Below are 57302 nucleotides of genomic sequence, written 5' to 3' on the forward strand. Positions count from 1 at the left end.
CTTCCCGGGCTTCCAGGCGCAGCAATTGCGCATTGCCCATCAACCCGCCAATGCGCCCGACCCGCAGGCTGTCGCCTACGGCGGCACGGTGGACTTCCTGCATATGCACCAGGCGCCGATCACGCAGCACCACCCGGTCGGCCGCGATAAAGTCGGCCTCCTCAAGCAGCAGCAGGTTCACGACTGGGTCGCTGGCGGCTGGTCGTCGTCGGCGGGTTGGTCATCCGGGTGATCGCCACGCTTGCTCACCAGGCTGCCGAACAGAATGCCGATCTCGAACAGCATCCACATGGGTACGGCCAGCAGGGTCTGGGAGAAGATGTCCGGCGGGGTCAGGATCATGCCGACCACGAAGCAGCCGATGATCACGTACGGGCGGATTTTCTTCAGGTATTTGACGTCGACCACGCCGATCCACACCAGCAGCACCACGGCCACCGGGATTTCGAAGGCCACGCCGAAGGCGAAGAACAGCGTCATCACGAAGTCGAGGTAGCTGGTGATGTCGGTCATCATTTCCACACCGGCCGGGGTAGCAGCGGCGAAGAACTTGAAGATCAGCGGGAACACCAGGAAGTAGGCGAAGGCCATCCCGGTGTAGAACAGCAGGATGCTCGACACCAGCAGCGGCACGGCGATGCGTTTTTCATGCTTGTACAGGCCCGGCGCGATAAAGCCCCAGATCTGATGCAGGATCACCGGGATCGCCAGAAACAGCGAAACCATCATCGTCAGCTTCAACGGCGTGAGGAACGGTGACGACACGTCGGTGGCGATCATCGTTGCGCCAGCCGGCAAGTAGTCGCGCAGCGGCGTGGAGACGAAGGTGTAGATCTGCTGGGTGAAGGCAAACAGCCCGGCAAAGATGATGAAGATCGCCGCGACACAGCGCAGCAGGCGGGTACGCAACTCGGTGAGGTGCGAGACCAGCGGCATGTGCTGGTCGGTTTCCGGTTTATCAGCGCTCATGGGGCTCGCGGCGGCAATGTAGGGTCGTGGGGCGCGGGCGACACGGCAGGCGTCGGCGCGGGTTCGGTCGGGGTTGCTGGCGCCGCGGCATGCACGGGGTCAGCGACCGGTGCAGGTGCAGGTGCGGCGGGCGGTGCAATCGATTGCTCGGCCACAGGTTCAACCGGCTTGGGCGTTTCCTGCACAGGCGAGAGAATCTTCCGTGCCTCCTGCTCCAACGACAGAATGTGCTCGTTGTGCAGTTGCCGGCGAATCTCGTCGGCGCCTATTTCCCGTTCAACTTCCTGTTTGATGGCGTTGAAACTGCGTTTCAGGCGCCCGATCCACAGGCCGGCCGTGCGCGCGGCACCGGGCAGGCGTTCCGGCCCCAGTACCAGCAGGGCCACGAGGCCGACGAGCAGCAGTTCAGAGAAGCTGATACCAAACATTATTCAGTACTCACGAGTCTTTTTGGTTCTGCTCTTTGACGTGCTCGGCCTGCACGTCGAAGGTGCGACGTTCAGTGATCGGCTGAGTGGCCTGTGGGTGCACAGGCTGAGCCGGTGGCACCGGGTTGACGACCGGGTCGGCAGGTTTCTCGTCGTCGTTCATGGCCTTGCGAAAGCCCTTGATCGATTCACCGACGTCAGTGCCGAGGTTTTTCAGCTTCTTGGTGCCGAATACCAGAACAACCACTACCAGAATGACGATCCAGTGTTTCCAGTCAAAAATGCCCATGCTGCAATTCCTCTGTAAAAGTTGGTCAGGCGGACGGGCGCGAGGCCTTTTCGGCATGCCCGGACAAGCCGAAGCGACGGTCCAGTTCATCAAGCACTGCCTGTGGATGCTGCCCCAGTTGGGCGAGCATGACCAGGCTGTGGAACCACAAGTCGGCAGTTTCGTAGATCACGTCGCTGCAGTCGCCGCTGATTTGCGCGTCCTTGGCAGCAATAATCGTCTCGACGGATTCTTCGCCGAGTTTCTCCAGAATCTTGTTCAGACCCTTGTGGTACAGGCTGGCGACATAAGAGCTGTCGGCGGCCGCGCCCTTGCGGTCTTCCAGCACCTGGGCCAGGCGGTTCAGGGTATCGGTCATGTTCAGTGTCCTGCCGAGTAAATAGCGTGCGGGTCTTTGAGCACGGGCTCGACGGTCTTCCACTCGCCGTTCTCGAACACGCGGTAGAAGCAGCTGTGACGGCCGGTATGACAGGCGATATCGCCGATCTGTTCGACCTTGAGGATCACCACATCGGCATCGCAGTCGATGCGCATCTCATGCAGGGTTTGCACGTGCCCGGACTCTTCGCCCTTGCGCCACAGTTTGCCACGGGAACGTGACCAGTAAATGGCACGGTTCTCGGCGGCGGTCAGGCTCAGGGCCTCGCGGTTCATCCAGGCCATCATCAGCACGCGCCCGGTCTTGTAGTCCTGGGCAATGGCTGGCACCAGGCCGTCACTGTCCCACTTGATCTCGTCCAGCCAGTCTTTCATTTTCGGCTCCGGCAATTTGCGACAGTGTATAACCGGATTGGCTATCGACGCACGATCAGATACACGCCCACGGCGACCATGATGCCAGCCGGCCAGTGGCCCAGTTCGTTCAGTGGACCGCCGGCGGCCAGGTATGGTGCCGCCCACCAGGTGCGCGGCGCCCAACAGGCGCAGGAACCAGTCGTCTTTACGCTTGTGCCACGGCGGTGCCGGGTCATGGGCGTGGGGCTGGGACATACGCTCCAGCAGGTCGCGCGTCATATTGGCCAGGTGCGGCAGTTGTTCGACCTGGCTTTGCAGGTTGCCCAGCAGGGTTTTCGGGCTGACGCGTTCACGCATCCAGCGCTCGAGGAACGGCTGGGCGGTGTTCCACAGGTCCAGGTCCGGGTACAGCTGGCGGCCCAGGCCTTCGATGTTCAGCAGGGTCTTTTGCAACAGCACCAGCTGCGGCTGCACTTCCATATTGAAGCGCCGCGCCGTCTGGAACAGGCGCATCAGCACCTGGCCGAAGGAAATATCTTTTAACGGTTTTTCAAAGATCGGCTCGCACACAGTGCGGATCGCCGCTTCGAATTCGTTGAGCTTGGTCTCAGCCGGCACCCAGCCCGAATCGATGTGCAATTGCGCCACGCGACGGTAGTCACGCTTGAAGAAGGCAAACAGGTTGCGCGCCAGGTAGTCCTGGTCTTCCGGGGTCAGGCTGCCGACGATGCCGCAGTCGATCGCAATGTACTGTGGGCTCCACGGGTTCACGGTGCTGACGAAGATGTTGCCGGGGTGCATGTCGGCGTGGAAGAAGCTGTCGCGGAACACCTGGGTGAAGAAAATCTCCACGCCGCGCTCGGCAAGCATTTTCATGTCGGTGCGCTGGTCAGCCAGGGTCGCGAGGTCGGTGACCTGCACGCCGTAGATGCGCTCCATCACCAGCACTTTCGGGCGGCACCAGTCCCAATAGACTTGCGGCACGTACAGCAGCTGCGAGCCCTCGAAGTTGCGCTTGAGCTGGCTGGCGTTGGCGGCTTCGCGCAGCAGGTCGAGTTCGTCGTAGATGGTTTTCTCGTAATCCAGCACCACGTCCACCGGGTGCAGCAGGCGCGCATCGGCAGAGAAGCGCTCGGCGGCGCGGGCGAGGATGAACAGCCACGCCAGGTCCTGGCCGATGATCGGCTTGAGACCCGGGCGAATCACCTTCACCACCACTTCTTCGCCGCTTTTCAGTTGCGCGGCATGCACCTGGGCCACCGAGGCTGAAGCCAATGGCGCGATATCGAAGCGGCTGAAGACTTCGCTGATCTTCTTGCCCAGTTGCTCTTCAATCAGCGTGACTGCCAGTTGCGAGTCGAACGGCGGCACGCGGTCCTGCAACAGCATCAGCTCGTCGGCGATATCTTCGGGCAACAGGTCGCGGCGGGTGGAGAGGATCTGTCCGAATTTGATGAAGATCGGCCCCAGGTCCTGCAACGCCAGGCGCAGGCGCGCGCCACGGCTCAGCTCGAGGGTTTTGCGCGGGAACCAGCGCCACGGCAGCACATAGCGCACCGCCAGCAGGAACCACGGCAGCGGCAGGGCGAACAGCAGGTCATCGAGGCGGTAGCGGATTACGACGCGCTGGATACGAAACAAACGGCGGACGGCGAGCAGCTTCATGCGTTATCGCTTGAATCAAGGGAGCGGCTCAGGCGCTCGAAGCGCGCCTCAAGTCGTTCCAGGTCGAGTTTGGCCTGGTCGAGTTCACGAAAGCGCGCTTCCGCTTCCCGTTGTCCGACCAGGGTGCGCGATTCTTCGCTCAGGTATTCGGCGAGGTTCTGGTTCAGGCTGGCGAAACCCTGCTGGTACCAGCGCGTGCGGCTGCGCAGGTGACCGCTGATCAATTGGGTGGCCACCGGGCCGAGCCAGCGTGACAGCTCGTACTCCCAATCCAGTTCCAGGTCTTGCAGCACGGCGGCCAGGTCCATCAGCACCGCGCTGTCACCTTCAAGTTCCACGTCCGGGCCGTGGAGGATCGCCGTCTTGTCCCGGCTCAGGGCCAGGCGCAGCAGGCTTGAGCCGGAAGCACGCAGGGTGCAGTCGGCGTCGGCGGCCCAGTGGGACGCCAGCAACAGGCCTTCATCGCTGGGCAGGATAAACAGCTGCAAGGCGGGGCTGGTGCAGTCGACGGCGATGATCTTGCCGTTCAGGTGCGCCAGCCGTGCCAGGGCGGTGCTGTCCAGGCGCAGTACACGGTTGAGGCCGTGTTCGACGCTGGCGAGAAGGCCTGCGAACAACATCAGGGCTTGATGCCGCGGTGCAGGGCGACGATGCCCGAGGTCATGTTGTGGTAGGTCACGCGGTCGAAACCGGCCTCTACCATCATCGACTTCAGGGTTTCCTGGTTCGGGTGCATGCGGATCGATTCGGCCAGGTAGCGGTAGCTTTCGGCGTCATTGGTGATCAGCTTGCCCATCAACGGCATGAAGGCGAACGAGTAGGTGTCGTAGACCTTGGACATCAATGCGTTGGTCGGCTTGGAGAACTCCAGCACCAGCAGGCGACCGCCGGGCTTGAGCACCCGCAGCATGGAGCGCAGCGCGTCTTCCTTGTGGGTTACGTTACGCAGGCCGAAGGCGATGGTGACGCAGTCGAAATGGTTGTCCGGGAACGGCAGCTTTTCAGCGTCGGCCTGGACGAATTCGATATTGCCCGCCACGCCTTTATCCAACAGGCGGTCGCGGCCGACCTTGAGCATCGAGCCGTTGATGTCGGCCAGTACCACTTGGCCGGTCGGGCCCACCAGTTTGGAGAACTTGGCGGCCAGGTCGCCTGTGCCGCCGGCGATATCCAGCACGCGGTTGCCGGTGCGTACGCCCGACAACTCGATGGTGAAGCGCTTCCACAGGCGGTGCATGCCGCCGGACAGTACGTCGTTCATCAAGTCGTACTTGGCGGCTACCGAGTGGAACACCTCGGCGACTTTTTCCGCTTTCTGGCTTTCCGGGACGTTTTTGAAGCCGAAGTGAGTGGTGGGTTCGGCATCGCTGCCTTTGCGCTGATCAGTCATATCGCTGTCACCAAAAGAGAATGGGGGCATTCTAATCCCCAAGGCATGCTTTGTCTTGGCAAGGCTGAAGGTAAGATAGGTGGCCACCGAGACCTTTTGCCGCATGGCGGGTCGACAAGTCTCTATAACGAGGAGTCATTCAAATGGCCCGTATACAGGTTGAACGTGCTCACACGCTGGGCAAAGACGCTGCCCGAGAAAAAGCCGACAAGTTGGCGAGTAAACTCAAGGATCAATATGGCCTGGAGTCTTCGTGGGCCGGCGACACACTGAACCTCAAACGTTCGGGCGTTAAAGGCACCGTGAAAGTGGCTGAAGATTCTCTGCGCATCGAAGTCGAACTGGGGCTGTTGATGTCGGCCATGAGTGGCACCATCAAGTCCGAAATCGAGAAGGCGCTGGATAAAGCCCTGGCCTGATTTTCGTCCTTCTTAGGGTGCCGATTCTAATTTTTCTGCCTACTTTGTGCCCAAGCCCTCAACTTCTGTGGGCAGTTCCTCCCCCCTTTATGCGTGAGGTGCACCATGGCCAAAGTTATTTTGAAGAAAAAAATTGCTACCGGAACTAACGCTCTGACTGACGTTAAATCCTATGCCCGCAAGATCTGGTTGGCCGGTTTGGGGGCTTATGCCAAGGTTGGAAGCGAGGGCGCCGAGTACTTCAAAGAGCTCGTTAAGACTGGTCAACATATTGAAAGTAAAGGCAAAAAAGTTGTGATTGAACAACTTGATGCTGCCAACAGTCAGATTGATCAAGTCAAGAGCGAAGTCTTCGGCGTCAAAGGTCGAGTCGAAGTGCAACTGGATAAAGTTGAACGCGCTTTTGATAGTCGTGTTGGAAGTGCCTTGAATCGGATCGGCATTCCGTCTAAACATGACGTGGAGACACTCTCTGCTAAGCTCGATGAGCTGACGGCATTGCTCGAACGTGTCGCGCGTAAACACTAAGGAGACAACGGGATGGCTGGTAAAAAGACTACTGATAAAGAAGGCAGCTCGTGGATCGGGGAAGTTGAAAAATACTCCCGCAAGATCTGGCTGGCCGGTTTAGGCGTGTACTCGAAGGTGAGCAGTGACGGCGGTAAATACTTCGAGACTTTGGTTAAAGACGGCGAGAAGGCCGAGAAGTTGACCAAGAGCACAGTGGGTAAACAAGTCGATGCGGCAAAGGCTTCCGCCGGTTCTGCCAAATCACGTATCAGCGATAAGTGGGGCGAACTGGAAGGGGCTTTTGACAAGCGCCTGAACAGTGCCATTTCGCGACTCGGCGTACCTAGCCGTACTGAAGTGAAAGCGCTGCACAGCAAGGTCGATACTTTGACCAAGCAAATCGAAAAGCTCACTGGCCTTAAAGCTGCGCCAGTTGCGGCCAAAACCGCAGCGGCTAAACCAGCTGCCAAGCCGGCTGCGAAAACTGCAGCGGCCAAGCCTGCTGCAAAAACCGCCGCTAAACCGCTGGTCAAGGCTGCCGCCAAACCGGCAGTCAAGCCAGCCGCTAAAGCGCCGGCCAAAGCTGCTGCAAAACCGGCTGCCAAGCCTGCGGCTAAAACCGCAGCGGCTAAACCGGCCGCCAAGCCTGCCGCTAAACCAGTGGCCGCTAAAGCAGCTGCAAAACCTGCGGCAAAACCAGCCGCCAAGCCGGCAGCAAAAGCCGCAGCCAAGCCAGCGGCTAAAACCGCTGCCGCTAAACCTGCTGCCAAACCAGCCGCTGCGAAACCTGCAGCCAAGCCGGCCGCTGCCAAACCCGCCGCTAAACCTGCGGCTGCAAAACCTGCAGCGGCAAAACCGGCTGCGGCGAAGAAGCCGGCCGTAGCCAAAAAGCCAGCAGCGCCAAAGCCTGCGGTAGCGGCCAAGCCTGCAACCCCGGCGCCAGCGACCAACTCGGTGACCCCACCGACCCAGGCTGCTGCTACCCCGACTGCAACGCCGGCAACCCCGACGCCTACCAGTCAGTCCTGATTTTTACAGGACACATAAAAACGCCCGGCCTGCGAAGGTCGGGCGTTTTTTATGGAATCTACAGAACAACACAAATCCAATGTGGGAGCGGGCTTGCTCGCGAAAGCGAAGTGTCAGTCAACGCATGTGTAACTGACCCACCGCTTTCGCGAGCAAGCCCGCTCCCCCATTTTAGTCCGCGTCGTCCAGGTACCTGAGCGCCAACCGCTCCGTCGCCATCCTCGCCGGCATCAAAAGATGCGGCGCCACCAGCATCATGATCTGGTACACCACCACCCGCACCTCACCCTCACGGTCGATAATCCGTTGGTAGTCCAGGGAAAACAGCAGGGTCATGGTGATCTGTTCCACCAACTGCCCCAGCGCCTGGGTGTCACTGACCAATTGCCCATCCGTCTTGAGCCTGGCCAGCAACGAGGCCAGGGTGCGCTTGAGCGCCGTCAGCAGGTTGCGAATGCCCTTGGCCAGTTTCGGCAGGCGCCCCGCCAAGTTCGACAAGTCCTGGAACAGAAACCGGTAGTGGGCCATACGCTCCACGATCAGGTGCAGGAATAGCCAGTAATCCTCGGCCGCCAGTTGGGCGTCGTCAGGCGGGTCGAGCAATGGCGCCAATTCGGCCTGGAAGCGCTCGAACAGCCCGAGCACCAGTGGCTCCTTGCCATGGAAGTGGTAATAGAGATTGCCGGGACTGATCCCCATTTCATTCGCCACCTCCATGGTCGACACGTTCGGCTCGCCCTTGTGGTTGAACAACTGCAAGGCACATTCAAGGATACGGTCGCGGGTCTTCATCCAGTCTTCTTAAGGTCTTCGTTGGGCTCAGCGGACCCGCACATAGGTGCCCGGCGCCGCTTCCATCGGTGGGTAATTCTGGTTGCCCAGGGCGGTCAGGGTTTCGCGCTGTACACCGGAGCGCTGCTGGATCCACGCCAGCCAATTGGGCCACCAACTGCCCTCGACATGAGCGGCGTCGTAGTACCAGGCACGCGGGTCGCTGCTCAGCTTGAGGTTCTCGACGTAGTTCGCCTTGGGATTGCCTGGCGGGTTGAGGATGCTCTGGATATGCCCGCTGTTGGACAGAATGAAGCGCTTGTCGCCGCCCAGCAGTTGGGTGGAGCGGTACACCGCGTCCCACGGCGTGATGTGGTCGTTGATCCCGCCCACGCTGAAGCTGTCCACCGTGACCTTCTGCAAGTCGATGGGCGTGCCGCAAACTTCCAGGCCACCGGGATGACTCAGCGGGTTGTGCTTGAAGAAGTCCAGCAAGTCGCCATGCAGTGCGGCGGGCAGGCGGGTGTTGTCGTTGTTCCAGTACAGGATGTCGAAGGCCGGCGGTTCCTTGCCCAGCAGGTAGTTGTTGATCCAGTAATTCCAGATCAGGTCGTTGGGACGCATCCAGGCGAACACCTTGGCCATGTCGCGTCCATCGAGCACCCCTTGTTGATAGGAGCGGCGCTTGGCGGCTTCCAGGGTTTGTTCGTCGGCGAACAGGGTGGCGGGGCTGTCGATCTGGCTGTCCAGCAGGCTCACCAGATAACTGGCACTGGAGATGCGACGAAGCTGGCGCTTGGCCTGCAGGTGGCCTTGCAGCGCAGCGATGGTCAGGCCACCGGCGCAGGCGCCCATCAAGTTGACCTCGCGGGCGCCGGTGATTGCGCGGCACACGTTCAGCGCTTCTTCCAAAGCCGCTACGTAGGTGGAAAGGCCCCATTCGCGATGCCGTACATCCGGGTTGCGCCAGCTGACCATGAATACTTGCAGGCCGTTTTTCAGGGCGAACTGGACGAAGCTGTTGTTCGGGCTCAGGTCGAAGATGTAGTACTTGTTGATTTGCGGTGGCACTACCAGCAGCGGCTTGGCGTACTGTTTTTCGCTCATGGGCTTGTACTGGATCAGCTCCAGCAGTTCGTTGCGAAACACCACCGAGCCGGGCGTGGTAGCCACCGTCTTGCCGACTTCAAAGGCCTGCCTGGTGACCTGCCGCGGCAAGCCGTTGTTGTGCAGCAGATCATCGAACAGATTGCTGACACCCCGCACCACGCTGTTGCCGCCGGAGTTGAGCAACTCCTTGACCGCCAGCGGGTTGAGCAACGTATTGGAGGGCGAAACCGCATCGTTGAGCAGGGAAAAGGCAAATTGCGCCCGGGCCCGGTCGTCGGCGCTCAGGTTGCTGTCGTCGATCCAGTGCCGGGTTTGTTTTTGCCAGCTCAAATAGGCTTGCAGGCTGCGCCGATAAAACGGGTTGAGCTGCCAGGTCGGGTCGGCGAAACGGCTGTCGGCCGGGTTCGGCTCGTGCACCGTTTCCCCGAGCAGCACACGGCCCAATTGCCCACCCAGCTTCAGGGCGTGACGGGCGGTGTGCACCGGGTTGCGCAAGCCATGTGCGGCAACGCTGCGCAGAGTCGAGAGCAAATCCCGGCCGCGCAGGCCGGTGATCGCGCTTTGTGCATTGATGAACGCGGCGGGTGTGGGCACCGGGTTCGATACGGGTCTTTCTCGCATGCGCCAACACTCCTTCGTCAAGCCATCAACAAGCACGCCAATTCAGAACCATAGTCGGTTCTGGCCAAGTGACCCTATGCGTGACCAAAATTTCTTCCCTGTAACCCCCGTGATTCGTAATTCCGTAGCAGCTGTCGAGCGCCAGCGAGGCTGCGTTGAGCGCGCCGCCGATGATGAGCCTGGCGCAGGACCGAGTCGCGGCTGACGCAGCCTCGCTGGCGCTCGACAGCTGCTACGGAGGGCTTGCTCATAGGGCGGGTTGCGGGTGAATCACCGCCCTCAGGCGTTCCTCCTGGAGAAATTTCATGATGATCGGCGCCACGGCCTCGGCCCGGGTAATCAGAAACAGATGACCGTCGTCGATGATGTGCAGTTGAGCGTTGGGTATGCGCCAGGCCAGCATGCGCATGTTGATCAGCGGGATCAGCGGGTCGTCATCGCCGGCCAGCACCAGGGTTGGTTGCTTGATCTTGTGCAGCCAGTGGATGCTGGTCCAGCCAAGCCCGGCGAACAGTTGCCAGTAGTAGCCCAGCTTGCCCGCCGAACGCACTTTGCTGGCGTGTTCGGCGGCCAGCTTGGAATCCCGACGGAAGGAGCCGCCGTAGATCATCGGGGCAATGCGCACCACATGGGACGGCTGGATATAACGCCGGGGACTGGCCATCAACCACAGGACTTTCGGTTTGCCCGGCACCATAAAGGCGCCGGCAGCGGTGGCGGCGAGAATCAGCTTCTTGCAGCGCTCCGGGTAGTCATAGGCGAACTGCTGCGCCAGCGCGCCGCCCCAGGAGACGCCCACCGCGTTGACCTGGCCATAGTCCAGGTAATCGAGCATGCGCGCGGTGAGTTTGGCCAGCCCGGGAAAGCGATAAGGCCGGCTGGGAGTCGACGAGCCGCCGACGCCTGGCACATCAAAGGCAATCACTTCCAGGTCCGGGTCCAGGGCCTGGACGAACGGAAACACGAGCTCAAGGTTGGCGCCGATGCCGTTGAAAATCAGCAGCGGCGTCAAGTGAGGCTTGCCCGGGCGTACCGCCGTGCGGATGGCTTGGCCATCCAGGTCGATGGTACGGAAGATAAACGGTTGCGGCATGGGCTTACCCTGCAAAATGGCGCGCTATTCCCTGTCGGAACTCGGTCAGTGTGGGAGCGGCGGTGCGACGATTCGACTTGCTCGCGAAGGCGGTGAATCAGTCTCCAGATGCATCAACTGACACACCGCCTTCGCGAGCAAGCCCGCTCCCACAGTTGATCCCGTTCCAGTCACAAAAGTGTGTGTGCTTTATCGTTCATGTACATAAGTGCCCGGCGCCGCTTCAGCCGCTGCGTACGCTTTATTACCCAACGCCGTCGGCGCCTTCTTCAACTTGCCCGACCGCTCCGCCTGCCACGCCTGCCAATGCAGCCACCACGAATCGGTGTGCTTGGTGGCGTTCTCCTGCCAGTCCAGGGCCTTGCCCGGCATCGTGTCGCTGGTCTGGTAACGCGACTTGGGGTTGCCCGGCGGGTTCAGGATGCTCTGGATATGCCCGCTGCTGGACAACACAAACTCAACCTTGCCGCCAAACAGCTGCGCCGACTTGTAGCAGGACTGCCACGGCGTAATGTGGTCGTTGGTGCCGGCCAACGAATAGATATCGGCGGTGACCTGCTTCAGGTCGATCGGCGTGCCGCACACTTCGAGGGCATTGGCGCGAACCAATGGGTTGTTCTTGAACAGCTCAATCAGGTCGCCGTGGAAAGCGGCCGGCAAGCGGGTGGTGTCGTTGTTCCAGAACAGGATGTCGAACACCGGCGGCTCGTTGCCCAGCAGGTAGTTGTTGACCCAGTAATTCCAGATCAGGTCATTGGGGCGCATCCAGGCAAATACCTTGGCCATGTCGCGGCCTTCGAGCACACCGGCCTGGTAGGAGTGGCGCTTGGCTGCTTCCAGGGTCTGCTCGTCCACGAACAGCGCCACCTGGGTGTCCAGGGTGGTGTCCAGCACGCTCACCAGCAGGGTCAGGGCGTTGACCTTCTTCTCGCCCAGCGCCGCGTAGTGGCCCAGCAGGGCGGTGCAGGTAATGCCGCCGGAGCAGGCGCCAAGCATGTTGATGTCTTTGCTGCCGGTGATCGCGCTCACCACATCCACCGCTTCTTTCAGCGCCTCGATGTAGGTCGACAGGCCCCACTCGCGCTGGGCCTTGGTCGGGTTGCGCCAGCTGACGATAAACGTCTGCTGGTTATTGCGCAGGCAGAACCGCGCCAGGCTCTTGTCCGGGCTCAGGTCGAATACATAGAACTTGTTGATCTGCGGCGGCACCACCAGCAGCGGGCGTTCGTGCACCTGCTCGGTGATCGGCCGGTACTGGATCAGCTCCAGCACATCGTTGCGAAACACCACGGCGCCTTCGGTGGTGCCCAGGCTCTTGCCCACTTCAAAGGCGCCCATGTTGACCTGGCTTGGCATGCCGCCGTTGTGCACCATGTCCTTGGCCAGGTGGGACAGGCCGTCCAGCAGGCTCTTGCCGCCGGTTTCGAAGAAGCGTTTGACTGCCGCCGGGTTGGCCGCGCTATTGGTGGGCGCCATGGCTTCGGTCATCAGGTTGATGACGAAGTGGCCGCGGCTGATGTCGTGCTCCGACAGGTTGCTGTCACCGATCCAGTCGTGCAGCTCCTTGCGCCACGCCAGGTAGGTTTGCAGGTAACGTTTGTAGAGCGGGTTCTGGGTCCACGCCGGGTCGTTGAAGCGGCGGTCGTCGGCCTCGGGTGTCAGCTGTGATTTGCCGAACACCACGTTCTTCAATTCGACGCCAAAATGGGCGACGTGCTTGACGCTGTGCAACGGTTGTTTGATGGCCTGGGTCAGCACCATCCGAGCGGATGCCAGTAAATCCTTTTTCCGTAACGCGATGATCGGGTTCAGCCCCAGGGTGTTTTCCGAGGCTTGGCGTTTCAAGTCATCGTTGTTCTTGTTACTCATCTACGACGCTCCATTGTCCGACAGACGAGTACCGGGTACCGCTGTGTACCACTACTTGCCACACAGCACAGCCTGGTACTACTGCTCGGGTGACCGTTAATACCGCATCGTCAAATGCAGGGAACTTGCCAGTTCCATTGGTTACCCGAGTTTAATTTTTTTCGCAAGCGGGCCAATCGTTGGCCACGACAGAGGGGCATTCAAGCAGATGGAATTAGAAAATGCCCACTAATGAGCAAGAGGCCTGAGCTAGAGCATCAGCCGCACGACCGACTGGCTCGGGTCGCGGGTTTTTCCGGCGGCTTTCAGCTCGGCAAGATAGTCAGCCCACAGTGCGTCCTGACGCACGGCAAGTTGATAGAGGTAGTCCCAGGTGAACAATCCGCTGTCATGACCGTCGTCGAAGGTCAATTTCAGTGCGTATTGGCCGGCGGGTTCGATCTTGGTCAAACCGACATTGAGCTTGCCGAATTGCAGGATCGGTTTGCCGTGGCCCTGGACCTCGGCGGAGGGGGAGTGCACGCGAAGGAATTCGGCGGGCAGTTGATACACCTCGTCAGGACCGTAGGTAAGGCCCAGGGTCTTGGAGGCTTTGTGCAGGTTGATGGCGGTAGGCAGTTTGGTCATTTGGGGAACCGCTCATAGATGATCCTGAAGGAACCGGCTTTAAACTGTGGGAGCGGGCTTGCTCGCGAATGCGGTGGGTCAGTCACCGTTGCATAAACTGACCCACCGCATTCGCGAGCAAGCCCGCTCCCACATTAAAGCAGAGCGGTTCCTGCGTAAGCCTTACAGGATATAACGAGACAGATCTTCGTTCTGCGCCAATTCGCCCAAGTGGCTGTTGACGTAGTCGGCGTCGATCTTGATTGCCTCGCCATTCTGCGCGCCCGCCATGTCGCCGGCACTGAAGGACACTTCCTCCAGCAGGCGCTCAAGCAGGGTGTGCAGACGACGGGCACCGATGTTCTCGGTCTTCTCGTTGACCTGCCAGGCGATCTCGGCCAAACGCTTGATTCCGTCCGGCAGGAACTCAATGCCCAAGCCTTCGGTTTTAAGCAATTCGCGGTATTGCTCGGTCAGCGACGCATGGGGCTCGCTGAGGATGCGTTCGAAGTCGCCTGGCGTCAGGGCTTTCAGCTCAACGCGAATCGGCAGACGGCCTTGCAGCTCCGGCACCAGGTCGCTCGGCTTGCTCAGGTGGAACGCACCGGAAGCGATAAACAGGATGTGATCGGTCTTGACCATGCCCAGCTTGGTGTTGACGGTGCAGCCTTCGATCAGCGGCAGCAGGTCGCGCTGCACGCCTTCGCGGGAGACATCGACGCCGCCGGAATTACCGCGCTTGGCCACCTTGTCGATCTCGTCGATAAACACGATGCCGTGCTGCTCGACCGCTTCCAGGGCCTTGGCCTTGAGTTCTTCCTCATTCACCAGGCGCCCGGCCTCTTCGTCACGCACCAGTTTCAGCGCTTCCTTCACCTTGAGCTTGCGGCTTTTCTTCTTGCCCTTGCCCATATTGGCGAACAGGTTCTGCAACTGGCTGGTCATTTCTTCCATGCCAGGCGGTGCGGAGATGTCGACGCCGGACACTTCGGCGACTTCGATCTCGATTTCCTTGTCGTCCAGTTGGCCTTCACGCAGGCGCTTGCGGAACAGCTGGCGGGTGTTGGAATCCGAGCTCGGCGCGGCGTCTTCGTTGAAGCCCATGCGTGCCGGTGGCAGCAGGGCGTCGAGGATGCGTTCTTCAGCGGCGTCTTCGGCGCGATGGCTGACCTTGGTCATTTCCTGTTCGCGCAGCAGCTTCAGGGCAGCGTCGGCCAGGTCACGAATGATCGACTCGACGTCACGGCCCACATAGCCCACTTCGGTGAACTTGGTGGCTTCGACCTTGATGAACGGAGCGTTGGCCAGTTTGGCCAGGCGCCGGGCGATCTCGGTTTTACCGACACCGGTCGGGCCGATCATCAGGATGTTCTTGGGGGTTACTTCAACGCGCAACTCTTCGGGCAGTTGCATCCGGCGCCAGCGGTTACGCAGGGCGATGGCAACGGCGCGCTTGGCATCGTCCTGGCCGATGATATGGCGATTGAGTTCATGGACGATTTCGCGGGGAGTCATGGACATAGTAATTGGCGGTCCTCAAGCGGGAATAAGCCTGCGGCTTACTCGGCGAGGTCCTGCTCCTCAATGGTCAGGTTGTGGTTGGTGAAGACACAGATGTCGCCAGCGATACCCAGGGCCGTCTCGACGATTTCCCGGGCCGACAGGTCGGTTTTCTTCAGTAGGGCGCTGGCAGCGGCCTGGGCGTAACCGCCGCCGGAACCCATGGCGATCAGGCCTTCTTCGGGTTCAACCACGTCGCCGTTGCCGGTGATGATCAGCGAGGCATCTTTGTTGGCGACGGCCAACATGGCTTCGAGGCGGCTGAGGGAGCGGTCGGTGCGCCATTCTTTGGCGAGTTCGACGGCGGCACGGACCAGGTGGCCCTGGTGCTTCTCAAGTTGGCCTTCAAAGCGCTCGAACAGGGTAAAGGCGTCAGCGGTGGCGCCGGCGAAACCGGCGAGGACCTGGCCGTGGTACAGGCGACGGACTTTTTTCGCGTTGCCTTTCATCACGGTATTGCCAAGTGAAACCTGGCCGTCGCCGCCCATGACGACTTTGCCGTGGCGGCGAACTGAAACGATGGTGGTCAAGGGGAGAGTCTCCACGCTGCGGGGCGAAAATGCCCTGATGGAACTCATATGGGGGTGGCGGGGGGGATTTCAACTGTAGGACGGGAGGGCGGACGAGTGGTGTTTATGTGTCGGACCCGGTCCTGAGGGCGATGAAAATCAAATGTGGGAGCGGGCTTGCTCGCGAATGCGGTGTGCCAGTCACTGGAAATATTGACTGGTCTGGCGCCTTCGCGAGCAAGCCCGCTCCCACATAGGTACTGCTGTGTGCCGGGAATCAGCGGCTCTGGCGTTGTTGTAACAACAGGTTGCTAAACCCTGCCCCCGCCAGTTGTTTCTGCGCCACGGTCAGCTGTTCACGGTTGCTGAACGGCCCTACCAGCACGCGATACCAGGTCGCATCCTTCACAGTGCCCGACTCCACCGTCACTGCCTGCCCCAGCAAAATAATCTGCGCACGCACGCGGTCCGCATCCGCCTGTTTCGGGAACGAGCCCGCCTGCAGGAAGAACTTGGTCACCGGCGCGGCCTTGGTGGTGGCAACCGGCGGCGGTGGCGGCGGGGTAATCCCGGCCAGCGCAGCCTGGGCCCGGGCCGTGTCGATCTTCGCTGCTTCGGCCGGGGTAACCGGCGTAGTCGGCACAGGCTGCGGCGTCGGCAGGGTTTTCTCCGGCACGGCGTCCGGCGGCACGATCACTTCCGATTCCGGCAGCAATGTGTAGAAGTCGTACTTCGGCTTCACCGGCGCAGTCGGGCTCGGGACGGTCTTGTTCGCTTCGGCCATTTTCGTGGCCCTCTGCTGCTCTTGCTTGACCCGTTTGACGTCATCGCCCTTGCCCGGGTCCAGTTTCATCAGAAACACGACAAACGCGCCGACCGTCAGGCCGATCGCCATCCACAACCAGCCCGGAATAGGTTTCTTCGCAGGTGCCTGGTAGCGGCTGGCGCCGCGCTTGGGTGCAGGTTTTTTCTTGGCAGCCAACTTACATACGCTCCAGAGTTTCCAGGCCCAACAATTCCAGGCCTTGCTTGAGGGTCCGTCCTGCCAGTGCGGCGAGGCGCAGGCGGCTCTGCTTTTGGGCTTCGTCGTCTGCGGTCAGGATCGGGCAGTTCTCGTAGAAGCTGGAGAACAAACCGGCGACTTCGTACAAATAGGTGCAGAGGATGTGCGGCGTGCCTTTCTCGCCGACGCTGTTCAGCACTTCGCCGAATTGCGCCAGCTTGGCCGCCAGTTCCTGCTCGTGCGGCGCTTCAAGGTTGATCTGGCCTTCGACTTCACTGAAGTCCTTGCCCAGCTTGCGGAACACACCGGCCACCCGGGTGTAGGCATACAGCAGGTACGGCGCAGTGTTGCCTTCGAAGTTGAGCATCAGCTCGAAGTTGAAGCTGTAGTCGCTGGTGCGGTGCTTGGACAGGTCGGCGTATTTCACCGCGCCAATCCCCACCACGCGGGCGATGTTGCGCAGGTCGGCTTCGGCCAGCTCCGGGTTCTTTTCCTTCACCAGGTTGTAGGCGCGGTCCTGGGCTTCGTTCAGCAGGTCGATCAGCTTCACGGTGCCGCCGTCACGGGTCTTGAACGGGCGGCCATCGGCGCCGTTCATGGTGCCGAAGCCCATGTGTTCCATCTGCATCGGGTGGGTGACGAAACCGGCGCGACGCGCCACTTCGAACACTTGCTGGAAGTGCAGGGCCTGGCGCTGGTCAACGAAATACAGGGCGCGGTCGGCTTTCAGCACGCCGCTGCGGTAGCGCACGGCGGCCAGGTCGGTGGTGGCGTAGAGGTAGCCGCCATCGGCCTTGACGATGATCACCGGCAGCGGGTCGCCGTCGGCCGTCTTGAATTCTTCGAGGAACACGCACTGGGCGCCGTTGCTCTCAACCAGCAGGCCCTTGGCCTTGAGGTCGTTGACCACGTTGATCAGGTCGTCGTTGTAGGCGCTTTCGCCCATGACGTCGGCCATGGTCAATTTGACGTTGAGCAGTTCGTAGATTTCCTGGCAGTGGGACAGGGAAATCTCGCGGAAGCGGCCCCACAGCTCCAGGCATTCGGCATCGCCGGCTTGCAGCTTGACCACCAGGCCACGGGCGCGGTCGGCGAATTCTTCGGATTCGTCGAAACGCTTCTTGGCGGCGCGGTAGAAGTTCTCCAGGTCCGACAGCTCATTGCTGGTGATCGGGTTTTCCTGCAGATAGGCCATCAACATGCCGAACTGGGTGCCCCAGTCGCCCACGTGGTTCTGGCGGATCACGTCGTCGCCGAGGAACTCCAGGACCCGCGCCACGCCGTCACCGATGATGGTGGAGCGCAGGTGGCCCACGTGCATTTCCTTGGCCAGGTTCGGTGCCGACAGGTCGATGGCCACGCGCTGTGTCGGGCCGGCCTTGCGTACGCCGATCTTGGCATCCGCCAGGGCCGCGTCCAGGCGCGAAGCCAGGGCCTGGGTGTTCTGGAAGAAGTTGATAAAGCCCGGGCCGGCGATTTCAGCCTTGGTCACCTGCGGGTCGGCCGGCAGCGCGGCGATGATTTTTTCCGCCAGGTCGCGAGGCTTCAGGCCGGCCGGCTTGGCCAGCATCATCGCAATGTTGCTGGCGAAATCACCGTGAGTCTTGTCACGGGTATTTTCCACCTGGATCGCCGGCGACAGGCCTTCAGGCAACACACCTTCGTTGACGAGTTGGGTGAGGGCTTGTTGGATCAGCTGGCGAATGGTGTCTTTCATGGTGTTCTCTTTCGACCGCAAGCGGTGGCGCGCGATGCGCAGGTGGAAAAACTGGGCATTATCCGTGGCGAGGGCGGGCTTGCCAACCTTCGCTGGACCTTGACGGACGATTAACCTGTGGCGAGGGAGCTTGCTGTGGCGAGGGAGCTTGCTCCCGCTGGAGTGCGTAGCGCTCCCGGCTTTTTTGGGGCTGCTACGCAGCCCAGCGGGAGCAAGCTCCCTCGCCACAGGGGTTTAGTACAAATCTACCGGGTCTACGTCCAACGACCATCTCACTTGTCGCCCGCTGGGCATTTGCTCCAGGGCAAGTAACCAGCTGCTTAATAAACGATGCAGCGGGGCGCGGGCACTGGCTTGCAAGAGTAGCTGGGCGCGGTAACGCCCGGCGCGGCGTTCCATCGGTGCTGGAACCGGGCCCAATAGCTCAATGCCGGTCAGACCCAGCTCCCCCAGCAAACGTTCAGCCTCGCTGCACGCTTCATCCAGGAAACCTTCGGCCTGCCCCGGCTTGTGCGCCTCGGCCCGCAGCAGCGCCAGATGCGCAAAGGGCGGCAAGCCGGCCGAGCGGCGTTCGCTCAAGGCCTGTTCGGCAAAGGCAAAGTAGCCTTGTTCTGTCAGTTGAATCAGCAGCGGGTGGTCGGCCAGGTGCGTCTGGATGATCACTTTGCCCGGCTCTTCAGCCCGACCGGCACGGCCTGCGACCTGTACGATCAGCTGCGCCATGCGCTCGCTGGCGCGGAAATCCCCGGAGAACAGTCCTCCGTCAGCATCCAGGATCGACACCAGGGTCACCCGTGGGAAGTGATGCCCTTTGGCAAGCATCTGGGTGCCCACCAAAATACACGGCTGGCCCTTCTGAATCGTGGCGAACAGCTGATTCATCGCGTCCTTGCGCGACGTACTGTCACGGTCGACCCGCAGCACCGGGTAATCCGGGAACAGAATGCCCAGCCGCTCCTCGGCGCGCTCGGTGCCTGCGCCCACCGGGCGCAAGTCGACCTTGCCGCATTGCGGGCAGTGACGCGGCACTCGTTCCACATGGCCGCAGTGATGGCAGCGCAACTCGCCGGAGCGCTGGTGTACGGTCATTCGCGCATCGCAGCGATTGCACTCGGACATCCAGCCGCAGTCATGGCACAGCAGCGTCGGCGCAAAACCCCGGCGGTTGAGGAACACCAGCACTTGCTGGCCCGCCGCGAGGGTTTGGCCTATGGCTTGTTGCATCGGCCCGGAAATGCCGCTGTCCAGCGGGCGACTTTTCACGTCCAGGCGCAGGAAGCGTGGCTGCTTGGCGCCGCCGGCCCGCTCGTTGAGACGCAGCAGGCCGTAGCGACCGGTGTAGGCGTTGTGCAGGCTTTCCAGGGAGGGCGTGGCCGAACCCAGCACGATCGGGATGTTTTCCTGGCGGGCCCGCACCAGTGCCAGGTCGCGGGCGTGGTAGCGCAGGCCTTCCTGCTGTTTATAGGAGCCGTCGTGTTCTTCGTCGATGATGATCAGCCCGGGATTTTTCATCGGAGTGAACAGGGCCGAGCGGGTACCAATAATAATGTCGGCCTCGCCGTCCCGGGCGGCGAGCCAGGATTCCAGGCGCTCGCGGTCGTTGACCGCCGAGTGCACCAGGGCGATGCGCGCGTTGAAGCGCTGCTCGAAGCGCGCCAGGGTTTGCGGGCCGAGGTTGATCTCGGGGATCAACACCAACGCCTGTTTGCCGGCCTCGAGGGTTTCGCGGATCAGCTGTAAATAGACTTCGGTCTTGCCGCTGCCGGTAACGCCGGCCAGCAGGAACGCGTGGAAGCTGTCGAAGCCGGCGCGAATTGCCTCGTAGGCGGCGCGTTGTTCGGGGTTGAGCGGCAATTCCGGCTGAGCCAGCCAGTGTTCGTGGCGCTCGCCGGGGGCGTGCTTGCGGATCTCCACCTGCACCAGGCCTTTGGCGAGTAGCAAGTCCAGGCTGTCCTTGCTCAGCATCAGCTTGCTTAACAGCTGATGGGCGACGCCATGGGGATGCTGGGCCAGGGTTGCCAGAGCTTCACGCTGGCGCGGAGCGCGTGCGATTCGCGGGTCATCCATTCGCGCCCCGGGCACCATCGACCAGAAACGCTCCTGGCGCGCCTCGGCCAACTCGCCCTGGCGCAACAGCACCGGCAGCGCCCAGCTCAGGGTGTCACCCAGGCTGTGCTGGTAATACTGCGAGGTCCACAGGCACAGCTTGAACAGCGCGGGCGGCAACGGCGGCGTGCTGTCGAGGATCGCCACGGCGGGCTTGAGCTTCTCGGCGGGCACTTCGCTGTGATCGGCGACTTCCACCAGGATGCCGATCATCTCCCGCCGGCCAAACGGCACGCGCACACGCATGCCGGGCTGCAGCTGCGACCGCAATACACCGGCAGGGGCCCGATAATCGAACAGGCGGCGCAGGGGCGAGGGCAGGGCGAGGCGCAAAATGGCGTCGGGCACGCGGGGGTTCTCATATGACGGGCGGCGAAGAAGGGCGGGAGCCTAGCAGACCAGCGGTGGAGGTGTCCTGTGTGGGAGCGGGCTTGCTCGCGAAAACGGTGTATCAGTGACAGATAGGGGGGCTGACCCGCCGCCTTCGCGAGCAAGCCCGCTCCCACAGGGCCTTGTGTATGCCGCGCTTTTCTGATGAAAGGGGCCGTAGTGCTTCTTGCGCGTTTAAAAAGGTCTGGTAGAATCCGCGGCCTAATTACGTGCGGTATTCAACAATAGTGTTGATTGGCGGCACGCTAGCCTGAGGAATACACCATGAAAGCCGATATCCATCCAAACTATGTTGCCATCGACGTTACCTGCAGCTGCGGTAACAAGTTCGAAACCCGTTCGACTTTCGGCAAAGCTCTGCCAATCGACGTGTGCAACGAGTGCCACCCGTTCTACACCGGTAAGCAGAAGACTCTGGATGTTGGCGGCCGTGTTGACCGCTTCAAGACCCGCTTCGGTGCTTTCGGCGCTAAAGCTGCTCCTAAAGCCGAGTAAGGCTGGTCCGCTTGGATGGCCTGTATGGCTTGTCCTCGTTGATGAAAAAGGCGTCCCTTGTGGGCGCCTTTTTTGTGTCTGCGATTTGGCTGGCGCCCGCCCAGGCCGAGGTGTTCTGCCCGGCGCCCGGCCATGTTGCTACCTTCGGCGTGCAGCGGGTGGTGGATGGCGACACGGTGCGCCTCAAGGACGGCCGCAGCGTGCGCATGATCGGCGTCAATGCCCCGGAAACCGGCAAGAAGGGCCGCACTGACGAGCCCTTCGCCGTGGCCGCTCGCGAGCGCCTGCAAAGCCTGGTGGATGCGAGTGGTGGGCGCGTTGGCGTGGTGCCCGGACGGGAGAGCAAGGACCGTTACGGTCGCACCCTGGCCCATCTTTACGGCGCCAATGGCGAAAACCTGGAGGCGCAGTTGCTCGCCGAAGGCCTCGGATTCCAGGTGGCCGTCGCGCCGAATGTGGAGCTGGTGGCCTGCCAGCAAGCCGCCGAACGCAGCGCCCGCCAGGCCCGGTTGGGGCTGTGGCGCCAGTCACCGGTGATAGATGCGGCGAAGATCCGGCGCTCGGGCTTTGCGGTGGTCAGCGGCCAGGTGAGCAAAATCGAACGCAATCGCGGCGGAGTCTGGATCGAGTTGCAGGGCTCACTGGTATTACGCATTGCGCCCAATCAGGTGGCCACGTTCGACAGTGTGCTGTTGAAGGGTTTGCAGGGCCAATCCATCGAGGCGCGCGGCTGGGTGCTGGACCGTTCCCGACGCGGCGGCCTGAAAAAAGGCCAGGCGCGCTGGCTGCTGCCACTGACCGATCCCGGCATGCTTCAGCGGGTACCGTAAGAAGAAAATTGTAGACATTTTTTAATGCGATTGTGAACAGTTGAGCCCTTGTATCTCGTGGCTCTTGGCCAAAAGTCGTAGGGCAGGGCCCTTGACACCTGTGACTGCCCAGTCTTGTGGGGACTTTGCGACACGCGTATCCTCGGCGGTCCGTCGACCAACAGTAAAAGCGGAATGCCGATATGTCTGATTTGAAAACTGCCGCTCTCGAATATCATGCCCATCCTCGTCCAGGAAAGCTGAGTGTAGAGCTCACCAAAGCCACTGCCACCGCCCGCGACCTGTCGCTGGCCTACAGCCCTGGCGTTGCCGAGCCCGTACGTGAAATCGCCCGGGATCCTGAACTGGCCTACAAGTACACCGGCAAAGGCAACCTGGTTGCAGTGATCTCTGATGGCACCGCGATCCTCGGCCTGGGTAACCTCGGCCCATTGGCGTCCAAGCCAGTCATGGAAGGTAAAGGCGTGCTGTTCAAGCGCTTCGCCGGCATTGACGTATTCGATATCGAAGTGGATTCCGAAAGCCCGCAGGCTTTCATCGACACCGTCAAGCGCATCTCCATCACCTTCGGTGGCATCAACCTGGAAGACATCAAGGCACCTGAGTGCTTCGAGATCGAAAAGGCCCTGATCGAACAGTGCGACATCCCGGTATTCCACGATGACCAGCACGGCACCGCGATCGTTACCGCGGCCGGCATGATCAACGCCCTGGAAATCGCTGGCAAAACCCTCGGCGAAGCCAAGATCGTTTGCCTGGGCGCCGGTGCTGCGGCCATCTCCTGCATGAAGTTGCTGGTGAGCATGGGCGCCAAGCTGGAAAACATCTACATGGTCGACAGCAAGGGCGTTGTGCAGTCCGAGCGTACCGACCTGAACCAGTACAAGGCGATGTTCGCGCATCCGTCCTCCAAGCGTACCCTGGCTGACGCCCTTGACGGTGCAGACGTGTTCGTTGGCCTGTCCGGCCCGAACCTGCTGAGCGCCGAAGGCCTCAAATCCATGGCGGCCAACCCGATCGTGTTCGCGTGCTCCAACCCGGATCCGGAAATCTCCCCGGAACTGGCCCACGCCACTCGTAACGACGTGATCATGGCCACCGGCCGTTCGGACTACCCGAACCAGGTCAACAACGTACTGGGCTTCCCGTTCATCTTCCGTGGTGCCCTGGACGTTCGCGCCAAGCGCATCAACGAAGAAATGAAAGTGGCTGCCGCCAACGCCCTGCGCGAACTGGCCAAGCTGCCGGTACCGCAGGACGTCTGTGACGCCTACGGCGGTGCGAAACTGGAATTCGGTCGTGAGTACATCATCCCGAAACCAATGGATAAGCGCCTGATCACCCTGATCTCCGATGCCGTGGCTAAAGCTGCGATCGAGACTGGCGTGGCTACCCTGCCGTATCCGAAGAACTACCCGCTGAAAAGCGTGGACGATGTGTTCAACGGCTAAGCCGCTGTAGCGCACCAACAAAAAAGCCCCGGCTCTTGCGAGTCGGGGCTTTTTTTGTGGCTGGCAATTGGCTCGAGCCTGGCGGTGATCCAACTGTGGGAGCGGGCTTGCTCGCGAAGACGGTGTGTCAGTCGGCCCATCTGAGCCTGATACTCCGCTTTCGCGAGCAAGCCCGCTCCCACATTGGATCTGCGTGTTAGAACAAGTCGATCGGGGCCGCCTCATCCGCCGGCAGCGGGCTGCCCGGTGCAACGCCGTTGCCCAGTTCGTTGACCGACGGCGGCGTGTCCTCGCTCTTGAACAGCTCAAAGTACGCATTCGGCGTGCTCGGCGCTGCCGCACGACCGCTGACCGGGTCGATTCGCAGGCTGAGTATGCCTTCCGGCTCCGGCTGGGTATGCGGCGGCATATCCTTCAGCGCAGCCCCCATGTAGCTCATCCAGATCGGCAGCGCGACGGTGCCGCCGAACTCCCGGCGACCGAGGCTTTCCGGCTGGTCGTAACCGGTCCATACGGTGGTTACGTAGTCGGCGTTGTAGCCCGAGAACCATGCATCCTTGGAGTCGTTGGTGGTACCGGTCTTGCCGGCGATGTCGGAGCGGCCCAGGGCCAGGGCGCGACGCCCCGTACCTTTCTTGATCACGTCTTCCAGGATGCTGTTGAGGATGTAGGTGGTGCGGCCATCCACAACACGTTCGGCCACGGCCGGCGCTTGTGGTGCTTGTGGTGCGGCGGGGGTTCCGGTTGCCGGGGCTTCGCCTGGCGTCGGCTCGATGGTGATGCCGCCGTTGGTCGGTGCTGTCTGGCCGTCAGTGGCTGCAATTCCATTGACCACATCGCCCGGTACCCGTGGCGGGTTGGCGGTGAACAGTGTTTCGCCGCTACGGCTTTCGATCTTGTCGATCAGGTACGGGGTGATCTTGTAGCCGCCGTTGGCAAAGGTGCTCCAACCGGTGGCGATTTCCATCGGCGTCAGCGTGGCGGTACCCAGTGCCAGGGACAGGTTGGGCGGCAGGTCCGATTTGTTGAAGCCGAAGCGGGTGATGTAGTCGATGGTCTTGCCTACGCCCATCGCCTGCAGCAAGCGGATCGACACCAGGTTACGCGACTTGTACAGCGCTTCGCGGACGCGGATCGGGCCGAGGAAGGTGTTGGTGTCGTTCTTCGGACGCCAGACCTTGTCCAGGTACTCGTCGACAAACACGATCGGCGCATCGTTGACCAGGCTGGCGGCGGTGTAGCCGTTATCCAGGGCGGCGCTGTAGATGAACGGCTTGAAGCTGGAGCCCGGCTGGCGCTTGGCCTGAGTGGCGCGGTTGTAGTTGCTCTGCTCGAAGGCAAACCCGCCGACCAGGGCGCGAATCGCACCGTTCTGCGGGTCAAGCGACACCAGGGCGCCCTGTGCCACCGGCACCTGGCTGAATTTCAGACTGTCGTCCTTCTGGCGCTGCACACGAATCAGGTCGCCGACCTGCGCCACGTCCGACGGCTGCTTGGGCATCGCACCCATGCTGTTGGTGTTCAGGAACGGGCGAGCCCATTTCATGCTGTCCCACGACACATGTTCTTCGCCGGTGCGGGTCAGTACCTGCACGCCATCCTTCTTCACCTGAGTGACGATGGCGGGCTCAAGGCCGCTGATCGGGCGCTGTTTGCCCAACTCGACGGTCCAGGCGCTCAGGGTCTTGCCCGGCAGGCGTGATTCAGGGCCGCGGTAGCCATGGCGCTGGTCGTAGGCGACGAGGCCATCGTGTACTGACTTGTTGGCGATTTCCTGCAGGTTGCTAGGAATCGTCGTGGTCACGCGGAAGCCTTCGGTGTACGCCTCGCTGCCATAACGGCCGACCATCTCGGCACGGGCCATTTCGGCGATATAAGGGGCATTCACTTCCGGCGTCGGCACGTGATAGCTGGCGTTCAACGGCTCGGCCACCGCACTTTCGTATGCGGCCTGGTCGATCTTGCCCAGCTTGTACATGCGGCCCAGGATCCAGTCGCGGCGCTCTTTACTGCGCGCCGGGTTGGCCAGCGGGTTGAAGCGCGAAGGGGCTTTGGGCAGGCCGGCAATCATCGCCATCTGCGCCAGGCTGGCGTCACGAATCGACTTGCCGTAGTAAACCTGCGAAGCCGCCTCGATGCCGTAGGCGCGGTTGCCGAGGTAGATCTTGTTGACGTACAGCTCAAGGATCTCGTCCTTGGTCAGCTGACGTTCGATCTGCAGCGCCAGGAGGATTTCCGTGGCCTTGCGGGAAAAGCTGCGTTCGCTGGTGAGGAAGAAGTTCTTCGCGACCTGCATGGTAATGGTGCTGCCACCGGACTGAATGTGTCCGCTTTTTACCAGCTGCGTGGCGGCCCGCACCAGGCTGCTTGGGTCAACGCCATAGTGGTTGGCGAAATTATCGTCTTCAGCCGACAGCAGGGCGTTGATGAAATTGGGTGGAATGTCGGCGAAACGGATCGGTGTACGGCGCATTTCGCCGAACTCCGCGATCAGTTTTTCATCGCTGCTATAGACCCGCAAAGGAATCTGCAACTGGATACTTCTCAGGGCCTCTACGGAGGGCAAACCCGGACTAAGGTAGAGATAGGCCCCGCTGAGCACGAGCATCAGCCCGCAGACGATCGCGACAATGGAGTACCCGAAAAACTTCAGCAGACGAATCAAGGCTTTTGGATTTCCAAGGAAAAGAATGGGTTAGGCGTCGGGGCATGCACGGCAAGCGGTGGATCGACCCGGCCAGCAGATAAACGCGGGAAAAAACGCTGGGCATTAAAGCATTTTTCGGCTTCGGGCGTCATTCGTGCCGCTCACACAAGCCGACCGAATGCAGGAAGCCTGGCAACAATCAGTCCGTAAGACAGGGAAAGTTTTGGGGAGTTTTATGATAAAGGGATTTTTCAGGCGAAAAGCCGATGCCGTCCTGGGTATCGACATCAATGACGCCGGCGTCAAGCTGGTGGAACTCGAGGTTTCAGGCAGCGGCTACAGCGTCCGCGGCTACGCCATGCAGCCGCTGCCGGCCCATGCGGTGGTCGACAGTAGCGTGGTGGATTTTGATGCCGTCGCGCAGGCCCTTTCCAGAGCACTGGCACAGGTGCATACCTCCCTCCGACAGGCTGCCGTGGCCGTCGCCGGGCCTTCGGTAATCACCCGTGTGCTCGAGATGGACGCCGGGCTCACTGATGCAGAAATGGTGCAACGAATCCACGGGGAAGCAGACCAGTACATTCCTTATCCGCTGGAGGATGTGGCCATCGACTTTCAGGTGCAGGGCCCGTCGGCCCATGACTCGCAAAGCGTCGATGTGCTGCTGGTTGCCTGCCTCAAGGAACAGGTCGAGGCCCGTGAGGCGGTTTTGGCCCTGGCGGGCCTGGGGACGCGCATCGTGGATGTCGAAGCATTTGCATTGGCTCGCGCGGGCAGGCAGGCTTCGGACAGCATCACGCCGGGCCGTCGTGTCGATGGCGCGCAATGGGCCGTGGATGCCCAGGGAATGGGAGTGGCCTGCGGGTTGGCCCTGAGGAGTTTCGACTGATGACACGAATCAACCTGCTGCCGTGGCGCGCAGAACGGAATGAGCGGCGGCGCAAGTATTTTCTGGTGTTCTTGCTGGTTGCTGCGGCTGTGGCGCTGGTTGCGGTATGGCTCGCAGACCAGGTGATCGATCGCGCAATTGATCGGCAATTGGCCCGCAACAGCCAGTTGAGCCAGGGCGTGACCGGGCTCGACTCGCGAATGAAAGCGATCGACGAGTTGCATGAGCAACGCCAGCAGCTGATGGAGCGGATGAAAGTTGTGCAGGGTTTGCAGGACGACCGTTCGGCCGGTGCTCAGTTGCTGGATCAACTGGCCCGTGCCGTGCCGGAAGGTGTGCAATTGCGTGAAGTCAGCGTTGATGGTGGTTCTGTCTCGATCAGCGGCACTGCCGAATCGAACCAGGACGTTGCTCAGTTCATGCGTGGTCTCGAGGCTGCCGACGACTTGCAGTCGCCCCGGCTTCAACGGGTTCGTGGCGCCCAAGCGGGCGACGGCAATGGCTTTCAGTTGACGGTTCGCCATGGTGATTCGGATGAGGTAGGCCAATGAGGGGGGCGTCAGGCCTGCGAAGGCTGACGGAACTCGACATCGCCCAGCTCTACCGAAACGCCGCCGACTGGCCGCTGCCGGGCAAGGCTTTGCTGGGTGGTGCGGTGGTTTGCCTGCTGTGGATAGCGGGCAACAGCTTCTACTTGAGTGGGGCGCGAGAGCAATTGCGCCAGCTGGAGGCGCAGGAAGTGGCGCTTGAGCAGCAGGTTGCGCTGAAGACCGTTCAGGTGGCCGGACTGGAGTCTCAGGCCCGCGACTTCAAAACGATGCAAGGCCGTTTCACCAATCTGTTGCGGCAGTTGCCTGCCGATACCGAAGTGCCCGGCCTGCTTGAAGACATAGGCCGCCTGAGTGCCGCCAATGGCCTGGCGCTGGACGCCATCGACCTGCTGGATGACCAGCCTCGCACTCTGTACATCGAGTCGCCCATGCAGATTGGCGTGACCGGGACTTTTCACGATCTGGCGGCGTTCATCAGCGGCATGGCTGGCATGCCAAGGATCGTCACGGTGCATGACTTGGCGTTCAGCCATGTTGAACCCTCAGGGTTGCGCCTCAGCCTGGTGGCGAAGACTTATCGCTACAACCGTCAAGCGGATGATGATCTGGAGGCTGATTTGCACCAACCGTCGCTGGCGCTTGCCGAGCCGGTTGCCTACGATTTTTCATCCTTGCGCGATCCTTTTCAGTCGCCCTCTCGTCAGCGAGTGCGGCCCGTTGGGCGACCGGCCGCGGGACCTGATTTCGCCAGGCCGCGCGGAGTACTTGAAAGCGTCGCCCTGGATCAGTTTGAAATGGTTGGAACCTTGTCCCTGGGTACACAAACCTTCGCACTGCTGCGCGGCGCGTCGTCTATCCATCGGTTGGCAATCGGCGATTACCTGGGGCCGGACCATGGGCGTATCACGGCAATCCACAACTCCCATGTCGAACTGGCCGAGCTTTTCCCGGATGGCCAGGGCGCTTGGCTGGAACGCTCGCAAACCCTTGCACTGAACGTTAACTCATAACGGAAACAAACAATGAAAAGGACTTTTTCGTCCTTCGGTGTGGCGCTATGGATAGCGTTCACGGCACCGATGGTCATGGCTGTGCCCAATCGAATCGACCTGATTCACCTGCCGCCACCGGGCAATACGCCTCTGAGTACCGATCGCGTGGCATTTACCGGCGACAAGCTGTCCCTCAACTTCCAGAACATCGAAGTGCGCGCGGTGTTGCAGCAGATTGCCGACGTTGCCGGCCTCAACCTGGTGGCCAGCGACGACGTGCAGGGGGCGATCACCTTGCGCCTCAAGGACGTGCCTTGGGACCAGGCGCTGGACCTGGTGCTGCAAACCAAGGGGTTGGATAAACGTGTGACGGCCAATGTGCTGCTGGTCGCGCCGGCCGAGGAGTTGGCCGCCCGGGAGCTGCTGGTGCTGGAGTCGCGCAAGCAAATGACCGAGCTGGCGCCGCTGCGCCGTGAGCTGCTGCAAGTGAATTACGCCAAGGCTTCGGACCTGGCCAAGCTCTTCCAGTCGGCCGTGGGCCTGGAAGGTGCCACCGATGAGCGCGGCTCGGTGGCGGTGGATGATCGCACCAACAACATCATCGCCTACCAGACCCAGGAGCGGCTGGAGGAGCTGCGCAAGATTGTGGCGCAACTGGATATTCCGGTAAGACAGGTGATGATCGAGGCGCGGATCGTTGAGGCCAATGTGGATTACGACAAAAGCCTGGGGGTGCGCTGGGGCGGGCAGATGAATCGGGGTAACTGGAGCGCTGGCGGGATCAGGAAACCGCTGGCCGAGGGCGCCGAGCCGCCTGAAAACCCGCCCAGCTCGCCCTTTGTTGATATGGGCACGGTCAACGGCAGTGCCGGCCTGGGGATCGCTTTTATCACCGACAACCTGTTGCTGGACCTGGAGCTTAGCGCCATGGAAAAAACCGGTAACGGTGAAATCGTCTCACAGCCCAAAGTCGTCACTTCCGACAAGGAAACCGCACGAATCCTCAAGGGCACCGAGATTCCCTATCAGGAATCCAGCTCCACCGGCGCCACCTCGGTGTCGTTCAAGGAAGCCTCGCTGTCATTGGAGGTAACGCCGCAAATCACCCCGGACGGCTGGGTGAACATGGAGGTCAAGGTCACCAAGGACGAGCCCGACTACCTGAACAAGCTCAATGACGTGCCGCCGATCAAGAAAAACGAGGTCAACGCCAAGGTGCTGGTGAGGGACGGCGAGACCATCGTGATTGGCGGGGTTTTCTCCAATACTCAAAGCAAAGTGGTAGATAAAGTGCCATTTTTGGGCGATGTGCCGTATCTTGGCCGCCTTTTCCGGCGGGATGTGGTTTCGGAGAAAAAATCCGAGCTGCTGGTATTCCTGACTCCGCGTATTATGAATAACCAGGCGATTGCTGTGAGTCGTTGATTCTGTGCGAAATTTGATTCTTGTTGGACCGATGGGGGCTGGAAAAAGCACCATCGGCCGTTTGCTGGCCAAAGAGCTGCGCCTGCCATTCAAAGACTCCGATAAGGAAATTGAATTGCGCACGGGCGCCAATATCCCGTGGATCTTCGATAAGGAAGGCGAACTGGGCTTTCGCGACCGCGAGCAAGCGATGATTGCCGAGCTGTGCGGCTGTGACGGCGTGGTATTGGCCACCGGCGGCGGCGCGGTGATGCGCGACGAGAATCGCCGGGCGCTGCACGCCGGCGGTCGCGTGGTCTATCTGCACGCGTCTGTCGAGCAGCAGGTGGGCCGCACCGCTCGCGATCGCAATCGCCCGTTGTTGCGTACCGCCGACCCGGCAAAAACCCTGCGGGACCTGCTGACGCTGCGCGACCCGCTGTATCGGGAAATCGCCGATCTGGTGGTGGAAACCGATGAGCGGCCGCCGCGAATGGTCGTTCTCGACATTCTTGAGCGCCTGGCACAGTTGCCGCCCCGTTAAAGCCAGAGCCGAAATGCGCTATCCTCGGCGGCGCGCCATGACCGTCCGAGTTGTGGCGTAGAGCCATCAGGCGACGTCAGATCCCGACGATGCCGACAACGTTAATGTAGGGCAGGACGCCTGCTTTCATCTTCAACGCGGGGACACATGCAGACACTTAAGGTCGATCTTGGCGAGCGCAGCTACCCGATCCATATTGGCGAAGGTTTGTTGGACCAGCCCGAGTTGCTCGCACCGCATATTGCCGGGCGGCAAGTGGCGATCATCTCCAATGAAACGGTTGCGCCGCTGTATCTTGAGCGTCTGAGCCGCAGCCTCGCGGCGTACTCGGTGATCTCGGTGGTGTTGCCCGACGGCGAGGCCTTCAAAACCTGGGAAACCCTGCAACTGATCTTTGATGGCCTGCTGACTGCCCGTCATGACCGTCGCACCACCGTGGTGGCGCTGGGCGGCGGCGTGATCGGCGATATGGCCGGCTTTGCGGCCGCCTGCTACCAGCGCGGCGTGGACTTTATCCAGGTGCCGACCACGTTGCTGTCCCAGGTCGATTCGTCGGTGGGCGGCAAGACCGGTATCAACCATCCGCTGGGCAAGAACATGGTCGGCGCGTTCTATCAGCCGAATGTCGTGCTGATCGACACCGCCACCCTCAATACCCTGCCGCCCCGCGAGCTGTCGGCGGGCCTGGCGGAAGTCATCAAGTACGGCCTGATCTGCGACGAGCCGTTCCTGACCTGGCTTGAAGAGCATGTCGACGCGCTGCGCTCCCTCGACCAGGTGGCGCTGACCGAAGCGATTTCCCGCTCCTGCGCTGCCAAGGCTTTGGTGGTAAATGCCGACGAACGTGAGTCCGGTGTGCGCGCCACGCTGAACCTCGGCCACACCTTCGGCCATGCGATCGAGACTCACATGGGCTATGGTGTGTGGTTGCATGGAGAGGCCGTAGCGGCTGGCACGGTGATGGCATTGGAGATGTCGCAACGCCTGGGCTGGATCAGCGTCCAGGAGCGTGATCGCGGGATCCGCCTGTTCCAGCGCGCCGGGTTACCGGTCATTCCTCCCGAGGAGATGACTGAGGCAGATTTTCTCGAACATATGGCAATAGACAAGAAAGTGATCGACGGTCGACTGCGACTGGTGCTGTTGCGCCGAATGGGCGAAGCGGTAGTGACCGACGATTATCCGAAAGAGATTTTACAGGCCACGCTGGGAGCGGATTACCGCGCCCTGGCCCAGCTTAAAGGTTAATAAGATCCCGATGACTAGTTTGCATGCCGACGAGGCGTTCCTCGGCCATTACCAGTTAAGCCACGACCCTTTTGCTCCGCGGGTGCCTGGTTTCAAATTTTTCCCTGCGCAACGCAAGCCGGTGCTCGGGCAGTTGCACCACCTCGCGCGCTACAGCCAGCTGTTGCTGGTGGTTACCGGCCCTCTGGGCAGCGGCAAGACTTTGCTGCGTCAGGCGCTGGTGGCCAGCACCAACAAGCAGTCGGTGCAGAGCGTGGTGGTTTCCGCCCGTGGTGCCGGTGATGCGGCGGGCGTGTTGCGCCAAGTGGCCCAGGCCCTGGACGTGTCCACTGCCGAGCCGAATGCGATCCTCAAGCAAGTGGTGCAACTGGGCCTGACCGGCCAGGAAGTCTACCTGCTGGTGGACGACGCCGAGCAGCTCGACGAATCCGCCCTGGAAGCGTTGCTGGCCCTGGCGGCCGGTACGCCTGAAGGTCGTCCGCATGTGTTCCTGTTCGGCGAGTCTTCGCTGATTGCCGAACTTGAGCAGATCAGCGGCGAGCAGGAACTGTTCCACGTCATCGAACTGCAGCCTTACGAAGAAGAAGAAACCCGCGAATACCTCGCCCAACGGCTGGAAGGCGCAGGGCAGGGCATCGAACTTTTCTCTGCTTCGCAGATCTCTGATATTCACGAAAGCTCCGACGGCTGGCCTGGCACCATCAACCAGGTTGCCCGCGATGCCATGATCGAAGCCATGATTGCCAGCCGCTCTGCGGTCAAGCGTCCAAAGATGGGGTTCACTATGCCTAAGAAGCACGTATTGGCAATTTCTGCCGTTGTCGTGGTCGCTGTCGCCGCCGCCTGGTTGATTCCAGGTCGCAACAAGGCCCCGACCACCGCTGGCGCGCCAACCGAACAGGCGCAGTTGCCACTGGGCAAACCAACACCGAACGTTGAATTCGCCAACTCCGGTCAACCGACCAACTTGCCGATGGTTGGCCAGCCAGTGATGCGCGGCCCGCTTGCCGAAGAAGCTGGCGGCATTTCCGAAGGCGACGATGGCGTGCCGGTAGAGGGCTCCAGCGCCACGCCGCCGACCGTGACCACCACCGCGCCACCTGCGGGCGTGCCGGCGGGTCAGCCAGCGGCCAAGCCGGCACCGGCACCGACGCCTGCGCCTGCTCAGGTCGCTACCGCCAAGCCAGCGCCAGCTGCGAAGCCAGTAGCCCCGGCGCCGGTGGCCAAACCAGCGCCTGCCGCCAAGCCTGCTGAAAAACCGGTGACCGTGGCCAAGGCCGGCGCTGCTGGCAGCAGCTGGTACACCAGCCAGCCTACCGGTAACTTCGTGGTGCAGATCCTGGGCACCAGCTCCGAAGCCAACGCTCAGGCGTTCGTGAAAGAGCAGGGCGGCGAGTACCGTTATTTCAAGAAAGTGCTCAACGGCAAGCCTCTCTTCGTGATCACTTACGGCAACTTCTCCAGCCGCGCAGCAGCTGAATCCGCTATCAAGGCCTTGCCAGCGAAGGTTCAGGCTGGTAAACCTTGGCCTCGCACTGTCGCCAGCGTCCAACAGGAACTGGCAACAACTCGCTGAAGATTCGGCGGCCTTACCCAGGCCGCCTCTCCCGGCACCTCAAAAAAATCCGCAAGTGCGTGCTGCCTTCCAGGCCGCGCGCTTTGTGGTGTCTGCGTCACAGTAGCTTTTGAGTCGTAGCGGTCAGAATTAAAAAAGTTTTGACTAGCACAGCATATCGCTTTAAACCTTTCATAAATGCGACATAGATTTGCGACATTTCGTCGCTAAATTTGTGAGCGTCTGTGTCGGTGTGTACAATGACCTCCCTTTTGCCCCCGCTAAGCCGGCGTACGTTCGGCGTGGAAGGTAACCGGTTGAATTGAAAAGAAATTTGCCTCGAAATAAGAGGCAGCCTGGTGAGAAAGTGTCTATGAAAGCAGGTCTGTACCAACCCGATGAATTCAAGGATAACTGCGGTTTCGGCCTGATAGCCCATATGCAGGGCGAGCCCAGTCATACCCTTTTGCAAACGGCCATCGAGGCCCTGACCTGCATGACCCACCGCGGTGGGATCAACGCCGACGGCAAGACCGGTGACGGTTGCGGCTTGCTGATTCAAAAGCCCGACCAGTTCCTGCGCGCAGTCGCCAAGGAGCATTTCGGCGCTGATTTGCCCAAGCAATATGCCGTGGGCATGGTGTTCTTCAACCAGGACCCGGTAAAAGCCGAAGCTGCTCGCGAGAACATGAACCGCGAGATCCTGGCCGCTGGCCTGCAACTGGTCGGCTGGCGCAAAGTGCCGATCGACACCAGCGTACTCGGCCGCCTGGCTCTGGAGCGCCTGCCGCAGATCGAACAAGTGTTCATCGCCGGCGATGGCCTGAGCGACCAGGACATGGCGATCAAGCTGTTCACATCGCGTCGTCGCTCGTCTGTGGCCAACGCCGCCGACACCGACCACTACATCTGCAGCTTTTCCCACAAGACCATCATTTATAAAGGCCTGATGATGCCGGCGGACTTGACCGCCTTCTATCCAGACCTGAGCGATGAGCGCCTGCAAACCGCAATCTGCGTGTTCCACCAGCGCTTCTCCACCAACACCCTGCCGAAATGGCCGCTGGCCCAGCCATTCCGCTTCCTCGCCCACAACGGCGAGATCAACACCATCACCGGCAACCGCAACTGGGCCGTGGCCCGTCGCACCAAATTCGCCAACGACCTGATGGACCTGGAAGAGCTCGGCCCGCTGGTCAATCGCGTGGGTTCCGACTCCTCCAGCATGGACAACATGCTCGAACTGATGGTCACCGGCGGCATCGACCTGTTCCGTGGCGTGCGCATGATCATTCCGCCAGCGTGGCAGAACGTTGAGACCATGGACCCCGACCTGCGGGCGTTCTATGAGTACAACTCGATGCACATGGAACCGTGGGACGGCCCGGCCGGCGTGGTAATGACCGACGGTCGCTACGCCGTGTGCCTGCTCGACCGTAACGGCCTGCGCCCGGCGCGCTGGGTGACCACCACCAACGGCTTCATCACCCTGGCGTCGGAAATCGGCGTGTGGAACTACAAGCCGGAAGATGTGATCGCCAAGGGCCGCGTTGGCCCGGGCCAGATCCTCGCCGTGGACACCGAAACCGGTCAGATCCTTGACACCGATGCCATCGACAACCGCTTGAAGTCCCGTCATCCGTACAAGCAATGGCTGCGCAAGAATGCCCTGCGCATCCAGGCGACCATGGAAGACAACGACCACGGCTCGGCTTTCTACGACGTCGACCAGCTCAAGCAGTACATGAAGATGTACCAGGTCACCTTCGAAGAACGTGACCAGGTGCTGCGCCCATTGGGTGAGCAAGGCTACGAGGCCGTCGGTTCCATGGGCGATGACACGCCAATGGCCGTGCTGTCCCAGCGCGTGCGCACGCCGTACGACTATTTCCGCCAGCAGTTCGCCCAGGTGACCAACCCGCCTATCGACCCGCTGCGCGAAGCCATCGTGATGTCCCTGGAAGTGTGCCTCGGTGCCGAGCGCAACATTTTCCAGGAATCGCCTGAGCACGCTTCCCGCGTGATCCTCAGCTCGCCGGTGATTTCCCCGGCCAAATGGCGTTCGTTGATGACCCTGGACCGCCCGGGCTTCGACCGGCAGATCATCGACCTGAACTACGACGAGAGCCTCGGCCTTGAAGCCGCTGTGCGCAACGTCGCCGATCAGGCTGAAGAAGCCGTGCGCGCCGGCCGTACCCAGATCGTGCTGACCGACCGTCATATTGCCCCTGGCAAGCTGCCGATCCACGCCTCCCTGGCCACCGGCGCAGTGCACCATCGCCTGACCGAAAAGGGCCTGCGTTGCGACTCCAACATCCTGGTTGAAACCGCCACAGCCCGCGACCCGCATCACTTTGCGGTGTTGATCGGCTTCGGCGCTTCGGCGGTGTACCCGTTCCTCGCGTACGAAGTACTCGGCGACCTGATCCGTACCGGTGAAGTCCTGGGCGACCTCTACGAGGTGTTCAAGAACTACAGGAAAGGCATCACCAAGGGCCTGTTGAAGATCCTGTCGAAGATGGGCATCTCCACCGTCACGTCGTACCGTGGCGCACAGCTGTTCGAAGCCATCGGCCTGTCGGAAGAAGTCTGCGACATGAGCTTCCGTGGCGTGCCAAGCCGCATCAAGGGCGCGCGTTTCGTCGACATCGAAGCCGAACAGAAAGCCCTGGCAGCCGAAGCCTGGAGCGCGCGCAAGCCGATCCAGCAAGGCGGCCTGCTGAAGTTCGTCCACGGTGGCGAATACCACGCCTACAACCCGGACGTGGTCAGCACCCTGCAAGCTGCCGTGCAGCAGGGCGACTACGCCAAGTTCAAGGAATACACCGCGCTGGTGGATAACCGTCCGGTGTCGATGATCCGCGACCTGTTCAAGGTGAAGACCCTGGAGACGCCGCTGGCCATCAGCGAGATCGAGCCGCTGGAATCGATCCTCAAGCGTTTCGACTCCGCCGGTATTTCCCTGGGCGCCTTGTCGCCTGAGGCTCACGAAGCCCTGGCCGAAGCCATGAACCGCCTGGGTGCGCGTTCCAACTCCGGCGAAGGCGGTGAAGACCCGGCCCGCTACGGCACCATCAAGAGCTCGAAAATCAAGCAGGTCGCTACTGGCCGTTTTGGTGTAACCCCGGAATACCTGGTCAACGCCGAAGTGCTGCAGATCAAGGTCGCCCAGGGCGCCAAGCCGGGTGAAGGCGGGCAACTGCCAGGCGGCAAGGTCAACGGCCTGATCGCCAAGCTGCGTTATGCAGTGCCGGGCGTGACCCTGATTTCGCCGCCGCCGCACCACGACATCTACTCCATCGAGGATTTGTCGCAGCTGATTTTCGACCTGAAACAAGTCAACCCGCAGGCCCTGGTCTCGGTGAAACTGGTCGCAGAAGCCGGCGTGGGCACCATCGCCGCCGGTGTGGCCAAGGCCTATGCCGACCTGATCACCATCTCCGGCTACGACGGCGGCACCGGCGCTTCGCCGCTGACCTCCATCAAGTACGCCGGTGCGCCGTGGGAACTGGGCCTGGCCGAGACTCACCAGACCCTGCGCGGCAACGACCTGCGCGGCAAGGTCCGGGTGCAGACCGACGGTGGCCTGAAGACCGGCCTCGACGTGATCAAGGCCGCGATCCTCGGCGCCGAAAGCTTCGGCTTCGGCACCGCGCCCATGATCGCCCTGGGCTGCAAATACCTGCGTATCTGCCACCTGAACAACTGCGCAACCGGCGTGGCGACCCAGAACGAGAAGCTGCGCAAGGACCACTACATCGGTACCGTCGACATGGTGGTGAATTTCTTCACTTACGTCGCCGAAGAAACCCGTGAGTGGCTGGCCAAGCTGGGCGTGCGTTCCCTGGAAGAGCTGATCGGCCGTACCGACCTGCTGGACATCCTCGAAGGTCAGACTGCCAAGCAACAGCATCTGGACCTGACGCCGCTGTTGGGCAGCGATCACATCCCGGCGGACAAGCCACAGTTCTGCCAGGTTGACCGCAACCCGCCGTTCGACAAGGGCCTGCTGGCCGAGAAGATGGTCGAGATGGCCAGTTCGTCGATCAACGACGCAAGCGGCGGCGAATTCGCCCTGGATATCTGCAACTGCGACCGTTCCATCGGCGCACGCATCTCCGGCGAAATCGCGCGCAAGCATGGCAACCAGGGCATGGCCAAGGCGCCGATCACCTTCCGCTTCAAGGGCACCGCTGGCCAGAGCTTCGGCGTGTGGAACGCCGGTGGCCTGAACATGTACCTCGAAGGCGACGCCAACGACTACGTGGGCAAGGGCATGACCGGCGGCAAGCTGGTCATCGTTCCGCCGGTCGGCAGCGTCTACAAGACTCAAGACAGTGCCATCATCGGCAACACCTGCCTGTACGGCGCAACCGGCGGCAAGCTGTTTGCCGCCGGTACGGCCGGTGAGCGGTTCGCGGTGCGTAACTCCGGTGCCCACACCGTGGTTGAAGGCACGGGCGATCACTGCTGCGAGTACATGACCGGTGGTTTTGTCGCGGTGCTGGGCAAGACTGGCTACAACTTCGGTTCGGGCATGACCGGCGGTTTCGCCTACGTGCTGGACCAGGACAACACCTTCGTCGACAAGGTGAACCACGAGTTGGTGGAGATCCAGCGGATCAGCGGCGAAGCGATGGAATCCTATCGCAACCACTTGCAGCATGTGCTGGACGAATACGTCGAGGAAACCAACAGCGAATGGGGTCGCAACCTCGCTGAAAACCTCGATGACTACCTGCGTCGTTTCTGGCTGGTCAAGCCCAAGGCTGCCAACCTGAAATCGTTGCTTTCCAGCATCCGTGCCAACCCGCAGTGATATGCGCCTGAAGAGTTTGATGAGGTTTTAACATGGCTGAACGTCTGAATAACGACTTCCAGTTCATCGATGTCGGGCGCAAAGATCCGAAGAAGAAACTGTTGCGTCAACGCAAGAAAGAGTTCGTGGAAATCTACGAACCCTTCAAACCCCAGCACTCGGCCGACCAGGCCCACCGCTGCCTGGGTTGCGGTAACCCGTATTGCGAATGGAAGTGCCCGGTGCACAACTTCATTCCGAACTGGCTGAAGCTGGTGGCCGAGGGCAACATCCTCGCCGCCGCCGAGCTGTCGCACCAGACCAACACCTTGCCGGAAGTGTGCGGCCGGGTGTGCCCGCAGGACCGTCTGTGCGAGGGTGCGTGCACCCTCAACGACGGCTTCGGCGCGGTGACCATCGGTTCGGTGGAGAAGTACATCACCGACACCGCGTTCGCCATGGGCTGGCGCCCGGACATGTCCAAGGTCAAGCCGACCGGCAAGCGCGTCGCGATCATCGGCGCGGGCCCTGCGGGCCTGGGCTGTGCCGACGTGCTGGTACGTGGCGGCGTGACCCCGGTGGTGTTCGACAAGAACCCGGAAATCGGTGGCCTGCTGACCTTCGGCATTCCTGAGTTCAAGCTGGAAAAAACCGTACTGAGCCATCGTCGCGAAGTCTTCACCGGCATGGGTATCGAGTTCCGCCTCAATACCGAAATCGGCAAAGACGTGACCATGGAACAACTGCTTGAAGAATACGATGCCGTGTTCATGGGCATGGGCACCTACACCTACATGAAGGGCGGCTTTGCCGGTGAGGACCTGCCGGGCGTGTACGACGCTCTGGACTTCCTGATCGCCAACGTCAACCGCAACCTGGGCTTTGAAAAGTCGCCGGAAGATTTTGTCGACATGAAGGGCAAGAAGGTCGTAGTGCTGGGCGGTGGTGACACGGCGATGGACTGCAACCGTACTTCGATTCGCCAGGGTGCCAAGTCGGTGACCTGTGCCTACCGTCGTGACGAAGCCAACATGCCGGGCTCGCGCAAAGAGGTGAAGAACGCCAAGGAAGAAGGCGTGAAATTCCTCTATAACCGCCAGCCCATCGCTATCGTTGGCGAGGACCGCGTTGAAGGCGTGAAAGTGGTCGAGACCCGTCTCGGCGAACCGGACGCCCGTGGCCGTCGCAGCCCAGAGCCGATCCCGGGTTCCGAAGAGATCATCCCGGCAGACGCCGTGGTCATCGCCTTCGGTTTCCGCCCAAGCCCGGCGCCGTGGTTCGAGCAGTTCGAAATCCAGACCGACAGCCAGGGCCGCGTTGTAGCCCCGGAACAAGGCCAGTACAAACACCAGACCAGCAACCCGAAAATCTTCGCCGGTGGCGACATGGTGCGCGGTTCTGACCTGGTAGTGACGGCCATCTTCGAAGGCCGCAACGCCGCCGAAGGTATCCTGGATTACCTGCAGGTCTGACCCCGATCCCGGATTGAAATGGGATCAAAATGTGGGAGCGGGCTTGCTCGCGAATGCGGTATATCAGTCACCAGATGTGTTGGCTGACCCACCGCTTTCGCGAGCAAGCCCGCTCCCACATTTGTTTTGTGGCGCTTTCATATCCGCGACAAATTGACCCGATAGACAAAAGGCACGGCTCTTGCCGTGCCTTTTGCGTCGCGCTCTGAGAAAATGCCCGCACTTTTTTTGCGGATGCCGACATGACTGCCCTCAAGAACGACCGTTTCCTTCGTGCCCTGCTCAAGCAACCCGTGGACGTCACCCCTGTGTGGATGATGCGCCAGGCCGGTCGCTACCTGCCGGAATACCGCGCCAGTCGCGCCCACGCCGGCGACTTCATGAGCCTGTGCATGAACCCGGAGTTCGCCTGCGAAGTCACCATGCAACCCCTGGACCGCTATCCACAGCTGGATGCGGCCATCCTGTTCTCCGATATCCTGACCATCCCTGATGCCATGGGCCAAGGCCTGTACTTCGAAACCGGCGAAGGCCCGCGTTTCAAGAAAGTCGTCAGCACCCTGGCTGATATCGAAGCCCTGCCGATCCCCGATCCCCACAAGGACCTGGGTTACGTGATGGACGCGGTCAGCACCATCCACCGCGAGCTCAATGGCCGCGTGCCGCTGATCGGCTTCTCCGGCAGCCCGTGGACCCTGGCCACCTACATGGTCGAAGGCGGCTCGTCGAAAGACTTCCGCAAGACCAAGGCCATGCTCTACGACAACCCGCAAGCCATGCACCTGCTGCTGGACAAGCTGGCGCAGTCGGTCACCTCCTACCTGAACGGCCAGATCATGGCCGGCGCCCAAGCGGTGCAGATCTTCGATACCTGGGGCGGCAACCTGTCGGCGGCGGCGTATCAGGAATTCTCCCTGGCCTACATGCGCAAAATCGTCAGCGGCCTGATCCGCGAACACGAAGGCCGCAAAGTGCCGGTCATTCTGTTCACCAAGGGCGGCGGCCTGTGGCTGGAAAGCATCGCCGACGCCGGCGCCGACGCGCTAGGCCTGGACTGGACCTGCGACATCGGCGAAGCCCGTCGCCGCGTGGGCAGCAAAGTCTCGCTGCAAGGCAACATGGACCCAACCGTGCTGTACGCCAAGCCGGAAGCCATCCGTACTGAAGTGGGCCGCATCCTCGCCAGCTACGGCAAAGGCAGCGGTCACGTATTCAACCTCGGCCATGGCATCACCCCGGAAGTTGATCCAGAGCACGCAGGCGCGTTCCTGCGGGCGGTGCATGAGTTGTCGGCGCAGTATCACGAGTGATCGAGCGGCAATGAAAAAGCCCGGCAGATGCCGGGCTTTTTTGTGCGCGGAGATTAAGCCTTGGCTTCCTGCAACGGCGGCAGCTTCGCCAGCTTCAACGCCACCAGCAGCGCGACGATCAACAGCGCAACGATAAACCCGCCAATCCCGTTCCACCCGGCGTAGTGCCAGAAGAAACCACCCGCCGTCCCCGCAATACTCGACCCGACGTAGTAACTGAACAGGTACAACGACGACGCCTGGCCCTTGGCTTTCAGCGCGCGGCGGCCGATCCAGCTGCTGGCCACCGAGTGGGCGCCAAAGAAGCCGAAGGTGAAGATCAGCATGCCTGGAACCACCAGCCACAGCGGATTAAACAGCGTCAGGGCGATGCCCCCGAGCATCAGCACGATGGTTGCCCACAGTACGCGACGGCGGCCCAGGCGGTCGGCCAGGGAGCCGATTTTCGCCGAACTGTAGATCCCGGAGAGGTAGACCAGCGACAGCAGGCCTACCACGGCCTGGCTCAAATCGTACGGGTCAGCCAGCAAGCGGTAGCCGATGTAGTTGAACATCGTCACAAAGGCACCCATCAGCACGAAGGCTTCGAGGAACAACCACGGCAGGCCGGCGTCCTTGAAGTGCATGGTGAAGCCGTCCATCAGGCTGCGTGGGTGCAGGGTGCTGGCGCGGAAGTTGCGCGATTCGGGGAGGATTTTCCAGAACACCGTGGCCGCGATCAGTGCCAGGGCGCCGATGATCAGCATCGCCGTGTGCCAACTGACGAAGTCGATCAGTACGCCGATGATCAAGCGCCCGCTCATGCCACCAATGGCGTTACCGCCGATATACAGGCCCATGGCCAGGCCGATGTGTTGCGGGTGGATCTCTTCGCTCAGGTAGGTCATGGCCACCGCCGCCAGGCCGCTGAGGGACAGGCCTACCAATGCGCGCATCAGCAGGATGCCTTCCCAGGTCGGCATCAGGCCGCTGGCGATGGTGGCCAGCGCGGCGCAGAACAGCGCGGCAACCATGACCGGCTTGCGCCCCAGGGTGTCGGAAATCGGACCGGTGATCAGCAGGCCAATGGCGAGCATGCCGGTGGCTACCGAGAGGATCAGGCTGCTTTGCGCAGCATTGATGGAAAATTCGTGGGACAGCGCCGGCATCATCGGCTGTACGCAGTAGAGCAGGGCAAAGGTGGCGAAACCGCCGGAAAACAGCGCCAGCACCGTGCGCATGAACATCGGGGTGCCTTTTTCGATGTACTGCTCGTTGAGTTGTGCCACCACTTCATCGAGGGCGGTGGGCGGTACTTCTTGAGCAAGCGGAGCGACAGCAGATTTCACGCGGGACCTCGGGGAGGAAAGACTGCCAGGGCTGACAATGCAAAAAAGAATATAGCTCGCTAATGATTCTTTCCAATATATTGTTCGACCTGTTTAAGAGCTTTTACGACCTAATGAGGTTTTCATGGAATTGCGCCACCTGCGTTACTTCATCGCCGTGGCTGAAGAGCTGCACTTTGGCCGCGCCGCGCAAGTGCTGGGCATCTCCCAGCCGCCGCTGAGCCAGCAGATCCAGGCACTGGAGCAGGAGATTGGGGCGCGGTTGTTCGAGCGTACCAATCGTCGGGTCGAGCTGAGTGAGGCGGGCCGGTTGTTCCTGCAAGAGGCGCGTCTGGTGCTGGCGCAGGTAGATAAAGCGGCGGACGTGGCGCGTCGGGCACAGCTGGGTGAACTGGGGGAGTTGAAGATTGGCTTCACTTCTTCCGCGCCATTCAACTCCAGCATCCCACAGGCGATCTTCGCCTTTCGCCAGGCGTTCCCGGCGGTGCATCTGAATTTGCAGGAGATGAGCAGCACGGAAGTGGCCGAGTCGCTGGTGGATGAGTCGATACAGGTGGGGTTGATGCGACCGTTGCCGTTGCCTGATTCCCTGAGCGTCGTGGAACTGATGCGCGAGCCCTTGGTGGCCGTGCTGAACGCCGGGCATCCGCTGGTGGAGGGCAGTGAGCGTGGTTTGCACCTGGCGCAATTGACTGAAGAGCCGTTTGTATTTTTTCCGCGGACTTATGGCAGCGGCTTGTATGCCCAGCTGCTGAACCTGGCGCGCGATGCCGGCTTCAGCCCGCACTTCGCTCAGGAGGCCGGGGAGGCGATGACCATCATCGGTTTGGTGGCGGCGGGGTTGGGTGTCTCGGTGTTGCCGGCGTCGTATCAGCGGATACGCATTGATGGCGTGGTGTATCGCACGCTGTTGGATCAGGAAGCGGTGACGGCGGTGTGGCTGGTGCAGCGTAAGGGCCAGCAAACGCCGATGGCCAAGGCGTTTGTCGAGCTGCTGACCCGTAAGGCATTGGTATGACCGACGCATAACCCGTGGCGAGGGAGCTTGCTCCCGCTGGGCTGCGCAGCAGCCCCAAAACCCGACGACTGAGTTTTACCAGACAACCCTCAATCGCAGGTTTCAGGGGCGCTTCGCGCCCCAACGGGAGCAAGCTCCCTCGCCACAGGGAAGCGGGTGTTTCAGTTCTGCTTCGAAGTCCCGGTCTACTGGAACAACTGCGCGGCCGACCCGTTGTCACTCACACCATTGGTGCGCAACGCCGCCAGAATATCCCGGTCCAGCATGCTCACCCAGCGGTTGTAGTTGCGGTGGATCTTGCCGTCCTTGTAGCCCAGGTCGCGGCTGTCGCGGTAGGTGATGGCGTAGCTGGTGGCCGTGTAGCGGATGTCGATTTCAGCGTGGAATTTGTTGCGCACGTTGATCTCGGCCTGCACCAGCTGCGGGCTCAGGCGCTGTACGACCCATTCACGTTTGTTCAAGGCCGCGATAATGGTCTGCTTCATCTTTTCTTCGTTGACCTGCGGGTTTGCCGGCAAGTCGTGCTGGGTGTTGAGCACCGGTTTATTGGTGCAGCCAGCGGTGGTGAGCAGGGCCAAAGCGACCAGTGTTGCGCGTAGCAGGGAGGACATTCCATTTCTCCAGTCAGTAAAAAAACTTACGCCCAGCGGCGGAAAATCAGCGAAGTGTTGACGCCGCCAAAGGCAAAATTGTTGTTCATCACGTAGTCGTTGTGCAGCTCGCGGAACTCGCCTTGCAGGTAGTCCAGCTCGCCGCAGCGCGGGTCGACTTCGTCGAGGTTGAAGGTGTGCACGTATTGGTTGCGGTTCATCATTTCGATGCTGAACCACGACTCCAATGCGCCGCATGCGCCCAGGGTGTGCCCGAGGAAACTCTTCTGCGAACTGATGGGCATGCGGCTGCCGAACAGGCTGTTGGTGGCCAGGGTTTCGGCGATATCGCCCTGGTCGGTAGCGGTGCCATGGCCGTTCACATAGCCGATGGCGTCGGGCGCAAGCCCCGCATCTTCCAGGGCCAGCTCCATGGCGCGGCGCATGGTGGCCTGTTCCGGGCGGGTGGTGTGCTGGCCGTCGGCGTTGCTGCCGAAGCCGACGATTTCGGCGTGGATATGCGCGCCACGGGCCAGTGCATGTTCCAGTTCTTCGAGCACCAGGATGCCGCCGCCTTCGCCGATCACCAGGCCGTCGCGGCCACTGTCGTAGGGACGCGGGCTGGTTTGTGGTGCATCGTTTTTCAGGCTGGTGGCGTACAGCGCATCGAACACCATGGCTTCGGTAGGGCACAGCTCTTCGGCGCCACCTGCCAACATCAGCGGCAGGCGGCCGAACTTGATGGCCTCATAGGCGTAGCCGATGCCCTGGCTGCCGCTGGTGCAGGCGCTGGACGTCGGGATCAGTCGGCCAGTGAGGCCGAAGAAGATGCTGATATTCGCCGCCGTGGTATGGGGCATCATGCGCACGTAGGAGTTGGCGTTCAGCCCCTCGGCCACCGAGTTCAGCAGCATATTGCCGAAGGCCTTGATCTCGTCGGTGCTGCCGGTGGATGAGCCGCAGGCCACGCCCATGCGCCCGTCCTTGATCGACTCGTCGCCCAGCAAGCCAGCGTCTTTGAGCGCCTGTTCTGCTGCCCATACTGCCAGGCGCGAAACCCGGCCCATGCTGCGCAATTGCTTGCGGGTCCAGTGGGCGGGCACCACGAAATCATCGATCGGCCCGGCCAGCCGCGTGTTCAGTTCGGTGAAGCGCTCCCACTCGTCCATGCGCCGAATGCCGCTGCGGTTGGCGCGGAAGTTGGCGGCGATGGTTGCCCAATCGCTGCCCAGGGACGTAACGCCGGCCATGCCGGTGACCACCACGCGCTTCATCAGCACAGGCCTCCATTCACGGCCAGCACTTGGCGGGTGATGTAGCCGGCTTCCGCCGACATCAGGAAATTCACCGCCCCGGCGACTTCCTCCGGGGTGCCCATGCGTTGGGCCGGGATCATTTTCATCAGTTCTTCCACCGGTACGTTTTCATCCAGCATCGCGGTGTCGATCAGCCCGGGAGCCACGCAGTTGACGGTGATCTTGCGCTTGCCCAGCTCGATGGCCAGGGCCTTGGCCGCGCCGATCAAACCGGCCTTGGACGCGCTGTAGTTGACCTGGCCACGGTTGCCGATCAGCCCGGATACCGAGGTAATGCACACGATCCGTCCGGCGGCGCGACGACGAATCATCGGCATCATCACCGGGTGCAGCACGTTGTAGAACCCGTCGAGGTTGGTACGCATCACCACGTCCCAATCGTCTTCCGACAGCGCAGGAAACGCACCGTCGCGAGTGAGCCCGGCATTGAGCACCACGCCGTAATACGCGCCATGTGCTTCTACGTCGGCTTCCAGAATCTCCTTGCAGCTGGCGCGATCCACCACATCAAATTGCAACACCCGGGCCTTGCGCCCCAGGGCTTCGATTTCGACCTGCACCGCATCCGCCTCGGCGCGCCCGCTGCGGCAATGCAGCACGATGTCGTGCCCGGCCTGGGCCAGGCGCAATGCGATAGCGCGGCCGATGCCACGGCTGGAGCCGGTAACCAGTACGGATTCAGTCATGGCGTGGTGTCCTTCGATTCATCTAAATAGTTGGCCGCCTGGGGCGGTCGAAATACGTTCAAGCGTGCACTCGCCTGGATACCGTCGCCGCGGAGGTGGCATTCGAACACACCCATGCCGTTGTCGTCTTCCAGGGAGCGCAGGCCGTGGATGGTCAGCTCGGCGCCTGCGGGAAAGTGCTCGACGTTGCACTCGAATTTGCGCGTGCCCAGCAGGAAGCCCAACTCCACGGCTTCACCCTTCTGGCGTGCGCGACAACCGGCGTAGGCCGCGACGCTTTGCGCCATCAACTCAATGCCGACCCACGCGGGCAGGCTGCCGTCGGCGCGGTTGAAAAGCCCGCCGGGCTTGACCCTCAGGCGGGTCTGAATCTGTTCTTCATCAAAGCTCAGGACCTGATCGATCAGGATCATGTCACCGGCGTGGGGCAGCAGTTCGGCGAGCGGCCAATCAGTCATGGGGCGTCTCCGATAATCAGGCTGACGTTGTTGCCGCCGAAAGCAAACGAGTTGCTCATCAGGCAGCGTTTCTCCAGGGTGTCGCCGGGCAACGCCCACTTCAATACGGGCAGGTCGGGGTCGGCCTGGCCATCCCAGACATGGGGCGGCACCACGCCTTCCGCCAGGCTCAGCCAGCAGAACGCCGCTTCCAGCGCGCCGGCGGCGCCCAGGGTGTGGCCGGTCATGGGTTTGGTCGAGGAGCAGGTTACGCCGCCCGGGAACAGGGCCGCGACCGCCAGGCTTTCCATGGCGTCATTGTGTTGCGTGGCGGTGCCGTGCAGGTTCAGGTAACCGATCTCCCCGGGCACCAGTTGTGCGCTGGCCAGGGCCTTGCGCATCGCCTGCAACGCACCCTTGCCGGTGGGCTCGGGCGCGGAAATATGGTGAGCGTCGCAACTGGCGCCGCTGCCCAGCAGTGCAACCGGTGCGGGGGTTTTGCTCATCAGGAACAGCACGGCGGCTTCGCCGATATTGATGCCGTTGCGGTTCGCCGAGAACGGATTGCAGCGCTGTGCCGAAACCGCCTCCAGCGACGAAAAACCATTGAGGGTCAGCTTGCACAGCGTGTCGACGCCACCGCAGATCACCGCATCGCACACACCCAGGTCCAACAGGCGTTGGGCACTCATCAGCGCCCGCGCACTGGAGGTGCAGGCGGTGGAAATCACGTAGGCCGGGCCGCTCAGTTGCAGCCAGTCGGCGAGGAAATTGGCCGGGGCGCCGAGTTCCTGTTGCAGGTAGTCGTAGTCGCCGGGGAAGTTTTTTTCCCGCAGGTAGTGGGCGATGCCACGACTGGCTTCATCAATGCCCGAGGTGCTGGTGCCGAGCACGATGCCAATGCGCGACGCACCGAACGTCTGAATCGCTTGTCGGATCTCGTCGTCAATCTGCAACGCCGCTTCCAGCAACAGCTGATTATTACGGCTGTGGTGGGATTCCAGCCCGGGCGGGATCGCCGCGAGTTCACCGTGCACGCCCGCCACCGGCAACATACGCTCCGGCACCCAGCCGCTTTCCGCGCGCATGCCGGAGCAGTCGCCGGTGAACAGGTTGCGGCTGACTTCGCGCTTGTCGCGGCCCAGGGCGCAGATCACGCCGAGGGCATTGAGGTAGGCGGTCATCGTGTGGCCTCAAGCGGCGAGATGCGGTAGGTCAACGGCTGCCCAATCACTTCCACGCGAAACACCAGGGAGGAGTGATAGGTGATCTTCCAGCGGGACGGCAGGGTGCGGATCAAGTCCATTTCCTGGGTGCCGGGGTACAGCTTGGAGACTTCATCCGCCGAGGTGAGGGCGAACAACAGCGCGGCAAACAATTCACGCGCCTGGGGATTGGGCGGCAGCAGACCGTCAGCCTGCCAGGCACCGTTGATCAATTTCTGTCGCGCCTGTGGAATGCCCAGCGGGTCCATCATCGACCAGCGAATCCCGCCGGCTTCGCGCTGCATCACCAGCAGCCAGTCCTGACGTTGGCCATCCTGTTCGCGCTGCACATGCAGTTGCAACGGCAGGCTCAGCACCGGGGTTTTCGACGGCAACGGCGGCTGGCTGGCGCAGGCACTCAGCAGCAACAGGCAACCGATCAACAGCATTCGGATCATGTTTCAGCGCTCGCCAGAGGTTTGCGGGCAACCACGTTGACCAGGGTTTCTTCGCGCTGGCCGGCCGGTTTTGGCTGGCGCAGGCCCCAGCGCTCAAGCAGGCCGAAATCGGTGGCGCGGCTCCACCACAGGTACGGGTACGAGACGTTCTGCGGGCCGAACTCAAAGCCCTGCTCGCGAATCATCTCAAGGTACTCTTCTGCGCTTTTCTGCACATGCATCGGGTGACGAAACAGCCAGCGAATGACCCAGGTGTCGATATAGGCCTCGGTGGACTCGGCAAACAGCAGATAGCCGCCCGGCTTGAGCACGCGATAGAACTCTTTCAGGGCGCGATGTTGTTCTACCAGGTGATGGAAAGTCTGGTGACAGAACAGCACATCGACACTGGCGTCGGCCACGTCGAGGGTCGCGCAATCGCTGCCGATCAACTCGATGGCGATGCCTTGGCGCGCGGCTTCGGCGCGGCTCAGGTCGAGGCTGTGTGGGTCGGCGTCGAGGCCGATCAGGCGCTCGGGGGCGAACACTTGCTGCAAATACTGGAACGACTTGCCCTGGCCGCAGCCGGCGTCCAGCAGCACCGGAGCAACCGGCAGCGGGTCGCTGAACAGGCTGCGCAGGTCGTTGATGGCCACGCGCAGCACATGGTGCTGCCAGGTGTGGCTGCGCAGGAACCAGAAGCCGAATTTGGTTTCTTCGACGTAGTTCTTGCTGAGGTATTGGCTGCTCATCGTTTCTTCCTTGTCCCGGACGGGGCGGCCCACGGTGCCAGCATGAAGCTGAATGCCAGCCCCAAGCTCACCGATAGCCCAAAATTACTCACCGCCGGCGTGCTGGAAATGGCCAGCAGGCCGAACGATAGCCAAGTAGTCACGGCCGCCAACAGTGTGCCCAACAGGCTCACGGCGGTGCCGCCAATTTGTTCACGCATCAGGATCGCGTAGTCGACGCTGATGGCGGTTACCAACAGCAGGCCGAACAGGCTGAACAACGTCAGCGGCTGCCCCAGCCAACCCAGGCTGGCCAGGCTGCACAGCGCCGCCAGCAGCGGCAGGGCGACGATGCGCAGGGCACCGCCGAAGCCGAACGGCAGGATCAGCAACAGTACGATCAACACGCACGACATCAACTTCAATTCGGCGGCGCTGATTTGCGTCGCGGCAAACACCTGGTTCAAGTCGCCCAGGCGATCCACCAGCTGCACGCCGGGTAAATCCAGGGCCTGTACCCGCAGCAAGGCCGGGTTGTTCAACCCTTGCAGGCTCACCATCGCCGCCACGCCACCGTCGACATTCCCCAGCCACAGTGTGCGCCACGGCTCCGCCAGTGGGCCGATCAGCGCCGCGTCGATGTCTTCGGTGGGCAGGGCCTGCAACTGGGCCAGCTCGGTTTGCAGCGCGGCGGCCGGTACGCCGAGGTCCAGCAATGGCTGCCAGTACTGCGGCAGTTGGTTCAAGGCTTCACGCAGCTGTTGTTGCTCAGCCGGCGGACTGACCAACTGGTTGAGCGCCAGGTAGCCCTGGAGCTTGTCCATGTTCACCAGCTGATCCAGACGCTGACTCAGCGCGGCCTGGCGCTCCAGCAATTGCGGTTGATTGTCCGCCCGTACCAGGAAGAACTGGCTGGTGGGCTGGAACCCGGTAATCCGCGCAACGGCCTGGGCTTCCTGCAGCAACTGCGGCGGCGCACCGATCCACTGGCGGATATCGTTTTTGCTGTTCAGGTGCCATAGGCCGCCTGCGCAAAACACCAATACCAGTACCAATAACACCGGACTGGGCAGGCGCTTGAGCAGCGACTCACGCACGCTCAGCAGAAACTCGGCAATGCGCAATGGCCACTGCGCCGGGCGCAATTCGACGCCCTTGAGCAAGGCCGGCAGCAGGCACACGGCCGACAGGTAAGCACCCACCAGGCCCGCCGCCGAGAACACCGCGATTTGCGTCAGCGCCGGGAACGGCGTCCACGCCAGGGCCAGGTAACCGATGCAACTGGTGGCCAGGCTCAGGCTCAAGCCCGGCAAGGTCAGGCGCAAGGCCGGCCAGCTGCGCCAAGGGCTCATGCTCCAGCTCTTGGACAGGTAATGCAGCGGGTAATCCACCGCCACGCCGATCAGGCTCGAGCCCAACACCAACGTGATTACATGCATATGCCCGAACAGCGCCACACAGGCCACCGCACCAAACAACATGCCCACCAGCACCGGCACAAACGCCAACAGCACACGCCAGCGGCGGAATGCCAACAGCAGCAATAACAGGATCCCGGCAGTCGCGCCGCCACCGACCCAGGTGATTTCCCGCGTCGCCTGCTGCTGACCATTGGCCGCATACAACAGGCCGCTGGCCGCGAGCAATTGCGCGCCTTGCTGGTCGGCCCGCTCGCGGCTGGCCTTGAGTAATTCAGCCACTTGCAGCGGCAGTTTCATGTCGAAGGCATTGCCAGTGGTGCGCGCCCGCAGCAGCACCCAGCTTTTGCCGTCGGCGTCGGCGATCAACGCGCCGCTGCCGATATCCAGCTGCACCGAACCGTGCTGCGGCTGGCTGTTCTGGATACGCCCGGTGAGGCCCAGCCAATCGTCCTGGCTCGGCACCAGGCTGAAGCCGGTGAACGGGTCGAACAGCGCCTGAACCCGTTGCTGGATAAACGCCTGGGGCTCGTCGATCAGTTGCTCGCGGTCCTTGGCCGAGAGCATCGCGAGGCGGCCTTGCAGCAACTGCTGACGCAGGGCCGGCAGGTCGGCTTGGAGGTTCCACTGAACCTTCTCAAACAGGCCGCTGGCTTGCCAGGCTTCGCCCAATTGCGTCGCCATGGCCACGGCTTGTTGCCGGTCGGCATGCCCCACCAGCACCAGCATTTCGCGGTTCAGGGGTTCCTGCATGCGTTGTTCGGCACGCAGTTCCAGCGCATCCGGTGCGGTGCCGGGCACCAGTTCCATCAGGTTCGCCGACAGCGGCGCGCCATGGCGCCATTGCCAACCCGCCAGGGCCACTACGGCCACCAGCAGGATCAGGAACAGGCGCGGCAACCAGCGTTCACTCGGCAAAGTCGTGTTGCTCCGCGTCGCTCAAGGGTTGGCTACTGGTGCTGTCCTGCATGCGCAGTACGGTGCTGTCGCCCTGGGTTTCCAGCAGCTCGATTTTTTGCACCAGTTCGCCGCCGTCGATATTGATCTGGGTGAACACTTGCTTGAGCAGCAGCGAGCGCGGGATCAACGTGAGTTTCCACTGCGTGGCTTCGCCTTGCAGCTGCAGTTCGAAGTCACGCTGCAAGCCGCTGCTGTCGCCCTGCAACACGGCGAGGAACAAACGGTTCTGCTCGGCACCGGCACTCTTGTTCGGCAGCAATTGCCAGCCGTTGGCATCACGCCGGGCAATGCCGTTGGCGCTGATGCGGTAGTCCTGTTGCAGCGGGGTTTTCAGCAGCCACAGCAAGCCGTGGTCCTTGGCCAGGACGAAGGTGCCCTTGCTGGTCAGCGGCTGCGGCAGGGCGCGCAGGTGTTTTTCCTGGGTGAAGTTGCCGTGGATCACCGTTGGCTTTGCCAGCTGATCGCTGAGTTGTTGCAGGTCGAAGGCGTGGGCCAGGCCTGGAATGCCTAAAATCAGCATCAACGCGACCCTTGTAGGAGCGAGCTTGCTCGCGAAGAACCTGAGGGCGCCACGGGGTGTCAGGCGGCCTGCGTTATCTTTGACGATCTTCGCGAGCAAGTCGAATCGTCGCACCGCCGCTCCCACAGGGAATCTCATTTCAAGGCTCTCTCTACGGCGTCTGTGAATATTTTTGGCGAGGCCAACTGCATTTCGCGACTGGCAATTTCCACCGCCACTTGCACGGTACTGGCGCGGGTCAGGCGTTCGCCCGTGGCCTTGTCGCTGATCAGGTAATTGACCTTCAAGCGGTTCTCCCACTCCACCAGGCTGGCGCGTACGTTGATAGTCTGGCCGAAGGTCGCACCGCGCACATAGCGCAGCTGCATGTCGATCACCGGCCAGGCGTAGCCCGCTTCCAGCATCGCCGTGTAGTTGTGGCCGAGCTTGTCCAGCAAGGCGCAGCGGGCGACTTCCAGGTACTTCACGTAGTGCCCGTGCCACACCACGTTCATGGTGTCGATGTCGAAAAACGGCACGAGGATTTCAGTGTCGCAGTGCAACACGCCGGGGCTACGCATGCAGCCTCCAGTGTTGCTCGGCGATACGCTTGAGGCACAGGCGCAGCTCGCCTTCCAGGGCGCGGTCTTCGATGAGCGGCGGGAAGTCTTTGGCCAGCTCGATGTGCATGGCGGCCAGCGCCGGGGGCAGCGGGCGCGCGTCTTCAGCCTGGGCACGCAGCCAAACGCCCTGATTAGCGGCGAGCAAGGTGGCGGCGGCGACTTGTTCGGTCAGTTCCAGCACACGAATCGCATCGCGGGCGGCGATGGTGCCCATGCTCACCTTGTCCTGGTTGTGGCACTCGGTGGAGCGCGAGAACACGCTGGCCGGCATGGTGTTTTTCAGGGCTTCGGCGGTCCAGGCGCTGGTGCCGATCTGCACGGCCTTGAAGCCGTGGTTGATCATCGCCCGCTCGGCGGGCGCGCCCGACAAGTTGCTCGGCAGGCCGTGGTTGTAGCGCACGTCCACCAGCAGCGCGAGCTGGCGGTCCAGCAGATCGGCGACGTTGGCCACCAGGGTCTTGAGGCTGTCCATGGCGAAGGCGATGTGGCCGCCGTAGAAGTGGCCGCCGTGCAGCACGCGCTCTTCTTCCGCGTCGATGATCGGGTTGTCGTTGGCGCTGTTGAGTTCGATCTCGATGAACGAACGCAGCCAGTTCAGGCTGTCGGCCAACACGCCCAAGACGTGGGGCGCGCAGCGCAGCGAGTAACGGTCTTGCAGGCGATGCAGCGGTGCGGTCGGTGCGTCGATGGCCAGGTCCTTGCGCAGCCAGGCGGCGACTTGCATCTGCCCCGGGTGCGGCTTGGCGGCAAACAGGCGCTCGTCGAAATGCTCCGGGTTGCCTTGCAGCGCCACCACGTTCAGCGCGGTGATGCGCGTGGCCAGTTGCAGCAGGTAGTCGGCGCGGGCGAAGGCCAGGCAGGCGAGGCCGGTCATCACGGCGGTGCCGTTCATCAGCGCCAGGGCTTCTTTCGGGCGCAGTACCAGCGGGTCCCAACCCAGCTCACGGTGTACGTCGGCGGCCTGGCGACGTTCGCCACGGAACAGCACTTCGCGCTCGCCGGACAAGGTCGCGGCCACGTAGGACAGCGGCGTCAAATCACCGCTGGCGCCCACCGAGCCTTCTTCCGGAATCAGCGGTAGCACGTCGAACTCCAGGAACGCATGCAGGCGCTCCAGCAACTCCACGCGCACGCCAGATACGCCGTGGCACAGCGACTGCAACCGCGCCGCCAGCACCGCGCGGGTGGCTTGCGCATCCAGCAACTTGCCCAGGCCGCAGCCGTGGAACGTGTAGAGGTGGCGGGGCAGCGCTTCGACGTGCTCCAGCGGCACCGCCACCACGCACGAGTCGCCATAGCCGGTGGTGACGCCGTAGATCACGCCTTCCTTGTCCAGCAACGAATCGAGGAACTGCGCGCCCTTGGCGATACGCTGGCGGTACTTGGCATCGGCTTGCAATTGAGTCGGCGCCTGACGGTTGGCCAGGGCCAGCACGTCTTCGATGCGCAGGGGGAGTTCGCCGAAGGTTACCGGCTCAAGATGCGTCGTCATCGGTCTTCCAGAAAGGGTAAAAGTTGAACCATTGTTGGGGCGCTTCCAGGCAGAACTGGCCCAGGCGCTCGGCGTAGCGGGCGGTCCATTGAGCGATCACCTGCTGGCGATCGCTGCGTTTCCATTCGATCAACCGGGCGAACGGCTCGATGATCAGGCGATAACGGCCTTGATGCTTCAAGCACATCAGCAGGTTGACCGGGCATTTCAGCAAGCCGGCCAGCAGCCATGGGCCTTGGGGGAAGGCGGCGTCATGGCCGAGGAAATCCACGCGCACCGTGCGCCCGCCATGCAGCGGTACGCGGTCGCCGGCAATCGCCAGCCACTCGCCGTCGTCGAGGCGCTGGCTGAGCATCATCATCACCGCCGGGTCGAGTTCGCTGACCTGGATCAGGCGCAAATTGGTCGCCCCGGCTTCGCCCAATATGCGGTTGAAGCGTTCGGCGTGCTTGGTGTGCACCAGCACGTTCATGGTGACCTTTTCGCCCAGCTCGGCGAGGGCGCGGCACACTTCAAGGTTGCCCAGGTGTGCGCCCACCAGCATCTGCCCGCGCTCGCTGCGCAGCTGGCCGCGCAGTTGAGCCGGGTCGATGATTTCGATCTGCTCCAGGCGCAACTTGCCGTTCCATACGTCGAGCTTGTCCAGCAGGGCGTCGGCGAACGCCATGAACTGGCCGAAGACCCTTCTGTGGGTAGGGCGCAGGTCGTCGCGCTGGCTCCAGTCGGCCAGGCGCTGCTGGTACTGCCAGGCGCTTTGGCGGGCCGTGCGGCCGAACAGAAAGAAGTAGAAAACGATGCCGTAGAGCAGCGGGCTCAGCACCCGGCGCCCGAGGACCTTGGCGGCGAAGGCGGTGAATTTCATCAGCCAGAAACTGCCGCGTTCTTCGCGGTCGGCCCAGTGCTTGGTGTCCTGGGTCATGCCTGCCACCGGCGCCAGAGGATCATCGGCGCACGCACCAACATGCCGAAGAACAGCCGGGTGTGCATCGAGGAAATCAGCGCGTTGTCGTGGAACAGGCGAAAGTGCGACAGGCCGTCGGCGGGGTAGTGCACCTTGGTCGGCAGCCAGCGCATCGGCTGGTTGCGCCAGGCGAGGCGCACCAGGATGTCCGAGTCGAAATCCATGCGTTTGCCGATGTTGGCCGAGTCCATCAAGGCCAGGGTCGGTGGCAGTGGGTACACGCGAAAGCCGCACATGGAGTCGCGAATTTGCAGCGACAAGGTATTGATCCACACCCACACGTGGGTCAGGTAGCGCGCGTAAAGGCGGCCCTTGGGCACGCTTTCGTCGTATTCCGGGTAGCCACAGATCACTGCATTCGGGTGGGCGCGCGAGGCGTCGAGGAAGGTGCTGACTTCCCGCAGGTCGTGCTGGCCGTCGGCGTCCACTTGCAGGGCGTGGGTGAAACCCAGGCGCGCGGCTTCGCGAAAGCCGGCCATGACGGCCGCGCCTTTGCCCTGGTTGGTGGGCAAAGTCAGCAGGGATACGTTGTCGAGGGTTGCCAGTTGCGCCAGGACAGCGGCGCAGGCGGCGCTGCTGCCGTCGTCTACCAGCAGGCACGGCAGGCCGCTGGACAGCACGCTATGAACCACGGCGGGCACGGCGGCTTCGTGGTTATAGACCGGGATCAGGGCGCAGGGGTTATGCATACCAGGCACCCCATTGGCAGAAGCGCTTTTCGTGGCGAGGGAGCTTGCTCCCGCTGGGCTGCGAAGCGGCCCCAACACAGGCGACACCGATTTGCCTGATAAACCACAGTGCCTGGGTTGGGAGTGCTGCGCACTCCAGCGGGAGCAAGCTCCCTCGCCACAACAGAAGCTTATTCACTCGCCAGCTCCAAAAGAATGCGCCCACTGGAGCAGGCTGCTGCCTCATTGCGGTAGGCGAAGTACAGCTTGCCGCGCTCCTGATCGAACCGCAGGTGCAGTTCGATCCGGTCATCCGGGCGCACCAGTTGCTGGAATTTCAGCACCTCCATCCCGGCGAACTGCCCCGGCAGGTTGAGCAGTTGCTGGCCCAGGTTCAGCGCCCAATCCACTTGCACCACGCCCGGCAGCACCGGGGTTTGCGGGAAGTGGCCGCTGAAATAGGCGAGGTCCGGCGGGATCGCCAGTTGCAGGGTCCATTCTCCGTTGGTTTCGACGTGTTCCAACACTTCCGGCGCTTTCGGGCGCGGTGCCAGCAGCAGGGCTTCGACGTCGGCCTGGGGCAGCTTGCCTTGGGTGTTCAGCGGCAATTGGCGCAACAGCCGCCAGCGGCGGGGCAGGGCCAGGGCTTCGCAGTGTTGGCTCAAGTGCTGGCGCAGGGTTTGGGTGACGGTGCGCCGGCCCTGGTTACGCAGGGCGTGCAAACCTTCAGCACTGAGTACCACGAGGGCGCCGAGGGAGGCGCGGTTTTCCTGCACCACGCCCAGGCGCGTTTCGGCGACCCAGGCATGGTTCATCAGCGCTTGTTCGAGCATCGGCAGGGAGATGCGTTTTTCTTCCAGCTTGACGATGCGGTCCAGCCGGCCCAGCAATTCGAAGCGGCCGTCGGCGTGGATGTTGGCGGCGTCGGCGGTCTGTTCGACATGGCCGGCGGGCAAGTACGGCGAGGCGATGCGCAGCGCTCCGTCGGCGTCCTGGCTCAGGTGCACGTCGGCAAACGGCTGCCACGGTTGTTCGCCCTGGCGCCAGGCGATACCACCGGTTTCCGAGCTGCCGAGGATTTCCGTCGGCCATTGCTGCAAACGCTGATGCAGGCTGCCGGCGGCTTCAAGGGGCAAGGCGCCGCCGGAGGAGAACACCCGTTTGACCGGCGTGAGCGCTGGCCAGTCGAGATTGTCGCCCATGCGCTTGAGCAACGCCGGGCTGGCGACCCAGGCGAATTGCGAATGCTCACGGCTGGCGCGCTGCAAGTCTTCGGGGAATGCCAACTGCTGGCGCACAAAGGTGCGCCCGGCACACAACGGCCACAGCACCCGGAACAGCAAGCCATAGATATGCTGGGTGGCGACGCTGCCGATGATGCAGGCCTCGCCCAGGTCTGCGCCCCACAGGGTTTCCAGCGCCTGGACCTCGTTGGCCATCTGCCGCAGGGTTTTGTCGATGCGCTTGGGCTCGCCGCTGGAGCCGGAGGTGCACAGGCTCAGGCAACTGGCGTCCAGGTCCAGGGCCGCGGCGCTTAATGGTGCTTGATACAGCGCATCCAGGTCGCCGGCTTCGGTCAGCCAGGCATCGACGGCATCGTCCCAGCGTTGGCGCGTTTGCGGTTGCAGGTCAGCGGGCAACAACACGCTGACGCCTGCACGCCACGCGCCCAGCAGGGCGATCGCCAGCACGCCGGCATCCTCAAGGTGCACCGCCAGGCGCTGGATGCCCCGGGCTTGCAAGCCGGCGGCCAGGCTCAGGGACTTCTCCCACAGCTGTGGGTGATCCAGGGCAGGTTCGGTGGTCACCCAACGCTGCTCTACAGGCTCAAGCAGCAAGTGCTCAAGATTCAACCAATTCATACGCGGCCTCGAACCCTTTGTCGTACCAGCCATTCCACGGCAAACAACAGCCCCATCAGCCCGTAGGCGATCATGCCGTTGTACAACGTCCACCAG

At 61.9% G+C, this 57302-nt stretch carries 52 protein-coding genes and 1 pseudogene (2 of these 53 cut by a window edge); 17 read left to right on the forward strand and 36 right to left on the reverse strand.

The window, feature by feature from the left end; all coding sequences use genetic code 11:
- The 9 genes and pseudogenes from NVB75_RS22015 to ubiE all read right to left on the reverse strand — a co-directional run.
- Positions 1–181 carry the 5' portion of a 16S rRNA (uracil(1498)-N(3))-methyltransferase gene (locus NVB75_RS22015; RefSeq protein ID WP_258343301.1) on the reverse strand. Its footprint begins 527 nt before the window's first position, so only the first 181 of its 708 coding nucleotides appear in the window; the start codon lies at positions 179–181; its stop codon lies off the left edge, out of view.
- On the reverse strand, positions 178–969 hold the full coding sequence (gene tatC, locus NVB75_RS22020) for a twin-arginine translocase subunit TatC (protein WP_258343303.1): 792 nt from the start codon (positions 967–969) through the stop codon (positions 178–180). The genes NVB75_RS22015 and tatC overlap by 4 nt, the downstream gene beginning before the upstream one ends.
- The gene (tatB, locus tag NVB75_RS22025) at positions 966–1397 is read right to left on the reverse strand and encodes a Sec-independent protein translocase protein TatB (RefSeq protein WP_177071090.1); all 432 of its coding nucleotides are present in this window, start codon (positions 1395–1397) and stop codon (positions 966–968) included. Before tatB ends, tatC begins: the two co-directional genes overlap by 4 nt.
- A gap of 10 nt (positions 1398–1407) precedes the next feature.
- Complete coding sequence (locus NVB75_RS22030) at positions 1408–1686, reverse strand: twin-arginine translocase TatA/TatE family subunit (protein ID WP_017478213.1); 279 nt, start codon at positions 1684–1686, stop codon at positions 1408–1410.
- Between the two features lie 25 nt (positions 1687–1711).
- Positions 1712–2044 carry a phosphoribosyl-ATP diphosphatase gene (locus NVB75_RS22035; protein ID WP_017478214.1) on the reverse strand — a complete coding sequence of 111 codons (333 nt, stop codon included), beginning with the start codon at positions 2042–2044 and terminating at the stop codon, positions 1712–1714.
- Between the two features lie 2 nt (positions 2045–2046).
- Complete coding sequence (gene hisI, locus NVB75_RS22040; RefSeq protein ID WP_010169173.1) at positions 2047–2439, reverse strand: phosphoribosyl-AMP cyclohydrolase; 393 nt, start codon at positions 2437–2439, stop codon at positions 2047–2049.
- A gap of 41 nt (positions 2440–2480) precedes the next feature.
- Positions 2481–4086: pseudogene (gene ubiB, locus NVB75_RS22045) on the reverse strand (ubiquinone biosynthesis regulatory protein kinase UbiB).
- Positions 4083–4706: an SCP2 domain-containing protein gene (locus tag NVB75_RS22050; RefSeq protein WP_177128711.1), complete on the reverse strand. Its 624-nt coding sequence runs from the start codon at positions 4704–4706 to the stop codon at positions 4083–4085. The pseudogene ubiB and the gene NVB75_RS22050 overlap by 4 nt, the downstream one beginning before the upstream one ends.
- On the reverse strand, positions 4706–5476 hold the full coding sequence (gene ubiE / locus NVB75_RS22055; protein WP_003209306.1) for a bifunctional demethylmenaquinone methyltransferase/2-methoxy-6-polyprenyl-1,4-benzoquinol methylase UbiE: 771 nt from the start codon (positions 5474–5476) through the stop codon (positions 4706–4708). The genes NVB75_RS22050 and ubiE overlap by 1 nt, the downstream gene beginning before the upstream one ends.
- Positions 5477–5619: 143 nt before the next feature.
- Here ubiE and NVB75_RS22060 point away from each other — a divergent pair, with 143 nt between their 5' ends.
- The 3 genes from NVB75_RS22060 (at position 5620) to NVB75_RS22070 (ending at position 7434) form a co-directional block, all read left to right on the forward strand.
- On the forward strand, positions 5620–5895 hold the full coding sequence (locus tag NVB75_RS22060) for a polyhydroxyalkanoic acid system family protein (protein ID WP_017478217.1): 276 nt from the start codon (positions 5620–5622) through the stop codon (positions 5893–5895).
- A 105-nt stretch (positions 5896–6000) separates the two neighbouring features.
- Positions 6001–6423, forward strand: a complete 423-nt coding sequence (locus NVB75_RS22065) for a phasin family protein (protein ID WP_258343311.1) — start codon at positions 6001–6003, stop codon at positions 6421–6423.
- A 12-nt stretch (positions 6424–6435) separates the two neighbouring features.
- Positions 6436–7434: a phasin family protein gene (locus NVB75_RS22070; protein ID WP_258343312.1), complete on the forward strand. Its 999-nt coding sequence runs from the start codon at positions 6436–6438 to the stop codon at positions 7432–7434.
- 171 nt (positions 7435–7605) lie between these two features.
- On the opposite strand, the gene NVB75_RS22075 is transcribed toward NVB75_RS22070, so the two are convergent.
- The 10 genes from NVB75_RS22075 to NVB75_RS22120 all read right to left on the reverse strand — a co-directional run bounded on the left by NVB75_RS22075 (position 7606) and on the right by NVB75_RS22120 (position 20747).
- Entirely contained in the window at positions 7606–8226 is a 621-nt protein-coding gene (locus NVB75_RS22075; protein ID WP_258343314.1) for a TetR/AcrR family transcriptional regulator, read from the reverse strand.
- A gap of 27 nt (positions 8227–8253) precedes the next feature.
- Positions 8254–9936, reverse strand: a complete 1683-nt coding sequence (gene phaC, locus NVB75_RS22080) for a class II poly(R)-hydroxyalkanoic acid synthase (protein WP_258343316.1) — start codon at positions 9934–9936, stop codon at positions 8254–8256.
- Between the two features lie 247 nt (positions 9937–10183).
- A complete protein-coding gene (gene phaZ / locus NVB75_RS22085) occupies positions 10184–11029 on the reverse strand; it encodes a poly(3-hydroxyalkanoate) depolymerase (RefSeq protein WP_003209316.1) in 846 nt (281 codons plus the stop codon).
- Positions 11030–11218: 189 nt separating this feature from the next.
- On the reverse strand, positions 11219–12898 hold the full coding sequence (gene phaC, locus NVB75_RS22090) for a class II poly(R)-hydroxyalkanoic acid synthase (protein ID WP_017478231.1): 1680 nt from the start codon (positions 12896–12898) through the stop codon (positions 11219–11221).
- A 249-nt stretch (positions 12899–13147) separates the two neighbouring features.
- Positions 13148–13525: a gamma-butyrobetaine hydroxylase-like domain-containing protein gene (locus tag NVB75_RS22095; RefSeq protein WP_017478232.1), complete on the reverse strand. Its 378-nt coding sequence runs from the start codon at positions 13523–13525 to the stop codon at positions 13148–13150.
- 162 nt (positions 13526–13687) lie between these two features.
- Positions 13688–15025 (reverse strand): ATP-dependent protease ATPase subunit HslU, encoded by a 1338-nt coding sequence (gene hslU / locus NVB75_RS22100; RefSeq protein ID WP_008439258.1) that lies wholly within the window; start codon positions 15023–15025, stop codon positions 13688–13690.
- A gap of 38 nt (positions 15026–15063) precedes the next feature.
- Positions 15064–15594, reverse strand: coding sequence for an ATP-dependent protease subunit HslV (gene hslV, locus NVB75_RS22105; protein ID WP_003209323.1), 531 nt, complete (start codon positions 15592–15594; stop codon positions 15064–15066).
- A 256-nt stretch (positions 15595–15850) separates the two neighbouring features.
- Positions 15851–16555: an SPOR domain-containing protein gene (locus NVB75_RS22110; RefSeq protein ID WP_017478234.1), complete on the reverse strand. Its 705-nt coding sequence runs from the start codon at positions 16553–16555 to the stop codon at positions 15851–15853.
- A 1-nt stretch (position 16556) separates the two neighbouring features.
- Entirely contained in the window at positions 16557–18293 is a 1737-nt protein-coding gene (argS, locus tag NVB75_RS22115) for an arginine--tRNA ligase (protein ID WP_258343319.1), read from the reverse strand.
- A 234-nt stretch (positions 18294–18527) separates the two neighbouring features.
- Positions 18528–20747: a primosomal protein N' gene (locus tag NVB75_RS22120; protein ID WP_008439257.1), complete on the reverse strand. Its 2220-nt coding sequence runs from the start codon at positions 20745–20747 to the stop codon at positions 18528–18530.
- Positions 20748–21053: 306 nt separating this feature from the next.
- Here NVB75_RS22120 and rpmE point away from each other — a divergent pair, with 306 nt between their 5' ends.
- The 3 genes from rpmE (at position 21054) to NVB75_RS22135 (ending at position 23565) form a co-directional block, all read left to right on the forward strand.
- Positions 21054–21284 carry a 50S ribosomal protein L31 gene (gene rpmE / locus NVB75_RS22125; protein WP_003209330.1) on the forward strand — a complete coding sequence of 77 codons (231 nt, stop codon included), beginning with the start codon at positions 21054–21056 and terminating at the stop codon, positions 21282–21284.
- Between the two features lie 41 nt (positions 21285–21325).
- Complete coding sequence (locus NVB75_RS22130; protein ID WP_258348711.1) at positions 21326–22114, forward strand: thermonuclease family protein; 789 nt, start codon at positions 21326–21328, stop codon at positions 22112–22114.
- A gap of 182 nt (positions 22115–22296) precedes the next feature.
- Positions 22297–23565 carry a malic enzyme-like NAD(P)-binding protein gene (locus tag NVB75_RS22135; protein ID WP_017478238.1) on the forward strand — a complete coding sequence of 423 codons (1269 nt, stop codon included), beginning with the start codon at positions 22297–22299 and terminating at the stop codon, positions 23563–23565.
- A gap of 196 nt (positions 23566–23761) precedes the next feature.
- Here NVB75_RS22135 and NVB75_RS22140 read toward each other — a convergent pair whose 3' ends face one another.
- Positions 23762–26227 carry a penicillin-binding protein 1A gene (locus tag NVB75_RS22140; protein WP_375378949.1) on the reverse strand — a complete coding sequence of 822 codons (2466 nt, stop codon included), beginning with the start codon at positions 26225–26227 and terminating at the stop codon, positions 23762–23764.
- Between the two features lie 220 nt (positions 26228–26447).
- Between NVB75_RS22140 and pilM the strand changes: the two genes are divergently transcribed.
- The 10 genes from pilM (at position 26448) to hemE (ending at position 40975) form a co-directional block, all read left to right on the forward strand.
- Entirely contained in the window at positions 26448–27101 is a 654-nt protein-coding gene (pilM, locus tag NVB75_RS22145; protein ID WP_258343321.1) for a type IV pilus biogenesis protein PilM, read from the forward strand.
- Positions 27101–27652 carry a PilN domain-containing protein gene (locus tag NVB75_RS22150; RefSeq protein WP_258343322.1) on the forward strand — a complete coding sequence of 184 codons (552 nt, stop codon included), beginning with the start codon at positions 27101–27103 and terminating at the stop codon, positions 27650–27652. Before pilM ends, NVB75_RS22150 begins: the two co-directional genes overlap by 1 nt.
- Positions 27649–28662 (forward strand): pilus assembly protein PilP, encoded by a 1014-nt coding sequence (locus NVB75_RS22155; RefSeq protein ID WP_258343323.1) that lies wholly within the window; start codon positions 27649–27651, stop codon positions 28660–28662. The genes NVB75_RS22150 and NVB75_RS22155 overlap by 4 nt, the downstream gene beginning before the upstream one ends.
- A 69-nt stretch (positions 28663–28731) precedes the next feature.
- Positions 28732–30069, forward strand: a complete 1338-nt coding sequence (locus NVB75_RS22160; protein WP_258348712.1) for a type IV pilus secretin PilQ — start codon at positions 28732–28734, stop codon at positions 30067–30069.
- Between the two features lie 4 nt (positions 30070–30073).
- Entirely contained in the window at positions 30074–30592 is a 519-nt protein-coding gene (gene aroK, locus NVB75_RS22165; protein WP_003209345.1) for a shikimate kinase AroK, read from the forward strand.
- 147 nt (positions 30593–30739) lie between these two features.
- Positions 30740–31840, forward strand: coding sequence for a 3-dehydroquinate synthase (gene aroB / locus NVB75_RS22170; protein WP_258343324.1), 1101 nt, complete (start codon positions 30740–30742; stop codon positions 31838–31840).
- Positions 31841–31850: 10 nt separating this feature from the next.
- Complete coding sequence (locus tag NVB75_RS22175; protein ID WP_258343325.1) at positions 31851–33416, forward strand: SPOR domain-containing protein; 1566 nt, start codon at positions 31851–31853, stop codon at positions 33414–33416.
- A gap of 352 nt (positions 33417–33768) precedes the next feature.
- Complete coding sequence (gltB, locus tag NVB75_RS22180) at positions 33769–38214, forward strand: glutamate synthase large subunit (RefSeq protein WP_258343326.1); 4446 nt, start codon at positions 33769–33771, stop codon at positions 38212–38214.
- A gap of 32 nt (positions 38215–38246) precedes the next feature.
- The gene (locus NVB75_RS22185; RefSeq protein WP_003209353.1) at positions 38247–39665 is read left to right on the forward strand and encodes an FAD-dependent oxidoreductase; all 1419 of its coding nucleotides are present in this window, start codon (positions 38247–38249) and stop codon (positions 39663–39665) included.
- Positions 39666–39907: 242 nt separating this feature from the next.
- Positions 39908–40975 carry a uroporphyrinogen decarboxylase gene (gene hemE, locus NVB75_RS22190; RefSeq protein ID WP_258343328.1) on the forward strand — a complete coding sequence of 356 codons (1068 nt, stop codon included), beginning with the start codon at positions 39908–39910 and terminating at the stop codon, positions 40973–40975.
- Positions 40976–41028: 53 nt separating this feature from the next.
- Here the strand turns inward: hemE and NVB75_RS22195 are convergent, their stop codons facing one another.
- Positions 41029–42246, reverse strand: coding sequence for an MFS transporter (locus NVB75_RS22195; RefSeq protein WP_375378950.1), 1218 nt, complete (start codon positions 42244–42246; stop codon positions 41029–41031).
- Positions 42247–42427: 181 nt separating this feature from the next.
- On the opposite strand from NVB75_RS22195, the gene NVB75_RS22200 reads away from it, so the two are divergent.
- Positions 42428–43321, forward strand: a complete 894-nt coding sequence (locus NVB75_RS22200; RefSeq protein ID WP_258343330.1) for a LysR family transcriptional regulator — start codon at positions 42428–42430, stop codon at positions 43319–43321.
- Between the two features lie 185 nt (positions 43322–43506).
- Here NVB75_RS22200 and NVB75_RS22205 read toward each other — a convergent pair whose 3' ends face one another.
- The 15 genes from NVB75_RS22205 to NVB75_RS22275 form a co-directional block, all read right to left on the reverse strand.
- On the reverse strand, positions 43507–43932 hold the full coding sequence (locus NVB75_RS22205; protein ID WP_258343331.1) for a hypothetical protein: 426 nt from the start codon (positions 43930–43932) through the stop codon (positions 43507–43509).
- A 26-nt stretch (positions 43933–43958) separates the two neighbouring features.
- Positions 43959–45185 (reverse strand): beta-ketoacyl-ACP synthase, encoded by a 1227-nt coding sequence (locus tag NVB75_RS22210; protein ID WP_258343332.1) that lies wholly within the window; start codon positions 45183–45185, stop codon positions 43959–43961.
- A complete protein-coding gene (gene fabG, locus NVB75_RS22215; protein ID WP_258343333.1) occupies positions 45185–45913 on the reverse strand; it encodes a 3-oxoacyl-ACP reductase FabG in 729 nt (242 codons plus the stop codon). The genes NVB75_RS22210 and fabG overlap by 1 nt, the downstream gene beginning before the upstream one ends.
- Entirely contained in the window at positions 45910–46371 is a 462-nt protein-coding gene (locus NVB75_RS22220; RefSeq protein WP_258343334.1) for a hotdog family protein, read from the reverse strand. Before NVB75_RS22220 ends, fabG begins: the two co-directional genes overlap by 4 nt.
- A complete protein-coding gene (locus NVB75_RS22225; protein WP_258343335.1) occupies positions 46368–47534 on the reverse strand; it encodes a beta-ketoacyl-[acyl-carrier-protein] synthase family protein in 1167 nt (388 codons plus the stop codon). Before NVB75_RS22225 ends, NVB75_RS22220 begins: the two co-directional genes overlap by 4 nt.
- A complete protein-coding gene (locus tag NVB75_RS22230; RefSeq protein WP_258343336.1) occupies positions 47531–48013 on the reverse strand; it encodes a hypothetical protein in 483 nt (160 codons plus the stop codon). The genes NVB75_RS22225 and NVB75_RS22230 overlap by 4 nt, the downstream gene beginning before the upstream one ends.
- On the reverse strand, positions 48010–48744 hold the full coding sequence (locus NVB75_RS22235; RefSeq protein WP_003209370.1) for a class I SAM-dependent methyltransferase: 735 nt from the start codon (positions 48742–48744) through the stop codon (positions 48010–48012). Before NVB75_RS22235 ends, NVB75_RS22230 begins: the two co-directional genes overlap by 4 nt.
- Positions 48741–51059, reverse strand: a complete 2319-nt coding sequence (locus NVB75_RS22240; RefSeq protein WP_258343337.1) for an MMPL family transporter — start codon at positions 51057–51059, stop codon at positions 48741–48743. The genes NVB75_RS22235 and NVB75_RS22240 overlap by 4 nt, the downstream gene beginning before the upstream one ends.
- Entirely contained in the window at positions 51049–51759 is a 711-nt protein-coding gene (locus tag NVB75_RS22245) for an outer membrane lipoprotein carrier protein LolA (RefSeq protein WP_258343338.1), read from the reverse strand. The genes NVB75_RS22240 and NVB75_RS22245 overlap by 11 nt, the downstream gene beginning before the upstream one ends.
- Positions 51756–52181, reverse strand: coding sequence for a thioesterase family protein (locus tag NVB75_RS22250; protein ID WP_258343340.1), 426 nt, complete (start codon positions 52179–52181; stop codon positions 51756–51758). Before NVB75_RS22250 ends, NVB75_RS22245 begins: the two co-directional genes overlap by 4 nt.
- A complete protein-coding gene (hutH, locus tag NVB75_RS22255) occupies positions 52174–53715 on the reverse strand; it encodes a histidine ammonia-lyase (RefSeq protein WP_258343342.1) in 1542 nt (513 codons plus the stop codon). The genes NVB75_RS22250 and hutH overlap by 8 nt, the downstream gene beginning before the upstream one ends.
- Positions 53699–54634: a glycosyl transferase gene (locus NVB75_RS22260; RefSeq protein ID WP_258343343.1), complete on the reverse strand. Its 936-nt coding sequence runs from the start codon at positions 54632–54634 to the stop codon at positions 53699–53701. Before NVB75_RS22260 ends, hutH begins: the two co-directional genes overlap by 17 nt.
- Complete coding sequence (locus NVB75_RS22265) at positions 54631–55365, reverse strand: glycosyltransferase family 2 protein (RefSeq protein WP_258343345.1); 735 nt, start codon at positions 55363–55365, stop codon at positions 54631–54633. Before NVB75_RS22265 ends, NVB75_RS22260 begins: the two co-directional genes overlap by 4 nt.
- A gap of 170 nt (positions 55366–55535) precedes the next feature.
- Entirely contained in the window at positions 55536–57206 is a 1671-nt protein-coding gene (locus tag NVB75_RS22270; protein ID WP_258343346.1) for an acyl-CoA synthetase family protein, read from the reverse strand.
- A protein-coding gene (locus tag NVB75_RS22275; protein ID WP_076015477.1) for a hypothetical protein crosses the window boundary here: on the reverse strand, positions 57203–57302 show its 3' end. Its footprint extends 446 nt past the window's final position; only the last 100 of its 546 coding nucleotides appear in the window; its start codon lies off the right edge, out of view — the gene reads right to left on this strand; the stop codon is at positions 57203–57205. The genes NVB75_RS22270 and NVB75_RS22275 overlap by 4 nt, the downstream gene beginning before the upstream one ends.

This window comes from Pseudomonas sp. CBS, from assembly GCF_024734645.1.
In the GTDB taxonomy this organism is placed as follows: Bacteria; Pseudomonadota; Gammaproteobacteria; order Pseudomonadales; family Pseudomonadaceae; genus Aquipseudomonas.

Bases quoted from the DNA above. Each gene is read 5' to 3' on its own strand.
- argS (WP_258343319.1), bottom strand. From the start codon at position 18,293: ATGAAAGACACCATTCGCCAGCTGATCCAACAAGCCCTCACCCAACTC.
- pilM (WP_258343321.1), top strand. From the start codon at position 26,448: ATGATAAAGGGATTTTTCAGGCGAAAAGCCGATGCCGTCCTGGGTATC.
- NVB75_RS22060 (WP_017478217.1), top strand. From the start codon at position 5,620: ATGGCCCGTATACAGGTTGAACGTGCTCACACGCTGGGCAAAGACGCT.
- phaZ (WP_003209316.1), bottom strand. From the start codon at position 11,029: ATGCCGCAACCGTTTATCTTCCGTACCATCGACCTGGATGGCCAAGCC.
- fabG (WP_258343333.1), bottom strand. From the start codon at position 45,913: ATGACTGAATCCGTACTGGTTACCGGCTCCAGCCGTGGCATCGGCCGC.
- NVB75_RS22175 (WP_258343325.1), top strand. From the start codon at position 31,851: ATGACTAGTTTGCATGCCGACGAGGCGTTCCTCGGCCATTACCAGTTA.
- hemE (WP_258343328.1), top strand. From the start codon at position 39,908: ATGACTGCCCTCAAGAACGACCGTTTCCTTCGTGCCCTGCTCAAGCAA.
- NVB75_RS22135 (WP_017478238.1), top strand. From the start codon at position 22,297: ATGTCTGATTTGAAAACTGCCGCTCTCGAATATCATGCCCATCCTCGT.
- tatC (WP_258343303.1), bottom strand. From the start codon at position 969: ATGAGCGCTGATAAACCGGAAACCGACCAGCACATGCCGCTGGTCTCG.
- NVB75_RS22230 (WP_258343336.1), bottom strand. From the start codon at position 48,013: ATGATCCGAATGCTGTTGATCGGTTGCCTGTTGCTGCTGAGTGCCTGC.
- ubiE (WP_003209306.1), bottom strand. From the start codon at position 5,476: ATGACTGATCAGCGCAAAGGCAGCGATGCCGAACCCACCACTCACTTC.
- NVB75_RS22050 (WP_177128711.1), bottom strand. From the start codon at position 4,706: ATGTTGTTCGCAGGCCTTCTCGCCAGCGTCGAACACGGCCTCAACCGT.
- NVB75_RS22270 (WP_258343346.1), bottom strand. From the start codon at position 57,206: ATGAATTGGTTGAATCTTGAGCACTTGCTGCTTGAGCCTGTAGAGCAG.
- NVB75_RS22250 (WP_258343340.1), bottom strand. From the start codon at position 52,181: ATGCGTAGCCCCGGCGTGTTGCACTGCGACACTGAAATCCTCGTGCCG.
- tatB (WP_177071090.1), bottom strand. From the start codon at position 1,397: ATGTTTGGTATCAGCTTCTCTGAACTGCTGCTCGTCGGCCTCGTGGCC.
- hslU (WP_008439258.1), bottom strand. From the start codon at position 15,025: ATGTCCATGACTCCCCGCGAAATCGTCCATGAACTCAATCGCCATATC.
- NVB75_RS22265 (WP_258343345.1), bottom strand. From the start codon at position 55,365: ATGCATAACCCCTGCGCCCTGATCCCGGTCTATAACCACGAAGCCGCC.
- NVB75_RS22235 (WP_003209370.1), bottom strand. From the start codon at position 48,744: ATGAGCAGCCAATACCTCAGCAAGAACTACGTCGAAGAAACCAAATTC.
- rpmE (WP_003209330.1), top strand. From the start codon at position 21,054: ATGAAAGCCGATATCCATCCAAACTATGTTGCCATCGACGTTACCTGC.
- NVB75_RS22070 (WP_258343312.1), top strand. From the start codon at position 6,436: ATGGCTGGTAAAAAGACTACTGATAAAGAAGGCAGCTCGTGGATCGGG.
- NVB75_RS22030 (WP_017478213.1), bottom strand. From the start codon at position 1,686: ATGGGCATTTTTGACTGGAAACACTGGATCGTCATTCTGGTAGTGGTT.
- hutH (WP_258343342.1), bottom strand. From the start codon at position 53,715: ATGACGACGCATCTTGAGCCGGTAACCTTCGGCGAACTCCCCCTGCGC.
- gltB (WP_258343326.1), top strand. From the start codon at position 33,769: ATGAAAGCAGGTCTGTACCAACCCGATGAATTCAAGGATAACTGCGGT.
- NVB75_RS22205 (WP_258343331.1), bottom strand. From the start codon at position 43,932: ATGTCCTCCCTGCTACGCGCAACACTGGTCGCTTTGGCCCTGCTCACC.
- NVB75_RS22095 (WP_017478232.1), bottom strand. From the start codon at position 13,525: ATGACCAAACTGCCTACCGCCATCAACCTGCACAAAGCCTCCAAGACC.
- phaC (WP_017478231.1), bottom strand. From the start codon at position 12,898: ATGAGTAACAAGAACAACGATGACTTGAAACGCCAAGCCTCGGAAAAC.
- phaC (WP_258343316.1), bottom strand. From the start codon at position 9,936: ATGCGAGAAAGACCCGTATCGAACCCGGTGCCCACACCCGCCGCGTTC.
- NVB75_RS22185 (WP_003209353.1), top strand. From the start codon at position 38,247: ATGGCTGAACGTCTGAATAACGACTTCCAGTTCATCGATGTCGGGCGC.
- NVB75_RS22075 (WP_258343314.1), bottom strand. From the start codon at position 8,226: ATGAAGACCCGCGACCGTATCCTTGAATGTGCCTTGCAGTTGTTCAAC.
- NVB75_RS22210 (WP_258343332.1), bottom strand. From the start codon at position 45,185: ATGAAGCGCGTGGTGGTCACCGGCATGGCCGGCGTTACGTCCCTGGGC.
- NVB75_RS22150 (WP_258343322.1), top strand. From the start codon at position 27,101: ATGACACGAATCAACCTGCTGCCGTGGCGCGCAGAACGGAATGAGCGG.
- NVB75_RS22065 (WP_258343311.1), top strand. From the start codon at position 6,001: ATGGCCAAAGTTATTTTGAAGAAAAAAATTGCTACCGGAACTAACGCT.
- NVB75_RS22260 (WP_258343343.1), bottom strand. From the start codon at position 54,634: ATGACCCAGGACACCAAGCACTGGGCCGACCGCGAAGAACGCGGCAGT.
- NVB75_RS22245 (WP_258343338.1), bottom strand. From the start codon at position 51,759: ATGAGATTCCCTGTGGGAGCGGCGGTGCGACGATTCGACTTGCTCGCG.
- NVB75_RS22035 (WP_017478214.1), bottom strand. From the start codon at position 2,044: ATGACCGATACCCTGAACCGCCTGGCCCAGGTGCTGGAAGACCGCAAG.
- NVB75_RS22130 (WP_258348711.1), top strand. From the start codon at position 21,326: ATGAAAAAGGCGTCCCTTGTGGGCGCCTTTTTTGTGTCTGCGATTTGG.
- NVB75_RS22155 (WP_258343323.1), top strand. From the start codon at position 27,649: ATGAGGGGGGCGTCAGGCCTGCGAAGGCTGACGGAACTCGACATCGCC.
- NVB75_RS22220 (WP_258343334.1), bottom strand. From the start codon at position 46,371: ATGACTGATTGGCCGCTCGCCGAACTGCTGCCCCACGCCGGTGACATG.
- hisI (WP_010169173.1), bottom strand. From the start codon at position 2,439: ATGAAAGACTGGCTGGACGAGATCAAGTGGGACAGTGACGGCCTGGTG.
- aroB (WP_258343324.1), top strand. From the start codon at position 30,740: ATGCAGACACTTAAGGTCGATCTTGGCGAGCGCAGCTACCCGATCCAT.
- NVB75_RS22225 (WP_258343335.1), bottom strand. From the start codon at position 47,534: ATGACCGCCTACCTCAATGCCCTCGGCGTGATCTGCGCCCTGGGCCGC.
- NVB75_RS22160 (WP_258348712.1), top strand. From the start codon at position 28,732: ATGGTCATGGCTGTGCCCAATCGAATCGACCTGATTCACCTGCCGCCA.
- NVB75_RS22200 (WP_258343330.1), top strand. From the start codon at position 42,428: ATGGAATTGCGCCACCTGCGTTACTTCATCGCCGTGGCTGAAGAGCTG.